Annotated in this window: 50 protein-coding genes (1 of these 50 only partly in view); 25 read left to right on the top strand and 25 right to left on the bottom strand. The window is 63.1% G+C overall.

Going from position 1 to position 57,132, the window contains the following annotated elements:
- The 7 genes from AC0L2K_RS29055 to AC0L2K_RS29025 all read left to right on the top strand — a co-directional run.
- Window positions 1–111 carry the end of a glycosyltransferase family 2 protein gene (locus tag AC0L2K_RS29055; RefSeq protein WP_128244486.1) on the top strand. The gene continues 903 nt to the left of window position 1, outside the view, so 111 of the gene's 1,014 nt are visible here — the last part of the coding sequence; the start codon falls outside the window, past its left edge; its stop codon occupies window positions 109–111.
- A gap of 264 nt (window positions 112–375) precedes the next feature.
- Window positions 376–774: a hypothetical protein gene (locus tag AC0L2K_RS29050; protein ID WP_023796746.1), complete on the top strand. Its 399-nt coding sequence runs from the start codon at window positions 376–378 to the stop codon at window positions 772–774.
- Between the two features lie 145 nt (window positions 775–919).
- Complete coding sequence (exoK, locus tag AC0L2K_RS29045; protein WP_287171511.1) at window positions 920–1,789, top strand: endo-1,3-1,4-beta-glycanase ExoK; 870 nt, start codon at window positions 920–922, stop codon at window positions 1,787–1,789.
- 61 nt (window positions 1,790–1,850) lie between these two features.
- The gene (locus AC0L2K_RS29040) at window positions 1,851–3,182 is read left to right on the top strand and encodes a UDP-glucose dehydrogenase family protein (RefSeq protein ID WP_128244485.1); all 1,332 of its coding nucleotides are present in this window, start codon (window positions 1,851–1,853) and stop codon (window positions 3,180–3,182) included.
- Between the two features lie 90 nt (window positions 3,183–3,272).
- Window positions 3,273–4,733, top strand: coding sequence for a GMC oxidoreductase (locus tag AC0L2K_RS29035; protein WP_473533011.1), 1,461 nt, complete (start codon window positions 3,273–3,275; stop codon window positions 4,731–4,733).
- Entirely contained in the window at window positions 4,730–5,179 is a 450-nt protein-coding gene (locus AC0L2K_RS29030; RefSeq protein WP_128168345.1) for a hypothetical protein, read from the top strand. Before AC0L2K_RS29035 ends, AC0L2K_RS29030 begins: the two co-directional genes overlap by 4 nt.
- Window positions 5,180–5,261: 82 nt before the next feature.
- The gene (locus tag AC0L2K_RS29025) at window positions 5,262–6,341 is read left to right on the top strand and encodes a glycosyltransferase (protein WP_128244483.1); all 1,080 of its coding nucleotides are present in this window, start codon (window positions 5,262–5,264) and stop codon (window positions 6,339–6,341) included.
- A gap of 55 nt (window positions 6,342–6,396) precedes the next feature.
- Here the strand turns inward: AC0L2K_RS29025 and AC0L2K_RS29020 are convergent, their stop codons facing one another.
- Together AC0L2K_RS29020 and AC0L2K_RS29015 are read right to left on the bottom strand one after the other, a co-directional pair.
- Window positions 6,397–7,419, bottom strand: coding sequence for a phosphoribosyltransferase family protein (locus AC0L2K_RS29020; protein WP_128244482.1), 1,023 nt, complete (start codon window positions 7,417–7,419; stop codon window positions 6,397–6,399).
- A gap of 38 nt (window positions 7,420–7,457) precedes the next feature.
- On the bottom strand, window positions 7,458–8,954 hold the full coding sequence (locus tag AC0L2K_RS29015; RefSeq protein WP_353682530.1) for a lipopolysaccharide biosynthesis protein: 1,497 nt from the start codon (window positions 8,952–8,954) through the stop codon (window positions 7,458–7,460).
- Window positions 8,955–9,159: 205 nt separating this feature from the next.
- Here AC0L2K_RS29015 and AC0L2K_RS29010 point away from each other — a divergent pair, with 205 nt between their 5' ends.
- The 6 genes from AC0L2K_RS29010 to AC0L2K_RS28985 all read left to right on the top strand — a co-directional run bounded on the left by AC0L2K_RS29010 (window position 9,160) and on the right by AC0L2K_RS28985 (window position 16,848).
- On the top strand, window positions 9,160–10,329 hold the full coding sequence (locus AC0L2K_RS29010; protein ID WP_128244480.1) for a glycosyltransferase family protein: 1,170 nt from the start codon (window positions 9,160–9,162) through the stop codon (window positions 10,327–10,329).
- Between the two features lie 25 nt (window positions 10,330–10,354).
- Entirely contained in the window at window positions 10,355–11,353 is a 999-nt protein-coding gene (locus AC0L2K_RS29005; RefSeq protein WP_287283112.1) for a glycosyltransferase family 2 protein, read from the top strand.
- Window positions 11,353–12,303, top strand: coding sequence for a glycosyltransferase family 2 protein (locus AC0L2K_RS29000; protein ID WP_023796736.1), 951 nt, complete (start codon window positions 11,353–11,355; stop codon window positions 12,301–12,303). Before AC0L2K_RS29005 ends, AC0L2K_RS29000 begins: the two co-directional genes overlap by 1 nt.
- Entirely contained in the window at window positions 12,293–13,261 is a 969-nt protein-coding gene (locus AC0L2K_RS28995) for a glycosyltransferase family 2 protein (protein WP_091592817.1), read from the top strand. The genes AC0L2K_RS29000 and AC0L2K_RS28995 overlap by 11 nt, the downstream gene beginning before the upstream one ends.
- Window positions 13,262–13,319: 58 nt before the next feature.
- A complete protein-coding gene (locus tag AC0L2K_RS28990; RefSeq protein WP_128168340.1) occupies window positions 13,320–14,216 on the top strand; it encodes a UTP--glucose-1-phosphate uridylyltransferase in 897 nt (298 codons plus the stop codon).
- 250 nt (window positions 14,217–14,466) lie between these two features.
- Complete coding sequence (locus tag AC0L2K_RS28985) at window positions 14,467–16,848, top strand: polysaccharide biosynthesis tyrosine autokinase (RefSeq protein ID WP_473476321.1); 2,382 nt, start codon at window positions 14,467–14,469, stop codon at window positions 16,846–16,848.
- Between the two features lie 290 nt (window positions 16,849–17,138).
- Here AC0L2K_RS28985 and AC0L2K_RS28980 read toward each other — a convergent pair whose 3' ends face one another.
- From AC0L2K_RS28980 to AC0L2K_RS28915, 14 genes are all read right to left on the bottom strand, one after another.
- Window positions 17,139–18,221, bottom strand: a complete 1,083-nt coding sequence (locus AC0L2K_RS28980; protein WP_027151563.1) for an acyltransferase family protein — start codon at window positions 18,219–18,221, stop codon at window positions 17,139–17,141.
- A gap of 134 nt (window positions 18,222–18,355) precedes the next feature.
- Window positions 18,356–20,263, bottom strand: coding sequence for a propionyl-CoA synthetase (locus tag AC0L2K_RS28975; RefSeq protein ID WP_473533010.1), 1,908 nt, complete (start codon window positions 20,261–20,263; stop codon window positions 18,356–18,358).
- A gap of 197 nt (window positions 20,264–20,460) precedes the next feature.
- The gene (dhaK, locus tag AC0L2K_RS28970; RefSeq protein WP_473533009.1) at window positions 20,461–21,447 is read right to left on the bottom strand and encodes a dihydroxyacetone kinase subunit DhaK; all 987 of its coding nucleotides are present in this window, start codon (window positions 21,445–21,447) and stop codon (window positions 20,461–20,463) included.
- Window positions 21,448–21,482: 35 nt separating this feature from the next.
- On the bottom strand, window positions 21,483–21,908 hold the full coding sequence (locus tag AC0L2K_RS28965) for a hypothetical protein (protein WP_473533008.1): 426 nt from the start codon (window positions 21,906–21,908) through the stop codon (window positions 21,483–21,485).
- A gap of 8 nt (window positions 21,909–21,916) precedes the next feature.
- Entirely contained in the window at window positions 21,917–23,503 is a 1,587-nt protein-coding gene (gene ptsP / locus AC0L2K_RS28960) for a phosphoenolpyruvate--protein phosphotransferase (protein ID WP_473533007.1), read from the bottom strand.
- On the bottom strand, window positions 23,487–23,789 hold the full coding sequence (locus AC0L2K_RS28955) for an HPr family phosphocarrier protein (RefSeq protein ID WP_473533006.1): 303 nt from the start codon (window positions 23,787–23,789) through the stop codon (window positions 23,487–23,489). Before AC0L2K_RS28955 ends, ptsP begins: the two co-directional genes overlap by 17 nt.
- Window positions 23,790–23,810: 21 nt before the next feature.
- Window positions 23,811–24,200, bottom strand: a complete 390-nt coding sequence (gene dhaM, locus AC0L2K_RS28950) for a dihydroxyacetone kinase phosphoryl donor subunit DhaM (protein ID WP_027151568.1) — start codon at window positions 24,198–24,200, stop codon at window positions 23,811–23,813.
- Complete coding sequence (gene dhaL / locus AC0L2K_RS28945) at window positions 24,197–24,799, bottom strand: dihydroxyacetone kinase subunit DhaL (protein WP_473533024.1); 603 nt, start codon at window positions 24,797–24,799, stop codon at window positions 24,197–24,199. Before dhaL ends, dhaM begins: the two co-directional genes overlap by 4 nt.
- Window positions 24,800–24,882: 83 nt before the next feature.
- Complete coding sequence (locus AC0L2K_RS28940) at window positions 24,883–25,902, bottom strand: ABC transporter ATP-binding protein (RefSeq protein ID WP_473533005.1); 1,020 nt, start codon at window positions 25,900–25,902, stop codon at window positions 24,883–24,885.
- Window positions 25,895–27,007, bottom strand: a complete 1,113-nt coding sequence (locus tag AC0L2K_RS28935) for an ABC transporter ATP-binding protein (RefSeq protein ID WP_473533004.1) — start codon at window positions 27,005–27,007, stop codon at window positions 25,895–25,897. Before AC0L2K_RS28935 ends, AC0L2K_RS28940 begins: the two co-directional genes overlap by 8 nt.
- A gap of 3 nt (window positions 27,008–27,010) precedes the next feature.
- On the bottom strand, window positions 27,011–27,217 hold the full coding sequence (locus AC0L2K_RS28930) for a hypothetical protein (RefSeq protein ID WP_027151572.1): 207 nt from the start codon (window positions 27,215–27,217) through the stop codon (window positions 27,011–27,013).
- Complete coding sequence (locus AC0L2K_RS28925; RefSeq protein WP_473533003.1) at window positions 27,214–28,164, bottom strand: carbohydrate ABC transporter permease; 951 nt, start codon at window positions 28,162–28,164, stop codon at window positions 27,214–27,216. The genes AC0L2K_RS28930 and AC0L2K_RS28925 overlap by 4 nt, the downstream gene beginning before the upstream one ends.
- Window positions 28,161–29,108: a carbohydrate ABC transporter permease gene (locus AC0L2K_RS28920; RefSeq protein WP_128244752.1), complete on the bottom strand. Its 948-nt coding sequence runs from the start codon at window positions 29,106–29,108 to the stop codon at window positions 28,161–28,163. Before AC0L2K_RS28920 ends, AC0L2K_RS28925 begins: the two co-directional genes overlap by 4 nt.
- 126 nt (window positions 29,109–29,234) lie before the next feature.
- Window positions 29,235–30,566, bottom strand: coding sequence for an ABC transporter substrate-binding protein (locus AC0L2K_RS28915; RefSeq protein ID WP_473533002.1), 1,332 nt, complete (start codon window positions 30,564–30,566; stop codon window positions 29,235–29,237).
- Window positions 30,567–30,966: 400 nt separating this feature from the next.
- On the opposite strand from AC0L2K_RS28915, the gene hrpB reads away from it, so the two are divergent.
- The 4 genes from hrpB to nhaA all read left to right on the top strand — a co-directional run bounded on the left by hrpB (window position 30,967) and on the right by nhaA (window position 36,894).
- Complete coding sequence (hrpB, locus tag AC0L2K_RS28910) at window positions 30,967–33,582, top strand: ATP-dependent helicase HrpB (RefSeq protein WP_473533001.1); 2,616 nt, start codon at window positions 30,967–30,969, stop codon at window positions 33,580–33,582.
- A 32-nt stretch (window positions 33,583–33,614) separates the two neighbouring features.
- Window positions 33,615–34,940, top strand: coding sequence for an ActS/PrrB/RegB family redox-sensitive histidine kinase (locus AC0L2K_RS28905; RefSeq protein ID WP_023796718.1), 1,326 nt, complete (start codon window positions 33,615–33,617; stop codon window positions 34,938–34,940).
- Between the two features lie 63 nt (window positions 34,941–35,003).
- On the top strand, window positions 35,004–35,567 hold the full coding sequence (locus AC0L2K_RS28900) for an ActR/PrrA/RegA family redox response regulator transcription factor (RefSeq protein WP_128168331.1): 564 nt from the start codon (window positions 35,004–35,006) through the stop codon (window positions 35,565–35,567).
- Between the two features lie 130 nt (window positions 35,568–35,697).
- On the top strand, window positions 35,698–36,894 hold the full coding sequence (nhaA, locus tag AC0L2K_RS28895; RefSeq protein WP_287066124.1) for a Na+/H+ antiporter NhaA: 1,197 nt from the start codon (window positions 35,698–35,700) through the stop codon (window positions 36,892–36,894).
- A 225-nt stretch (window positions 36,895–37,119) separates the two neighbouring features.
- On the opposite strand, the gene AC0L2K_RS28890 is transcribed toward nhaA, so the two are convergent.
- A complete protein-coding gene (locus tag AC0L2K_RS28890; RefSeq protein WP_091593011.1) occupies window positions 37,120–37,620 on the bottom strand; it encodes an MmcB family DNA repair protein in 501 nt (166 codons plus the stop codon).
- A gap of 176 nt (window positions 37,621–37,796) precedes the next feature.
- Here AC0L2K_RS28890 and AC0L2K_RS28885 point away from each other — a divergent pair, with 176 nt between their 5' ends.
- Complete coding sequence (locus AC0L2K_RS28885; RefSeq protein WP_473533000.1) at window positions 37,797–38,030, top strand: hypothetical protein; 234 nt, start codon at window positions 37,797–37,799, stop codon at window positions 38,028–38,030.
- Window positions 38,031–38,080: 50 nt separating this feature from the next.
- On the opposite strand, the gene cueR is transcribed toward AC0L2K_RS28885, so the two are convergent.
- Window positions 38,081–38,503, bottom strand: coding sequence for a Cu(I)-responsive transcriptional regulator (cueR, locus tag AC0L2K_RS28880; RefSeq protein WP_287066122.1), 423 nt, complete (start codon window positions 38,501–38,503; stop codon window positions 38,081–38,083).
- Between the two features lie 226 nt (window positions 38,504–38,729).
- Here cueR and AC0L2K_RS28875 point away from each other — a divergent pair, with 226 nt between their 5' ends.
- Window positions 38,730–39,347: a L,D-transpeptidase gene (locus AC0L2K_RS28875; RefSeq protein ID WP_287282979.1), complete on the top strand. Its 618-nt coding sequence runs from the start codon at window positions 38,730–38,732 to the stop codon at window positions 39,345–39,347.
- 109 nt (window positions 39,348–39,456) lie between these two features.
- Here AC0L2K_RS28875 and AC0L2K_RS28870 read toward each other — a convergent pair whose 3' ends face one another.
- The 3 genes from AC0L2K_RS28870 to trpS all read right to left on the bottom strand — a co-directional run bounded on the left by AC0L2K_RS28870 (window position 39,457) and on the right by trpS (window position 41,808).
- Window positions 39,457–40,026, bottom strand: coding sequence for a NifU family protein (locus AC0L2K_RS28870; RefSeq protein ID WP_023796710.1), 570 nt, complete (start codon window positions 40,024–40,026; stop codon window positions 39,457–39,459).
- Window positions 40,027–40,160: 134 nt separating this feature from the next.
- Window positions 40,161–40,652, bottom strand: a complete 492-nt coding sequence (locus tag AC0L2K_RS28865; protein ID WP_023796709.1) for a universal stress protein — start codon at window positions 40,650–40,652, stop codon at window positions 40,161–40,163.
- An 88-nt stretch (window positions 40,653–40,740) separates the two neighbouring features.
- Window positions 40,741–41,808, bottom strand: coding sequence for a tryptophan--tRNA ligase (trpS, locus tag AC0L2K_RS28860; protein WP_027151584.1), 1,068 nt, complete (start codon window positions 41,806–41,808; stop codon window positions 40,741–40,743).
- Between the two features lie 187 nt (window positions 41,809–41,995).
- On the opposite strand from trpS, the gene AC0L2K_RS28855 reads away from it, so the two are divergent.
- Window positions 41,996–42,241 carry a type II toxin-antitoxin system VapB family antitoxin gene (locus AC0L2K_RS28855; RefSeq protein ID WP_027151585.1) on the top strand — a complete coding sequence of 82 codons (246 nt, stop codon included), beginning with the start codon at window positions 41,996–41,998 and terminating at the stop codon, window positions 42,239–42,241.
- Window positions 42,241–42,645 (top strand): type II toxin-antitoxin system VapC family toxin, encoded by a 405-nt coding sequence (locus tag AC0L2K_RS28850; protein WP_027151586.1) that lies wholly within the window; start codon window positions 42,241–42,243, stop codon window positions 42,643–42,645. Before AC0L2K_RS28855 ends, AC0L2K_RS28850 begins: the two co-directional genes overlap by 1 nt.
- Here AC0L2K_RS28850 and murJ read toward each other — a convergent pair.
- Window positions 42,620–44,218 carry a murein biosynthesis integral membrane protein MurJ gene (gene murJ, locus AC0L2K_RS28845; RefSeq protein WP_287066120.1) on the bottom strand — a complete coding sequence of 533 codons (1,599 nt, stop codon included), beginning with the start codon at window positions 44,216–44,218 and terminating at the stop codon, window positions 42,620–42,622. The genes AC0L2K_RS28850 and murJ overlap by 26 nt on opposite strands.
- Before the next feature lie 46 nt (window positions 44,219–44,264).
- Window positions 44,265–47,066, bottom strand: coding sequence for a [protein-PII] uridylyltransferase (locus AC0L2K_RS28840; RefSeq protein ID WP_473532999.1), 2,802 nt, complete (start codon window positions 47,064–47,066; stop codon window positions 44,265–44,267).
- 306 nt (window positions 47,067–47,372) lie between these two features.
- On the opposite strand from AC0L2K_RS28840, the gene AC0L2K_RS28835 reads away from it, so the two are divergent.
- The 3 genes from AC0L2K_RS28835 (at window position 47,373) to AC0L2K_RS28825 (ending at window position 51,231) form a co-directional block, all read left to right on the top strand.
- On the top strand, window positions 47,373–49,871 hold the full coding sequence (locus tag AC0L2K_RS28835) for a heavy metal translocating P-type ATPase (protein ID WP_473532998.1): 2,499 nt from the start codon (window positions 47,373–47,375) through the stop codon (window positions 49,869–49,871).
- A gap of 43 nt (window positions 49,872–49,914) precedes the next feature.
- Window positions 49,915–50,316: a CopM family metallochaperone gene (gene copM, locus AC0L2K_RS28830; RefSeq protein ID WP_473532997.1), complete on the top strand. Its 402-nt coding sequence runs from the start codon at window positions 49,915–49,917 to the stop codon at window positions 50,314–50,316.
- Window positions 50,317–50,385: 69 nt separating this feature from the next.
- Window positions 50,386–51,231 (top strand): aldo/keto reductase, encoded by an 846-nt coding sequence (locus tag AC0L2K_RS28825; protein WP_473532996.1) that lies wholly within the window; start codon window positions 50,386–50,388, stop codon window positions 51,229–51,231.
- 264 nt (window positions 51,232–51,495) lie between these two features.
- Here AC0L2K_RS28825 and mutS read toward each other — a convergent pair whose 3' ends face one another.
- On the bottom strand, window positions 51,496–54,246 hold the full coding sequence (mutS, locus tag AC0L2K_RS28820; RefSeq protein WP_473532995.1) for a DNA mismatch repair protein MutS: 2,751 nt from the start codon (window positions 54,244–54,246) through the stop codon (window positions 51,496–51,498).
- Between the two features lie 142 nt (window positions 54,247–54,388).
- Here mutS and AC0L2K_RS28815 point away from each other — a divergent pair, with 142 nt between their 5' ends.
- On the top strand, window positions 54,389–56,668 hold the full coding sequence (locus tag AC0L2K_RS28815) for an NADP-dependent malic enzyme (RefSeq protein WP_023803750.1): 2,280 nt from the start codon (window positions 54,389–54,391) through the stop codon (window positions 56,666–56,668).
- 17 nt (window positions 56,669–56,685) lie between these two features.
- On the opposite strand, the gene AC0L2K_RS28810 is transcribed toward AC0L2K_RS28815, so the two are convergent.
- Window positions 56,686–57,132, bottom strand: a 447-nt coding sequence (locus AC0L2K_RS28810; protein ID WP_473532994.1) for an adenosine kinase, incomplete at its 5' end; no start/stop codon positions are given.

Raw genomic sequence — 57,132 nt, 5'->3', positions numbered from 1 at the left:
GCCGCCGACAAGCTGGATGCGCTGTTTCGCCGCGCCGGCTTTGGCTCGAAACAGCCTGTGCCGTCGCGGCGCTTTCTCATGGCCGCAACCAGCCCGGTCGGCGAGGCTTGAGCTGGTCCGCCGGCGCGCCACACCGATCATGTCAACAGGTCCTTACCCGGCCTCAAAACGATGCGAATTTCCGATTCGCCGCACTAGGTGGTTGCCTACTCGCTTTGGGAATGGCATGTATGTTGCGGTGCAGCAATTTTGATTGGCTGTTTGAATCGGCCGAAAATGTCCGCCTGTGAGAGGAGCTGGACGATGCGACAAGAACTTTTTGGCCCGGCCGGGCACAAGGACAGCTTAGGCCGGCTATGACAGGAAACTGAGCGCATGGCCTCCATATTTGGCTTCAGATCAAGGGATCCGGCTCGAGACAGGCAGACCGATATCTCGCGCCTTGACCGCCTGGCAAAGCTGCTTGACCAGATCGCAGCCGAGATCGAGGCGGAGAAAAACGGGCTTGAGAATCGCTACCGGACAAAGGCCACCAACGCCGCCTTCCTGGTCGAGGCGATCGAAAATGGCGCGGCCTCCTCCAGTAGATCCTCCGAGGTCAGCGAACTGACGAAGTCGATCCTGAATTACGAGCGGCGCATCGCGGCGCTCGCCCGCCAGAACGAATTGATGAAGGGTCTCCGGCATTCGCTGGATGCTATCTTCGACGAAAGCGCCCAACCTGGCTCGGCCAACAAGGCCGATTTCGCCAACCCGGCCGCCGGCGCGGGGTGAAATTTCAAAGAGCCTGGGTGGCGCCACTGGGCAAGAAGCAGGCAACCGGGGAAGCTACCGGCAGAAGGTCAAGATCAGCTCGTTTCGTCATGGTTTTGAACATCGATTTGGGTTGGGGGGGCGCACAGCACAAGGTGAGTTTGGTATGAACGCGGATTCGAAAAGCACGTCCACCCGAGCAACCGGCGACCGGCCGTTCACGCACATGATGAGGCAAGGGAAACTGAGGCAGCTATGTTCGGGCGGAGCGTTTCTGCTGGTCGCACTCGGCAGCCTGGTTGCGGGCCCGACCCCTTCCCGTTCGCAGGACATCCCGACTGCGCCATCGTTCGTCGATGATTTCACCAGCTTCGACCGGGCGCGTTGGTACATTGCCGACGGCTGGGCGAACGGCAAGTATCAGAACTGCATCTGGTCCAAAAGACAGGTCAAGCTTTCCAATGGCATGCTGACGCTCGGTTTCGAAAAGCAGAAAGTGAAGGATCGCGACTTTGCCTGCGGCGAGGTCCAATCCAAGCAGCGCTTCGGCTATGGCACCTATGAGGCGCGGATGAAAACCGATTCGGGCTCTGGCATCAACGCCTCCTTCTTCACCTACATCGGCCCCACCGATAAGCAGCCGTGGGATGAAATCGACTTCGAGGTGCTGACCAAGGACACCTCCAAAGTGCAGGTCAACGCCTACATCGCCGGCAAGGGCAATAACGAGAAAGTGGTGGATGTAGCTGGCGGCACCGACAAGGCTTTTAACGATTACGCCTTCGTCTGGGAGAAGGACCGGCTGCGCTGGTACGTCAATGGCGAGCTGGTGAACACGATCACCGATCCGGCAAAGCTGCCCAGCCATGCGCAAAAGATATTTTTTAGCCTCTGGGGCAGCGACACGATGAAGGAATGGCTGGGGCCGTTTTCGGATCCGGGTCGCAAGCTTACCTTGCAAGTGGATCGCATCGCATTCACGGCGCTCGGCCAGCCATGCCAGTTTCCGGAATCGCTGGCATGCAGCATTAAATAAAGACCAATCTGAACCGGCCGGGCCGAAAGCGCTCCGAAGTCTTGAACAGGAATGAAATCACATGAATTTGACTGTCTTTGGAATCGGCTATGTCGGTCTGGTGCAGGCGGCGGTGCTTGCCGAAGTCGGCCATCAGGTATTATGCGTCGACATCGACGTGAAAAAGGTGGAGCGGCTCAATCAGGGCCTCATTCCGATTTTCGAGCCCGGGCTCGAAAACCTCGTCAAGGAGAACCATGCGGCCGGCCGCATCAAGTTCACCACCGACGCCGCGGCCGCCGTCAAGCATGGCCAGATCCAGATGATCGCTGTAGGCACGCCTCCGGGCGAGGATGGTTCGGCCGACCTCAAATATGTGCTGGCCGTTGCCGAGGCGATCGGCCGGGAGATGGATGCGCCCAAGATCGTCGTCGGCAAGTCGACCGTGCCGGTCGGCACCTGCGAAAAGATTAAGGCCAGGATCGCCGTGACGCTGAAGGCGCGGGGCCGCGAGGATCTTACTTTCGACGTCGCCTCCAATCCGGAATTCCTCAAGGAAGGCTCCGCGGTGGCCGACTGCATGAAGCCCGACCGCATTATCGTTGGCACCGGCAGCGAGGACACCGAGGCGGTGATGCGTGAGCTTTACGCTCCATTCAACCGCAACCACGAGAAGATGATCGTGATGGATGTGCGCAGCGCCGAGTTCACCAAATACGCGGCCAATTGCATGCTGGCGACCAAGATCAGCTTCATGAACGAAATGGCCAATCTGGCCGAGGAACTCGGCGCCGACATCGAGGAGGTCCGCAAGGGCATCGGCAGCGATCCGCGCATTGGCTACCACTTCATCTATCCGGGCCTCGGTTATGGCGGCTCGTGCTTCCCCAAGGACGTGCGCGCCCTGATCAAGACCGCCGAAGGCGTCAAATTCGATGCCAAGCTGCTGCGCGCCGTCGAGGAACGCAACAACGAACAGAAATCGGTCCTGTTCGACAAGGTGAACCGCTATTTCAACGGCAATCTGAAGGGCAAGACTTTTGCGCTGTGGGGCCTGGCGTTCAAGCCCAATACCGACGACATGCGTGAGGCGCCGGCTCGGGTCTTGATGGAAGCGCTCTGGAAGGCCGGCGCCAAAGTGCAGGCTTACGATCCCGAGGCGATGCAGGAATGCCAGGCCGTCTACGGACTGCGCGAGGATCTGCTCTTGTGCGGGACCAAGGAGGCAGCGCTGCGTGGCGCCGATGCGCTCATGATCGCCACCGAGTGGAAGAATTTTAAGGCACCGTCGTTCGACGCGATCAAGGATGCGCTGTCCACGCCGATCATCTTCGACGGTCGAAACCTCTACGACCCCAAGGTCATCGCTCGCTACGGCATCGAATATCACTCGATCGGCAGGATGGCGGCGTGAGATCAGGCGGGACAGGCCGGTGGCCAGGACATCAAGGACGATCGCGAAGGCTTCGATGAACGCGCTCGTGTCAACAAGGGGTCTTCTCTGATGGTGCTGGGCATCAGGCCGGAACAGATCGCCAACGAGCATTTCGATCTTGTCGCAGTCGGTTCCGGTTTCGGTTCGGCCTTCTTCCTGCATGCGTTCGCCAAGCAGCGAAAGGCACGCATTCTGGTTCTGGAATGGGGCGGGCACAACACGCATGAATGGCAGCTCGAGCAGAACGTCAACGCCGACATCGAGGACAAGACCACCTACAAGACCAACTCTGACAAGCCGTGGAATTACACCATCGGATTGGGTGGCGGAACGAATTGCTGGTTCGCCCAGACGCCGCGCTTTCACCCGAACGACTTCAGGCTGAAAAGCCTCTACGGCGTTGGTAACGACTGGCCGATCAGCTATGACGAGCTCGAGCCGTTTTACTGCGATGCAGAGGACGTCATGTCGATTTCAGGCGACCCCGACATGGCGGCGATGATGCCGCGTTCCAGGCCATTTCCCCAGCCACCGCATCACATGTCGACGCCGGACCGGATGATGAAAGCGGCGCAGCCGGACCAGCATTTTGTCATGCCGACAGCCCGCGCGCGCGTGCCGACCGCGCAACGGTCTTCTTGCTGCGCCAACTTGCGGTGCGGATTATGCCCGGTCGATGCCAAATTCACCGCCAACAATGGCCTGATGCACGTCTTCGAGCATCCCGACGTTTCGGTCTGCCTTGGCGCTGAAGTGCGCCGGCTCGACTATATCGGCGGTTCGGTCCGTTCGGTCGCATTCGTGCATGAGGGCAAGGAATATTCGGTCAGCGGCGATCTTTTCATACTGGGCGCCAATGCCATCCAGAGCCCGGCGATCATGTTGCGGTCCGGCCTGTCGGGCGAATTCGTCGGGCGCGGCCTGCACGAATCCTACGGATGGAATTTCGAAGCCTATCTCGACGGTGTCGATAATTTCGACGGAAGCACCATCACCACCGGCTTGAATTTCGGCCTTTATGACGGCGCTCACAGATCGGACCATGCGGCGGCGCTGGTCTATTTCGAAAACCGCTGGCAGCACGGGATGCGCCCTGAAAAGGGACGTGTCCGTCAGACGCTTCCCATCATCATTGTTACCGAAGACCTGCTCGACCCGGAAAATCTCGTAATTCTCGACGAGGATGAAAACGCCTTCGTCAGTTTCGCGGGAGCATCCGACTATGCCGTCAAGGGCATGGCGCGGGCAAAGGAGAAATTGGCGGCGCTTCTGGCGCCGCTACCGGTCGAAGAGATCTTCGATCGTGGCATCCGGCGCACCGAGTCGCATGTCCAGGGCACGTTGCGGATGGGCTCGAGCCCGGCGGATTCGGTCATCGATCGGGACATGATCCACCATCAGCTCAGGAACCTGGTTGTCGTCGGCTCGAGCACATATCCAAGCTGTTCCTGCGCCAACCCGAGCCTGACGGCGGCAGCCCTCTCCCTGCGGGCGGCGAGCCGGATAGCAGGAAAGGAAATGGCCGGATGATCACGGTTTCGCGACGCGCGGCACTGGCCATCATGGCTGGCGGAGTTGCTTCGACCGGCATCGCCTACGCCACCGTTTCCTCGCTTTCGGACGAGGATCTGGTGCGCGTCACGCTCGAACGATATTTCGGCAGGCTGAACATGCGCATCGAGCACTTGCAGCAGTTCGTCCTGGAATTCCAGAAGCGGAACCCCTGGATATTTCCGAACACAAAGCTGGGCGATGCTGTCACTCTGCTTGAGGAGCTGAAATTGGGCGCCGCCCGCCGGTTTCTGCCCGAAAAGAAAAAAGAGGATCTGAGACATTTCGACCGCTGGGTCATTGCCGAGTTCCATATGCTGACCGACTACGCCCGGCGCAGTTCGCCAGCCGACCCGGTCCGCTTCACCGGATGGCAGCCATGCACCAATCCGTTCGCCAATTTAGAGACGCAGCAGGATGCTTGAAGCGGGTCGCAAGCCAGCATCCGTAAATAAGCCGTGTGTCATTGCCCGTTAAACTTTGAGAATGCGACAAGGAGCCGAAACCATGAAAGTGCTTTTTGCAGGCGGTAACGGTTACACGCCCCAGTTCAGCGGCGGTGTCCAGTCCAGCACCCATCATCTTGCCGAACAGTTGCTCGAGCGCGGGCATGAGGCTTCGGTGCTCGCCGCCCTGTTCGGCCAGGGCGTCTTCGGCTACAAGGCGCGCGCCAAGATGAAGCTTTTGAGGCAGCGCGCTGTCATCGACAGCTTTCCGGGCTATCCGGTCGTGCGCGCCTGGTTTCCCTGGGAGGCGGCGGGTTTTGCCGTCGAAAAGCTGAGGCCGGATGTCGCCGTGGTCCAGTGCCACAAGTCGGTTCCGATCGGTAAGGCGCTGCAGGCCGAAGGCGTGCCGTTAGTCGTCTATCTCAGGAATGTCGAGTTCCACGAATTGGGCGGCGATCTGCGCGAGCTTCATTCGGCGCTCTACATCGCCAATTCCGAGTTCACGGCGCGCACCTACAAGGCAAAATTCGATATCGATTCGACGGTTATTCCGCCGACCATCAATCCCGCGCTCTACCGCACGCCGACGACCGGCGAGTTTGTCACGCTGATCAACCCCTATGAGGAAAAAGGTTTCGAGCTTGCGGTGCGCATCGCCGTCGCCTGCTCTGAAATCCCGTTCCTGTTCGTCGAAAGCTGGAAGCTTGACGATGATCATCGGGCCCGGATCGAGCAGACGATCGCGCCGCTCGGCAACGTCACGCTGGAGAGCCGGACCAACGACATGAAGACGGTCTACGGCCGCACGAAAATCCTGCTGGCTCCCAGCAAATGGGAAGAGGCCTGGGGCCGGGTGGCGTCGGAAGCCCATTGCAGCGGCATTCCAGTCGTCGGCTCGCGTCGTGGCGGCCTGCCCGAAGCGATCGGCTCCGGTGGCGTGGTGCTGGATTACGATGCCCCACTCGCCGACTGGGTGGCAGTGGTCAGGCGTCTGTGGACCGACAGCCAGGAATATGGGCGGCTCTCAGCGGCGGCGCGTGCATTCTCCGAGCGCCCGGAACTCGATCCGGCGGGTCAGTTCGCGACCTTCTTCTCGATGCTCGAGAGGGCGACACGACCGCCTTCGCGGCAAGCCGCTTAACGCATGTCGCGCAAAAACGCGCGTCGCGTGACGCGCTTTAAGTCCCGAACCAGGTTCAAGCCGGTCGTTTGACCCGGCTTTTGAGCGTCTCGTAACCGCGTTCGCCAAGCAGCGTGCGCGCGACGGTCTTGATTGCCGTCTTACGCCCGTCAGGCGAACTGATCTGCCGCAACCTGCCCGGAAGGTTGCGCGCCGCCTGTCCAAGTGCCGGAAGTGACAGCGTGTCGGGATAAATTACCAGATGCGTTTCCACGCACAGCACCGGCTTGCCGGAAAGCTCGGCGATCTTGAGGGCCTGCTGGTGCTCGCTTTCGATGAACAGGATGGCATCGGATTTGCGGTAGAAATCGGCTTTGAAACTGCCATGCACGCCAAGCCGTTGCCGTTCTGCCTTGCTCGGCAGGTCAAGCATGATCAGCTTGTCGTATTCTATGCCGTGGTTTGCCAGCCATGCTTCGGTAAGCGCGCGATATTTCTCGAGCCGGCTGGTGACGAGCCAGCCGATCCTGCGGGTCGGGCCAAACAGAGGCAGCGCTTCGCCCAGGAATTTCTCATAGGCGGGGCCGTCGTCGTTCTCTGCTTCGGTCGGGTCCAGGCAAAGCACGCCGTCAATGTCGACGCAGCATTGCGCGAGGAATTTGTGGTGCATGAAGTTCCATTGGAACATCCTTGGATGCGGCACGACCTCGAGGACGATGTCGGTTTCCTCGTGTTGGGGCAGCAGGCCGAACACCGCGGCAAAGGTGAAGTCCGCCTTGATGCCGGCGGCCTCTACCCGGCTGCGCGCCTCTCTCATGGCAGCGCCGCCGCTGACGCTGTCGTCGATCACCAGGACCTTGCGCATATCGGTCGCCTGGCGGTCGAGCGCGGCGCGGCGTTTGGTGACGCCCGAAGAATAGATCTTTCCGGCCAGGAAACTGTCCAGGTCGGTCATCGGAATGTTCGCCGTCAGGCTGAGCAGGGTGGCGGCGAGAATGCCGCTTCGCGGGACCCCGACCACCAGGTCGATGTCGCGCGGCAACCGGTGAAGGTTCCTGACAATCGCGTCATTCATGTCGGAGATCGATCGGTAGTGCATGGGATCAGACCTGGTCCTCGTATGGATGTCCGTGCAAGTTACTTTGCCTCGCTTGGCGCTGCCTTAGGCGCCCGTGCCGGCAACAGTTTTAGGGCCTCCCGCAACGCCTCGCGGCCGGAAGCAAACGCCAGCGCGGTCATGACCGTGATCATGTAGGACAGCGCCACCGCGCTCGCCATCGCGAAGATGTGCTGTTGCGGCAGCAACGGCTTGGCGAACCAGATCGCGGCAAGCGCTAGATGCGCGCCAAGCACGAAGGGCGTTGCCGCGCGAAGCATATGGCTTGCCCGCAGCGGCCCGGTCTTTCCGATATACAGCCACAGAAAAGGCGTTCTGAGATACTCGCTGACCGCATAGGCGATCGCCACGCCCAGCGCGCCATAGGGCAGGCCGATCAGGAAGGCCAGCACCGACGTCAAGGCTGTTATGATGCCCCAGCGCATGAAATCGCCCGAGCGGCCCTGGCTGATGAAAAGCCATCCCGCCGGGTTGTTGAGCGGCTGCAGCAGCCCGGCAAAACCGAGCGCCAGGAAGATGCTGGAACTCTGCCGCCACTGCTCGCCGAGCACGAACGGTATCAGCACGTCGGCCATGGCGATGGCGAAGGCAACACCTGGAAGTGCGACCAGCAATATCAGCGGCATGACGCGAAGGTAAGCGCTGCGGTAGCGATCCGGCTCGTCCTTCAGCCTGGAAAGAGCCGGCACCATGACCTTCGACAGCGGGTTGGTGATCTGGCTCAACGGAAACAGAAGCAGCTTGTAGGCGCGGTCATAGAGTCCAAGCTGCGCTTCGCCCCAGTATTTTCCGATCAGCACATTGTCGAGATTTCGGGCAAAGAAGTTGGCGAAGTTGAACCCGGTGATGCCGGCGCCGAAATTGATCAGCTCGCTAATGCCGTTGACCTTGCGCGGCAGGCTGGGGCGCCATCGCGAGTTTGCCCAGTAGCAAAGCGTGGGCAGTACGGCTGCTGTCAGGGTGCCGGCAAAAAGCGCCCAATAGGAACGGTCTATGAAAGTCCAGGCGATCGATACGGCGAGGCCGACAATGGCACTTGCGACGTCGATGATGGCCAAGCGGGCGAACTGCATTCGGCGTGTCAGCAGCGCCAGATGCTGGGCGCCCAGCCCATAGGCTATGATCTGCAGCCCGAGTGCTGCCACCAGGCCTGACACCCGCGGTTCGCCATAGAAGGCGGCGACCAGAGGCGCCGCGCCGGCAAGCACGCAGGCGAGCAATGCGCTAACCGCGACATTGACCCAGAAGAGGTAATTGACCTCCTCATGCTTGATTCCGCTTTTCTGAATCGTCGCCTGGGTCAGGCCGAAATCCTGGAACAGCGCGATGAAAGCCAGCACAGGCGCGCACATCGCCACGACGCCGAAGTCCTGCGGCGAGAGCAGGCGCGACAGCACGATGACGGAGACGATCTGTGTCGCAACCCGCACCGATTGCGCCAAAGCCGTAATGATAGCGCCGCGTCCGACCGATCTGCGGAGAGAGCCCTCTGGCGGGTCGAATGCATTGGCTTGCAAATTCAGGGTCCCTGATTTCGTGCCGGTCCCGGAGTCCCGACCCATGCCCGATGCTGCCACCAAACTACGGCAATAATTTTGCAGCGCAACAAAAAACGTCGACACAAAAAACGTCGATCCCTGCTATGCTGCACCAAAAATGTTGCGATGCAGCACGAGCTGTACTAGGATTCTTTCGGGTGGGCCAACAGCGGTCGAGTTTTTCATGCTGCATGTCTTGTACTTGGTGCACGACGTCTCCGACCCGGCAGTGCGCCGGCGGATCATAATGCTCAAGGCAGGCGGCGCCCAGGTCACACTGGCGGGCTTTCGCCGGTCAGCAAGCCCGATCGCCGAGGTCGAGGGCTTGCATCCGATCGATCTTGGCGCAACGCGCGACGGCCGATTCGCCCAACGGCTGGCAGCGGTCACCAAGGCGGCGGTTTCGATCGGGTCGAAACTCGGTTCGATGCCGAGACCCGACCTCATCATCGCGCGCAATCTGGAAATGCTGGCGCTTGCCCGGCGTGCCAAATCGGCATTCCAGGCAACCGTGCCGATCGTCTATGAGTGTCTCGACATCCATCGTCTGATGCTTCGCGACGATTTTCTGGGCAAGGCGATGCGCGGCGCGGAGCGCTATCTGGCCAGGGATGTAAAGCTGCTAGTCACCAGTTCGCCGGCCTTCATCGCAAACTATTTCAAGCCGTTCGGGCAGATTGCCGCGCCGGTCGAACTGCTCGAAAACAAATATTTCGAGCCTGCCGCGGTTTCGCTGAATGATCGCATGGCGGCGGAGCCCGTCGCTCCGCCTTGGCGGATCGGCTGGTTCGGCGCGCTCCGATGCCGCCGCTCCCTGGAGCTTCTGGCCGAATTTTCCCGACGGCTCGAGGGCCGCTTCGAAATCATCCTCAGAGGCCGTCCGGCGCTTTCCGAATTTCCGGATTTTCACAGTTTCGTTGAATCCGAGCCCTGGCTCGCGTTTGGCGGCCCCTACCGGAATCCCGAGGATATGGCTACGATCTACCGTGAGGTCCATTTTTCCTGGGCCATCGATTTTTTCGAGCAGGGGCTGAATTCCGAATGGCTGCTGCCCAACCGCCTCTACGAGGGCTGCCGCTTCGGCGCCGTGCCGATCTCGATGGGCCACACCGAAACCGGCCGGTTCCTCGACCAGCAGGGAATCGGTGTCCTTTTGCCTCAAGCCACGCCCGAGGCACTCGAAGCCGCCTTGGGCGAATTGGAGGAGCATCGTTTCGGGAAATTGCGGGCGCGTGTTCTTGCCCGCAATCCGCGAACCTGGAGCCACGATCGCAGCGATTGCCGGGCGCTTGTCGAAAAGCTTCGCGGGTTGACGGCCGTGCCCGATTCATATGCTGCCAAGGCACTGGCTTAGGATGGTTATGGATGGACATGGGCCGATGATGCAGACCAAAATTCTTCCGTCCAACCTGATCGTGATTCCGTGCCTGAACGAAGCGGCTCACATCGGTGCGCTTGTTCACGAGCTTCGACCGGCCGCCGAAAGGCTCGGCGCCCGGATCATCGTTGCCGATGGCGGTAGCACGGACGGCACCAGGGCGATCGTCGAGGAGATCGCCGGGAAGGATCCGAGGATCATCCTTCTTGACAATGAAAAGCGCCTCCAGAGCGCGGCGATCAATCTCGCCATCGCCAGGTACGGCGATGGGGCTGAATATTTCATTCGCATCGATGCGCATGGCGGCTACCCACCGGATTATTGCGACCGACTAATCGAAGAGGCGCTGGCCACCGGCGCCGATTCGGTCGTCGTCTCGATGCTGACCAGCGGCAGCGGCACAGTGCAGAACGCGGTTGCGGCTGCACAGAATTCCAAGCTCGGCACGGGCGGCTCCAAGCACCGGCATCTCTCGGCGGGAGAGTGGGTCGACCACGGTCACCATGCGCTGATGCGGATTTCGGCGTTCAAGGCGGTGGGCGGCTATGACGAGACGTTCAGCCACAACGAGGATGCGGAGCTCGACTACCGGCTGCGCAAGGCCGGCTACCGGATCTGGATGAGCGGCAAGACGCAAATGATCTATTACCCGCGCTCGTCGCTCGCCGGCCTCTATTTCCAGTATCTCGGCTATGGCCGCGGCCGGGCAAAGAACGTTCTCAAGCACCGCATGATACCGAAGGTCCGGCAGATGGTGCCGCTCCTGGTGTTCCCTGTCGTCCTTCTCTCTGCCTTTTTCTTCGTGCATTGGCTGGCAGTCATGCCGATTCTGGTGTGGGCGTCGGTTTGTCTCGGTTATGGCGTGTGGATTGCGATCAGCCAGCGCAATCCGGACAGCGCCCTTGCCGGGATTTCGGCGATGGTCATGCATTTCGGCTGGTCCGTCGGTTTCTGGCTGCAACTGCTTGGACCGCGATTGCAACGTAGAAGGGTGGCGTGATGGGTGTGGCCGAAAAAAACCGCAGCGTCGACGTCTGCGTCTGCACGTTTAGGCGGCCGGAGCTTGCCGACACGCTTCGCTCGGTAGCCGCCCTGGACGTGCCTTCGGGATTCGACATCCGCGTCATCGTCGCCGACAATGATGACGGGCCAACGGCCGAACTGCTGGTGGCAACGCTGGCGGAGACGCTGAAGCTGCCGATCAGCTATCGTCATTGCCCGGCACGCAACATCTCAATCGCCCGCAATGCCTGCCTCGACGCCAGTACGGCGGATTTCGTCGCCTTCCTCGACGATGACGAAACGGCATCCTCGAGATGGCTTGTCGAACTGGTTGCGACGGCGGACTTGAGTGGCGCTGCCGCCGTGCTCGGGCCAGTGCGGGCGCGCTATCGGCCGGATGCGCCCAACTGGATGCGCCGCGGCGATTTTCACTCCACCTTGCCCGTTTGGGTGGGCGGCGAGATCCGCACCGGCTACACCTGCAACGTCCTGCTCAGGATGGGCGCCGACAGCCTCCGCGGCCGGCGATTCAGCCTGGCGCGTGGTCAGACCGGTGGCGAGGACACCGAATTCTTCGACCATATGGTCAAGGCCGGCGGTCGCATCGCCTTTTCGCCGCAGGCCTGGGTCGATGAAGTGGTGCCGCGCGCCAGGGCGGCTTTCGACTGGCTCCGTCGCCGCCGGTTCCGCGTCGGGCAGACGCATGGGCACCTGCTGGGGCGCGACGCGCATGGCCTCGCGTTGGTCAGGCAAGTCGGCCTCGCCTCGGCAAAGGCGGTTTTTTGTTTCGCATCGGCAATCCCGGTCGCCATCAGTCCCGTGCGCAGGAACCGCAGCGTGCTTCGCGGCATCATGCATGTCGGCGTCGTGAGCGGTCTTGTCGGCGTGCGTGAAATCCGCCAATACGGCCTGCCCTCGCCGCAGGAAGGGGGCAAGCGTGCAGCCTGACGTCACCTTTGTCATTGCCGCCTACAATTCGGAGCTGACCATCGAGCGGGCGATCGCCAGCGCCATCGCCCAGCGCGATGTCAGCGTGGAGGTGATCGTCGTCGACGACCAGTCGCGCGACCGGACGCTCGATCTGGCGCGATCCTACCCCGAAGACATCGTCCGCGTCGTCGCACTTGAGCAAAACCGCGGTCCAGGCGGCGCCAGGAATGTCGGCCTTGAGCTTGCCCGCGGCAGGTGGGTGGCGGTCCTCGATTCCGACGACGCGGTCTATCCCGGGCGGATCTGCACCATGATTGACCGCGCCGAGAAAGCGGGCGCCGCGATCGCAGTCGACAATCTCCAGGTGGTTCGCGAGGACGGTGTTGCCGAAGAGACGATGTTCCCGGCCGACTATCTCGAGGGTTTGAGTGAAATCTCGCTGGCGGACTATATTGCCGGCAATGTGGTCTTCGAATCCAGGTTCAATCTCGGCTATCTCAAACCGATCTTCCAGCGCCGGTTTCTGAACGAAAACGGGCTTCGCTATGACGAAAGCCTGATCATCGGCGAGGACTACATCCTGCTGGCCAGTGCTCTGGCCAAGGGCGGCAAGTGCGTGGTCGAGCCGACGACCGGCTATGTCTACCATATCCGGACCGGCTCCATTTCCCGCGTGCTCGAACTTCATCACGTCGAGTCGATGCGTAAGGCCGACCTCGTTTTCGCCAGAGCCCATTCGATGGACGCAAAGGCCGCAGCCGCTTTCGCAAGGCGCACGCGCAGCCTGCGCAAGGCGGCGTCGTTCCTTTCTCTGGTCCAGCACATCAAGGCGCGATCCCCACTCAAGGCGGTGTGGACGGCGCTCAGCGATCCGGCGGCGGTTTGGCATATGGGCATGCCGATCGCCGTTCGGCTGCGAAGGTTGGCGGCGCAATTTGCCGTGGGTGCGGGGGAGGTGAAGGGTGCAGGCAGCTGAAAAATAGTTTTCGCGGCCTGCGACAGGTTGAAGTCGATCTCCTCAGAAGGAATATGCAATGAAGAAAGTCAGGAAGGCAGTCATACCGGTAGCGGGGCTTGGAACGCGATTCCTGCCGGCGACCAAGTCGATGCCGAAGGAAATGCTGCCGGTCGTCGACAGGCCTGTCGTGCAATATGCGGTGGACGAGGCGTTCGAAGCCGGCATCGAGCACATTGTCTTCGTGACGGGCCGAAACAAGGCGGTCATCGAGGATTATTTCGACCTGCATCCAGAATTGATCGGAACTTTGGAGCAGACCGGCAAGACGGCGCAGCTTCAGGCGTTGGAAAGCCTGCTTCCCGTGGCTGGTGCGACGAGCTTCATCCGGCAACAGTCACCGCAAGGTCTCGGCCATGCGGTATGGTGCGCCCGGGAAGTCATCGGCGATGAGCCCTTCGCATTGCTGTTACCGGACATGGTGTCCTTCGGCGGTCGCGGATGTCTCGCTGAAATTGCGGACCTCTATGCGCAGACCGGCGGAAACGTCATCGCCGTCGAGCGCTGCGACCCGGCCGAGACCAGCAAATACGGCATCGTCGGCTGCGGCGCCGATGTCGGCTCGGGCTTCGAGGTCACCGCCATGGTCGAAAAGCCGGCTCCGGCGAATGCGCCGTCGAACTACTACATCAACGGCCGCTATATCCTGCAGCCTGAAATATTCGGGCTGCTCGGCAATCAGCAGCGCGGCGCCGGCAATGAGATCCAACTGACCGACGCCATGGTCCGCCTTGCGCAAAGCCAGGCTTTCTTCGCGCAGCCCTTCAACGGCCGGATGTTCGATTGTGGCTCGAAGGAAGGGTTCATCCAGGCCAATGTCGCCTTCGCGCTGGCGCGCGACGACATGAAGGGACCGATCTTCGAGATGCTTCAGGAGTTCGTCCGGTTGCATGAGCGCCGGGTGGAGGCCGCATAAAGCCCATTTTTTGGGAGCAAGCATATGAATGGTACGCAAGACATGCCGATATGTTTGACTGCCCAGGTCTCGCGGTGGCTGGCATGAAGCTTGCGTTGGGCATATGCTGATGCTCCCGCTCTAGCGCCTGCAAACGAGAGCAGCGGACCCGAGTGGAGACAGGGTTTCCGAGGCTCAAACAAAAATAGAGCGGCGGCGCGTTCGACTTGAGAGACCGCCGCTCTAGATGCAAACTTGAATTGGACCGAAGATGAATTATGCCAATTTTCCTCTCGACAAGAGGAAACCATTGCCGAGTTCGGACCCAGTCAGCGCCGACGATTTTATCGATGTCGAGCGCCTGCTCGGCATGGCAGCAAGGCAGGCAAAGGTGGTTGCGGCATGCGCTGCCATCGGTCTTTTTCTGGGCGTGCTCTATTTGCAGACCACGCCTCCCACCTACATGGCGACGAGCCGTGTGCTGATCGACGAAGGGTTGAACAAGGTCGTCGACGAGGTCTCGGCGGCGTCGGTCAGCATGCAGACCGACTCCGCCATTCTGAGCCAGATCGAAATACTCCACTCGGCGAGACTGGCGGCGGTAGTCGTCGACAAGCAGAAACTCGATCAGAACGACGCTTTCATGGACCCTCCGACGTCGGCCGTGTCGAAGGCTGCCGGTTTTGTGCGCGGCGTGGTCCGGTATTTCCGTCCCAATCCCGCCGTGGGTACGGCCGACGTTACTCAGCTTGACCCGGCGACGCGTGACGCGATGATTGCCTCGTCACGGCGCGATTACGCAATCCTCAAACTGCAGGACGAGGTGCAAGCCGAGCGCATCGGTCGAAGCTATGTGATCTCCATCGCCTACCAGGCGACGGACCCCGCACTTGCGACCGCGGTCACCAAAGCCTATGCCGACGCCTATCTCGCCGATCAGCTCGATGCGAGCTTCGATGCGACCGAGCGGGCGGCGGTCTGGCTGCAAGGTCGGCTGACGGAGCTTCGCGAAAGTTCCCAGGCAGCGGCGCTCGCCGTCGAGAAGTTCAGGGCCGAACATGGGCTGGCCGTCGATGACGGCCAGTTGATCAGTGACAAGCAACTGTCGGACCTCAATGGCCAGCTCATTGAGGCGCAGGCCGATACCGCCCGCGCCAGCGCCCGCTACCAGCAATACAAGTCGATCGTCGAAAGCGGTTCGGACAACGCATTCAGGGACGCCGCGATATCCGCCGACCAGCCGAGCAACTCGATCATTTCAACACTCAAGACCCGCTATCTCACTGTCGCCAAGCGGCAGCAGGATATCGAAGCCAATTTCGGGGCTGAGCATCCCCAGGCGGTCGCACTTGCCAAGGAAAGGGCCGACATATCGGCGCAGATATTCGGCGAGTTGAAGCAATTGACCGAAAGCTACCGCAACGAATACGAAGTCGCTCTCGCGCGCGAGACGGCGCTCCGTGCAAATGTCGCGTTAGCGGCTGGCAAGAGTTCCATCGACAACCAGTCGCAGGTCAAGCTGCGCGAACTGGAGCAGAAGGCAACGGCGCTCTCGACGCTCTATCAAACGTTCCTTGGACGCTACGAGGAAGCCTCCCAGCAGCAATCCTTCCCGGTCGGCAAGATCCGCGTCATCTCGGACGCGACGCTGCCGAAGTCCGCGGCAACCCCGCGCACGTCCATAGTGCTGGGACTTTCGCTCGTGCTTGGCGTGATGTTGGGAGCCGGGGTTGGTGGCCTGAATGAGTTCAGGGAACGGTTCTTCAGGACCGGCGAAGACGTTCGCGATCGCGTCGGCCTCAAATTCCTCGGCTACCTGCCGATCATTGGCAGCAAGGTCGCCAAGGACGATAAGCGCGATGACGGTCAGGCGGATATCAAAACCGCCCACTCACCGTCGGCGGCTGAAAGACGCGCGCGCATGCGGGTGAGCATCGACGCCCCGGCATCGATGTTTTCCGAGACGCTGCGCAGCGCCAAGATTGCCTTCGACGTGGTGATGGAAGGGCAAGGCAGCCGGGTCATTGGCGTGATCTCGGTCCTTCCCGGCGAGGGCAAGTCGACCGTGGCGGCGAATCTGGCCGGATTGCTTGCCGCCAACGGGTCGAAAACGCTGCTGGTGGACGGCGACCTGCGTAACCCCGGCCTCAGCCGCAGCCTTGGCATGGAGGCCGAGCAAGGCCTGATGGAAGCGGTGGTGAGCGGGCAGACCTGGCAGTCCGTTGGCAAAATCGACCGGCAGACCAAGCTGGCGATCGTCCCCGCCGTGCCGCGCGGTCATTTCTCGCACACAAGCGAGCTTCTGTCGTCGGCCGGGATGCGGCGTTTCATCGACAATGCCAAGGAGACCTTCCAGTACATCGTCGTCGATCTGCCGCCGCTCGGCCCCGTGGTCGATGCCAAGGCCTTTGCTCCGCTTGCCGACGGCTTCGTGCTCGTGACCGAGTGGGGGCGCACGCCGCGTGCGATGGTGCAATCCATATTGAGTTCGGAATCCTATATCGCCAACAAGATCGTCGGCGTGGTCCTCAACAAGGTCGATTTGAAGAAGCTGGCGAAGTATGGATCGATCGGCGGCTCGGAAAAATTCTTCGACAGATATTCGTCATACTATCTGGAGAAGTCGGAAGCGCGGACGAAGGTGAACAGCTGAGGCCGGTCTGTAGGACCGGCACATCGTCGTCTTCCGCCGTCAGGCCGATACCGGGCCGAGGCCGTCGTGAGCGAAGACGAATGCCCCTCGAACAGACCATGACCGGCAGCCTGTGCACTAGCCGGTAGGGTCGATGGCGAATGACGTTCCTTAGGATGCCGGTCGATTTCCTCTCTTGATCAGGTCGCCGAGCCGCGACGGGTCGCGCAAAGCGTCCGCACCCTCCTTTATGCCGAACATTCCACCGTAGGACGTTTGCAGCCAGGAACCGGCGTGACAACGCTGGCGCGTTACGCCGCCTTGAGACGGTAGCGGAAGATGGTGTGGTCGAGCAGAAGCCGGATGCGCGGTTCGGCCTCGATCGCAATCAGCCAGCTCGCGGCGATCATGGTCGCCCCGACGATGACCACCGAAAGCAGGTATGGCACTCCCGCACGCATCAAGGCTCCGAGAATGGCTGCGCCGACGACATTATGGATCAGATAGAGAGGGTAGGTCATCAGGCCGATCCGGCGCCAGCCGCGCCAGGACAGGTCGAGCCGTAACGACCACGCCATCAGCGCCATGGCAGCGAGGAACAGGACGATCGGCGGCCCGTAGGGCATCGCGGCTTCGACCTTGATGCTGCGGACGTCGACAGCACTTATGATCTGCAGCACGCCGCCGGCCAGGAACAAGGCGCAGAAGACAAGGCGGGCGGGCGTGACTGCCTTGAAACGCATCAGCCAGAACAGCACACCTGTCGCGAAAAAACATCCGTGATGCACCAGGAGCAGGTCGAGCCAGCGCGCCTCGGCAAGGTCCGTCCAGTCGAATGGATAGTACAGGCACCAGAAAAGCGTGCTGATAGCGCCGAGCGCAACTGCCACCGCTTCCATCAGGTCGAAGCGGCCGAGCCGCAGCAGAATCCAGACGATGGCGTAAAAGGCGATCTCGATGCCAAGCGTCCAGTAGACGCTGTCGACCCAGGGGTTGAACGGAACGAACAGGGCGGTGCGTATGAGCGTGGTGACTGCGTCCGTCGGCCAACTGAGATCGACGAGAAGCAGCACCATCGCGGTGACCGGCGCACAGATCCAGACGGCCGGCGCCAATCGTTTCACCCTTGCCTCGAAAAACCGCAGCGGTGTGGAATGCTCGGCGCTGAAGGCGATGACGAAGCCGCTGATGACGAAGAATATCTGGACGCCGACCCATCCGAATTGGACCAGTCCGCCTATTTCCGGATGCGGCGGGATGCCGCCCGTCGCACGCGCCGAAACGCCCTCGGGGAACGCCCACACCCAGAAGCCGTAGTGGTAGACCATCACGAGGACAGCGGCGACAAAACGCAGGATGTCGACGCCGCCGAATGTTGTTTTTTGCTGAGCCATGCCGTGCCTTCGGAATGGCCCCCCACGCAAAGGTTTAAGGGCTATTGCTGCATTGCACAACAGACGATTGCAGTGCAGGATGAATTCGTGAATTCGTCCGAAGCCGCGATCCGCCTGCCGCGCTCCGAAAGCAGCTAAAGCCCGATTCCGCGTCCCTTCAGCGCTGCGGTGATTTCGTCGAGAATGACCGGATCGTCGATGGTCGCCGGCATTGTCCAGTCTTCCTTGTCGGCAATCTTCTGCATGGTGCCGCGCAGGATTTTGCCGGAGCGCGTCTTGGGCAGGCGCTTGATCGTGACCACCGTCTTGAAGGCGGCGACCGGGCCGATCCGCTCGCGCACCAGCGTGACCACCTCGGTCTCAATAGTGGCGCTGTCACGCGTGACACCAGCATTCAGCACGACGAAGCCGAGCGGAACCTGGCCCTTCATCGCATCTGCGACGCCGACGACAGCGCACTCGGCAACGTCCGGATGCGCGGCCAGCACCTCCTCCATGGCGCCGGTCGACAGCCGGTGGCCGGCGACATTGATGATGTCGTCGGTGCGGGCCATCACAAACAAATAGCCGTCCTCGTCCATCAGGCCGGCATCCGCCGTCTTGTAGAAGCCGGGGAATTCCTCGAGATAGGCTTGGCGAAACCGGTCATCGGCATTCCACAGCGTCGGCAGGCAGCCGGCCGGCAGCGGCAGCTTGACCACGACATTGCCCAACGTGCCGCGCGGCACTTCGTGGCCGGCATCGTCGAGCACACGGATGTCGTAGCCGGGCATCGGCACCCCGGGCGAGCCGTATTTCACCGGCAGTAGCCCTAATCCGGCTGGGTTGATCGTCATCGGCGAGCCCGTCTCGGTCTGCCACCAATGGTCGATTACCGGCACGTTCAATTTCTGCTCCGCCCATTTGATGGTTTCCGGATCGGCGCGCTCGCCGGCGAGGAACAGCGTGCGGAATTTCGACAGGTCGTATTTCGGGACGAATTCGCCCTTGGGGTCCTGTCCCTTGATGGCGCGGAATGCGGTCGGCGCGGTGAACAGCGCGACCACGCCATGCTCTGATATCACCCGCCAGTAGGTTCCGGCGTCGGGCGTGCCGACCGGCTTCCCCTCGAACAGGACGGTCGTGCAGCCATGCAGCAGCGGGCCGTAGACGATGTAGGAATGGCCGACCACCCAGCCGACGTCGGAAGCCGCCCAGAACACCTCGCCCGGCTTGACGCCGAACTCGTTCGTCATCGACCATTTCAGCGCAACCATGTGGCCGCCATTGTCGCGCACGATGCCCTTGGGCTGGCCGGTCGTTCCGGACGTGTAGATGATGTAGAGCGGATCGGTGGCGAGCACCGGAACGCAGTCGACATTGGCGCCCGCGGCCCGCTCGCGGGCGACGGCGTCGGCATAGTCGATGTCGTGGTTCTCCTTTAGCTGGCAGCGCAGCTGATCGCGCTGCAGGATGAGGCAGGCTTCGGGGTTGTGCCGCGACATCTCGATCGCCTTGTCGAGCAGCGGCTTGTAGGCGACGACGCGCCCGGGCTCCAGGCCGCAAGAGGCGGAAATGATCAGCTTCGGCCTGGCGTCGTCGATGCGCGTGGCGAGCTCGTGCGAAGCAAAGCCGCCGAAGACGACCGAATGCACGGCGCCGATACGGGCGCAGGCAAGCATGGCAAACGCAGCTTCCGCCACCATCGGCATGTAGATGATGACCCGATCGCCTTTTTGGACGCCGCGGTTCTTCAGCACCGACGTCAGCGCGACCACCTCGCGTTTCAATTCGGCATAGGTGAATTTCCTGACCGTGCCGGAAATCGCGCTGTCATGGATCAGCGCGATCTGATCGGCGCGGCCACCCGCCACGTGGCGGTCGACGGCGTTGAAGCAGGTGTTGCAGGAGGCGCCGCCAAACCAGCGCCCATAGACGCCGGCATTCGCATCGAAGACCGTGTCGAACGGCGAGAACCAGTCGATGGCCTTGGCCGCATCCGCCCAGAATTTTTCCGGATCGCGTTTCCAGCCGTCATAGACCTCGTGGTAGCGTGACGCCATCCAGCTTTCTCCCAGGAATGTTTCTGTCCTTGGAAATAGCGTATGCTGTTTTTGCAAGCACGTGCAAATTCGTCTTGGCGACCTCGCTTTGGTCGAAATGGACGTGACCGCCGCTTTATCGCCGCAACCGGCCAGGTCGTAGAAAGCGCCTGCTTGCTTAATACTGTTCTTATAGCCGTGGCGCGGTGTTGGCCGTGCTACATCCCCCGGCGCAGCGCAGCCGTATGCACCGGTGCGTCCCACAATGCGGTCGTCTCGTCGTCAAGCATGGTCAGCGTGATCGAGCAGCCGGCCATGTCGAGCGATGTCACATAGGACCCGACCAGCGAACGGGCGACCGTCACGCCGTTTTTCTCGAAGATTTTCCGGGCGCTGTTGTACATCAGGTAGAGCTCCATCAGCGGCGTGCCGCCGAAGCCGTTGACGAAAAGCAGCGCCGGACCTTTTGCCTGGTCACCCAGATCGCCAGATATAGCCGCGCAGATCTCCTCGACGATGGCGTCGGCGCTCTTCAACGCGTCGCGGCGGCGCCCGGGTTCGCCATGGATGCCGACGCCGAATTCCATCTCGCCGTCGCCGATATCGAAGGTCGGCTTGCCGGCGGCCGGCACGGTGCAACTGGTCAGCGCAACGCCCATAGAGCGCGTTGCGCCATTCACGCGCTCGCCGAGCGCCTTCAACGGCTTCAGTGCCATGCCTTGCTCGGCCGCGGCGCCGAGGATTTTCTCGACCACCAGCGTGCCGGCAACGCCGCGTCGGCCAGTGGTGTAGGAGGAGTTCTCGACCGCGACGTCGTCATTGGTCACTACTTGCATCACGCCCTCCGACATTTCGGCAGCCATCTCGAAATTCATCACGTCGCCCTCGTAGTTCTTGACGATGAACAGGCAGCCGGCGCCGGTGTCGACCGCCTCCGCGGCCGCCATCATCTGGTCCGGCGTCGGCGAGGTGAACACCTGGCCGGGGCAGGCGGCATCCAGCATGCCATGCCCGACCAGCCCGCCATGCAGCGGCTCGTGGCCAGAGCCGCCCCCGGAAATCAGCGCTACCTTGCCGGGTTTGAGTGTCCTGCGGCGCACGAATTTATGCTCGTCGCCAAGCACAAGGATGTCGGCATGGGCGGCAACGAAGCCGTCGAGGCTTTCGGTCAGCACCGTGTCCACAGAATTCAGAAACTTCTTCATGGCCGTCTCTCCCGAAATAGCTGAACGTGGCGCGACTATGTCCCGCCCTTGCCGGCGATGCTGGTGATCTTCTGGATGAAATCGTTGACCGCCCTGTCGAGCGCCGCGTTCTGTTTGTCGTCGCCGAAATCGGGAACGATCAGCGAAACATGCCGCGTCTTGCGCATGCCGGGCGCCAGCGACATTTTTCCCGGATGCGCCTGATGGTAGGCGGCAAGAAAATGGTCGCGTTCGGCCGGGCTGAAATGGCAGACGGCGAAAATAGCCGGCAAATGTTTTGACGGGATCGGGATCGAGTAGGCCGGACTGGAAATCTGGGTGACGAAGCTGCGATGCTTGCCCAAGGCGTCGGCGAGGCGCTGGCGCATGCCGGACGGGCGCTGGTCGAGGACCTGCGACAGGATCGTCTTATAGGCGCGGATCGCCTCTTCGGAGCCGGCTTCAGGTGTCTTGTCGGCCATGCCGGTGCCTAGATCGAGACGTCCGCAATGGCCGCCTTGGCCATTGCGAGCTGGGCGGGAACCACGGAAAGGTCGCGCAGGCCGGCCTCGATCAGCGCCGGGATCGCCGCCGGATCGCCGCCGGCGTCGCCGCACAGGCTGACCGGAATCTTTTGCGCGCGGCCGAACGCCGCAACCGAGGCGATCAGCCGAAGCACGGCCGGATGCCTGATCGAATTGAGATGCGCAACCGACGCGTTGTCGCGCGCCGCCGCCATCACATACTGGGTCAGGTCGTTCGAGCCGATCGAGAAGAAGGCGACCTCGGCAAACGCCTCAGGAGCGATCGCCACCGACGGCACCTCGACCATGATGCCGAGCGGCGGCATTTTTTGCGCGACGCCGCGCGCCGCAAGCGCGGCCTGCTCTTCGGCGAAGAGCGCGGCTGCTCGCTGATACTCGTCCCACACGGCGACCATCGGGAACATCACCTTGAGATTGCCATGCAAGGCGGCGCGCAGCAGCGCCCTGATCTGCACCCGAAAAACCTCCGGTCTCGCCAGCGATAGCCTGATGCCGCGCAGGCCGAGAAACGGATTACCCTCCTCGACGGTGAAACCCGGCACCGGCTTGTCGCCGCCGGCGTCGATGGTGCGGATGGTCACCGGTCTGTCGCCGGCCCATTCGAGCACCTTGCGGTAGGCGCGATACTGCGATTCCTCGTCCGGCAGCGTCTTGCCGAACAGGAACTCGGTCCGCATCAGCCCGACGCCATCGCAGGTCGAGACATCGATACCGTCGACATCGGACGGATCGGCGATGTTGACCTGCACCCGCACCGCAGTGCCGGCTTTCGTCAGCGCCGGCCGAGCCAAAAAAGTTTCCGCCCTGTCGCGACGTGCCGCGAAAGACGACGACGATTGCCGGAACGCCTCGACCTCTGCCCTTGTTGGCCTCAACACGATGCCGCCGTGCTCGGCATCGAGCAGGGCGACGCCGGCAAGATCAGCCGGCGAAGCACCGAGCCCCACGATCATAGGCACGCCGCGCGAGCGCGCCAGCATGGCGACGTGGCTGGCGGTACTGCCCGCTTTCAGCGCAATGCCGCCGCCGGCGCTCCAGTCGGTTTCGAGAAAGCGCGTCGGCGCGATGTCCTCGCCGTAGAAGATGGCGCCTGTCGGCGCGGCAGCCGCGCTGTCCGCGGTCAGCGCGCGAAGCACCTGGTCTCTGATGTCGCGCATGTCGGCGGCGCGTGCCCGGAAATAATCCTGGTCCGACGTTTCGTAGCCGACAATTTCGGCGTCAAGCGCCTGCCGCCATGCCGCATCGGCCGGCTGGCCGGCGGCAATCGCGGCAAAGGCCGGGCCGGTCAGCGCATCGTCCTCCAGCATGGCGAGCTGGAATTCGAGAATGTCGGCGGCATCGCCCTCGGTTGCCTGGATCAGCTTGGCAAGCCGGCCTGTCGCTGTGCCGATTGCCGTTTCGAGCGCGAGCCTCTCGTCAGCTGCGGTCGCTTTACTTCTATAGCGCGCGACGACCGGGTCGAGGTTGAACAGCGGCCCTTCGGCATAGCCGGCCGAAGCCGGGATCCCCTTTAGCTTAAGCGGTTCGGGCATGGTCCACGCCCTCGTCGAAGTCGCGCCGCACCAGCTCGACGAGCGCGCCGACCGCCTCGCCGGCACCGTCGCCCTTGGCTCTGATATGCAGCAACGTGCCTTTCGGCGCCTTGGCCGCCATCACCTTGACGATGCTCTTGGCGTCGAACCAAGGACCGTTGGCGGCGAGCGCAACTTCGACTTCGGCCGAAAACGTCTTGGCGAGCTTGGTGAATTTCACCGAAGGGCGCGCATGCAGGCCGACCTCATGGGTGATCAGAACGGTGGCTTCTGCGGATGCGGACATTGAGTCAAAATTCCTGTTCATTCACGATGGCGACAATTCGTGTGCCGTCGCCACCACTTCCCTGAGCGAGGCGCCGCCGGACGCCTCCGTCGCCGCCATCACCGCGCCCTCGACGATCGGTGCGTTGCAGACGATGATCTTGTGCGCGCGCGGCTCGCCGATCATCTCGACCGCCATCTCGCTGTTGGTTTCGGCGCCGCCAAGATCGACAAGTATAGCGACACCTGCCTCCGACCAGGCCTTGTCGATCGCGCCCATGATCGCCTCGACATTGGTTCCCAGCCCGCCATGGCCGTTTCCGCCGCACCATGCAAGCGGCACTTCGTCGCCGACCATCTGGCGCACCATGTCGGCCGTGCCCTCGGCGACCAGCGGTGAATGCGATACGATGACGATGCCGACATTGCTCATGCTTGCCCCTCGATGGTCTCGGTGACAGCCCGCACCAGAAGCGCGGTCGAGCGTGCCCCGGCATCCATATGGCCGATGGAGCGGTCGCCGAGAAACGAGGCGCGCCCGCGCAAGGCCTTCATCGGCACGGTGGCATCGGCAGCACTGTCCGCGACATCGGCGATTTCCGATCCGGTCTTTCCCTGCAGCAGGGCGTCATGCACCGGTTGCAGCACGTCGAGCATGGTCTTCTGCCCGACCTGCGACTTGCCCCTGGCTGCCACCGCCTCGATCGCCTTGCCGAACGCTGCCATCAGGTTGGCGCGATCCGGCTCTACGGAAATTTCCTTGCCGAGCGCCATGAACAGCGTCCCGAACAAGGGGCCCGAAGCCCCGCCGACGGTCATTACCAGCTTGGTGCCGATCGCCTTCAGAGCGTCCGGCAGCGGCTTTGTCGCGAACGTGTCGGCCTCGGCGCGCACCGCCTCGAAGCCGCGCTTCATGTTCAGCCCATGGTCGCCGTCGCCAATCGCCTGGTCGAGCCTGGTCAGCTCTTCGGCGTGAGCGGCAATCGTGTCGGCGGTGACGGATATCAGCGTCTTCAGGTCAAGCTTGTCCATCGTCCCGGTCTTGTCTAGTGTCGCAGTCTTTTCCAGCGTCCCGCTCTTTTCCAGTGTCCCGTTCTTTTCCAGTGTCCAAGGGCTCATCGGTTTGCAATCCTGTTTCCGGCCTGGTCGAAGAACAGCGGCGCCCGGTAGCGGATAATCACCCGGTCGCCCTTTTCCAATTGGATGTCGGGATCGGTCAGCGTCACCAGCTTTCTGCTTCCCACCGTCACATGCAGGTGGTTCTGGTCGCCCAGATGCTCGACCCAGTTAACAACGCCGTCGGCGGGGCCATTCGATGCCTTGCCGATCGACAGATGTTCTGTACGCGCGCCGATCGTTTTGGTTCCCGCCGGCATGTCGCCATCCGGCAGCAGGCCGGTCGGCAACAGATTGATCGCCGGCTGGCCGAGCCTTGCGGCGACATGAAGGTTTGCCGGCTCCGAGTAGATGGTGCGCGGCGTGCCGATCTGCGCCAGCACGCCGTCGGTAAGAATGCCGATGCGATCGGCCATCGTCATCGCTTCGATCTGGTCGTGCGTGACATAAAGCATGGTGGCGCCGACCTCGGCCTGGATGCGCTTCAGTTCGAGCCGGAGATCGGCGCGCAGCTTGGCATCGAGCGACGACAGCGGCTCGTCCATCAGATAGATCGAGGGCTTGCGCACCAACGCGCGCCCGATGGCGACGCGCTGCATCTCGCCGCCGGAAAGTTTGGTGGAGCGGTTGTTCAGCTTGTGGTGGATACGCACCATCTTGGCCACATCCTCGACGCGGCGGCGCACTGCGTCCTCGCTCAGTCGCCGCGCAGGCGAGCGCAGCGGAAAGGCCAGATTGTCGAAGACCGACAGATGCGGATAAAGCGAATATTGCTGGAAGACGAAGGCCGTGTCGCGCTCGGCCGGCGACAACATTGTCGCATCGCGGCCGCCGATATGGATCGAGCCCGTGTCGGGCCGTTCCAATCCGGCGATCAGCCGCAGCGTCGTCGTCTTGCCGGCGCCGGTCGGGCCGAGCAGCACGACGAATTCGCCATCGGAAACGTGCAGATCGAGGGTGTCCACCGCGACATGCTCGCCGAAGCTCTTGGTCACGGCTTTGATCTGCACGTCAGCCACGATGCGCTCTTCCCTGGGAAGCCCCGTCATGGATTGCGGTTCGCACCGCGCGGCCGGAGCCCTTCTCGAACAGCGACAGCCGTGCGCTGCTCAGCGCCAGGCCGACATGGTCGCCCGCATTGAGCCGGATTTCGGCCGGCACCCGCGCCTTGATGATGCCGCCGGATGTCTCCACCGCAACGATCTGCGTGGTGCCGAGATACTCGGTGCCATAGATGGCGCCGCGCAGCTCCGAAGCGTCGTCGAAGCGGATGTGTTCCGGTCGGATGCCGAGCGCCATGTCGGCCGGCGCGATGTCCTCGCGCACCTCCGGCACTGCCACTTTGGCGCCTTGCACCAAAATCTCCCTGGCGCCCTTTGAAAGCCCGCCGCCGAACCCGAGAAAATTCATCGGCGGCGAGCCGATGAAATCGGCGACGAACATGGTCGCCGGCCGGTCATAGATTTCGCGCGGCGTGCCGAACTGTTCGATTACGCCGTGGTTCATAACCGCGATCTTGTCGGCCATCGACATCGCTTCCATCTGGTCATGCGTGACATAGACCGTGGTGGCGTGGATGCGGTTGTGCAGTTCGCGCAGTTCATGCACCATGAGATCGCGGAATTCGGTGTCGAGCGTGCCGAGCGGCTCGTCCATCAGGAAGCATTTTGGCCGCCGCACGATGGCGCGGCCGAGTGCCACGCGCTGGCGATCGCCGCCGGCAAGACCGGAGACCGATTTGTTGAGCAGATGGTCGATGCGCAACAGCTTCGCCGTCTCTTCGACGCGCCGGCGGATTTCGATGCCTGGCGTGCCCTGCGCCAGCAGCGGGAAGCCGATGTTCTTGCGCACGTTCATATGCGGATAGAGCGCGAACAGCTGGAAGACGAAGGCGATGTCGCGCTCGCGGGCACGCCGCATGGTAACGTCCTCGCCACCGAGCAGGATCTTGCCGCCGGTCGGCAATTCCAGGCCGGCGATCATGCGCAGCGTCGTCGTCTTGCCGCAACCCGACGGCCCCAGCATGACGAAGAACTCTCCATCTCTAACGACGAAGTTGGAATCCTGCACGGCGACGAAATCGCCGAATGCCTTCCTCAGATGCTCGACCCTGATCTCCGCCATCGTCTACTCCGGAAACTTCGAGACGATGATGAACATCGCCGTGCCGGCCAGCATGGTGATGAACGAATAAGTGTAGAGCGACAGCGCGAAGGGCTGGAACAGCATCAGGAAGCCAATGGCAATGATTACCGTGGCGATATTCTCCATCAATCCGCGCCTCGCCCAGACCGGCCAGCGCGACTTGCGTTTTGCGGGTTGGGTCATGCTCATTTGCGCACCGCGCCGAAAGTGATGCCGCGCAGCAACTGCTTGCGAAGCAGGATGGTGAACACCAGGATCGGCACCAGGAAGATCGTCGTGCCCGCGGCGACCGCCGGCCAGTCCTGGCCGCCTTCGCCGATGATGGTCGGGATGAAGGGCGGTGCGGTCTGCGCCGTGCCCGAGGTCAGCAGTGCGGCGAAGGCATATTCGTTCCAGGCGAAGATCAGGCAGAAGATGGCGGTCGCGGCAATGCCGGTGGTCGCCTGCGGCAGCACGGTGCGCCAGAAGGCCTGCAGCCGCGTATATCCGTCGATCATCGCCGCTTCTTCGTACTCGCGCGGGATCTCGTCGATGAAGCCCTTCAGCAACCACACGGCGAGCGACACATTGACCGCCGTATAGAGCAGGATCATGCCGAGCGCGGTGTCCGACAGGCCAATCTCGCGATACATCAGGTAGATGGGAATAGCGACCGCGATCGGCGGCATCATGCGCGTCGACAGGATGAAGAACAGCAGGTCGTCGGCCAGCGGCACCTTGAAGCGCGAGAAGCCATAGGCCGACAATGTGCCGAGGAACACCGCCCAAAAGGTCGAGCCGAAGGCGATGATCAGCGAATTGACGAAGCGCGGCATGAAATTGGACGGGCCGGCGATCACCATGTTGCGCTTGCGCACTGTCTCATCGCAGATGCCCGTCGCCGGTCCCAGCGCGTTGATGTATTCCGGTGTCTGCCGGGTGCGGGTCGAGAACAGATTGCAGTAGCCCTCGAGGCTCGGCTGGAACAGGATTTTTGGCGGATAGGCGATCGAGTCCGGCGGCGTCTTGAAGCTGGTGGCGAAGATCCACAACAGCGGCACGATCGAGATCAGCGCGTAAAGCACGATGATCGTGCCGGCGACGCGCTTCGAAATCGCGGAGGGTGCGACAACAGAATGGGCTGACGTCAGGCTCATCTCTGCTTCACCTTGTTGAGCGCCTTGACATAGATGTTGGCCAGCCCGAACACCGCAACGAACAGGATTATGGCGAAGGCCGAGGAATAGCCGGTCCGCCAGCTTTCGAAGGCCTGCCGCTTCAGCGTGATCGAGGCGACCTCGGTGGTCGATCCCGGTCCGCCGCCGGTCAGGAGGTTGACCATGTCGAACATCTTGAAGTTCTCGATGCCGCGGAACAGTACCGCCAGCATGATGAAGGGCAGCGCCATCGGCAGCGTGATCGACCAGAACTGCCGCCAGTTGGAGGCGCGGTCGACCTCGGCAGCCTCATAGATGTATTCGGGGATCGAGCGCAGGCCGGCGAGACAGATCAGCATCACGTAAGGCGTCCACATCCAGGTGTCGACGATGACGATCGACCACGGCGCCAGCGACACGTTGGAGAGCATGCCGATCTGCGTTGCCGGAATGCCGGTGGCGAACGAGATGGCATAGGCGAACAGCCCGATCTGCGGCTCGTAGAGGAAGCGCCAGAAATTGCCGACCACTGCCGGCGACAGCATCATCGGCACCAGAATGATGGTCGTCCAGAAGGCGTGGCCGCGAAACTTCCGATCGATCAGCCAGGCCAGGGTAAAACCGATCAGCGTTTGCAGCAGGATGGTCCAGAATACGAAATGCGCCGTCGTCTGCATGGCGATCCAGATGTCCTGGTCGCCGAGGATGCGCTTGTAGTTGGCAAGGCCGACGTTCCTGACCACCTCGTTGGGACGGTTGGCGCGGTAATTGGTGAAGGACAGATAGATCGCCCAGAACAGCGGGAAGATGTTGACGGCGAGCAGCAACAGGATCGTCGGCGAGATGAACAGCCAGGCGAGGCCCTTGTCGCTGATGCCTCGGACCTTGCGGGCCAACGGCTCAGGCGTAGCCCGGGCGACGCTGTCCGCAGTCCGATTGAGCATGGTCAGTCCCGCTTCGGTCACTTGGGTCGTCTCGACAGTGGAATTTATCTGAACTGTGTCCCGTGCCAAGGGTGGCACGGGACACGCGGTCGTGGCTCGGGAGGAGCCGGTTAGGTCTTGCCCCAACTACATCTTGCCGTCGTCCTGGAAGACCTCGGTCCAGTCCTTGACCAGGCCATCAAGTGCATCCTTGGCCGAACCCTGGCCGGCGACGACATAATCATGGAACCGCTTCTGCGACGCCTGCAGCAGCGGCGCATAGCTGGGCTCTGCCCAAAAATCCTTCACGATGGCCATGGAGTCGAGGAAGGTCTGCGCGTAAGGCTGGCTGGCTGGGAAGCCTGGATCCTTGACGACTGCGTTGAGGCAGGAAAAGCCGCCGAGCGACCACCATTTGGCCTGAACATCCTTGTTGGCGAACCACCTGATGTATTTGAGCGCAGCCTCCTGCTTGTCGGAGTAAGAGACCACCGAGATGCCCTGGCCGCCAAGCTGGGCGAATTGATCGCCGTCGGGCCCCTTGGGATTGGCGAAATAACCTATCTTGTCGCCGCCGACATTTTCGTCCTTCTGCAGGCCTGGCCAGGTAAAGGCGAAGTTCATGTGCATCGCCACCTGGCCGGATTTGAAGGCGTCGACGCCTTCGCCCATGTAGCTGTTGGAAGCCCCGGGAGGCGTGCAGCAGTCATAGAGCGCCTTGTAGAACTCAAGACCCTTCACCGATTTCTCGGAGTTGACGAAGCCGTCCATCTCGTATGGCTTGTCGGGATTCTCATATTTGAAACCGAAGCTGTAGAGCCCGTCCATGGCGCCCATGGTGATGCCTTCGGAGCCGCGCTCGGTATAGATCGATGCGCCATAGACCGTCTTGCCGTCGATCTCGCGCTTCTGGAAAAACTCGGCGATCTGCTTCAACTGGTCGAAGGTCGTCGGCGCTGCGAGATCCCAGCCGTACTTTTCCTTGAATTCCTTCTGCAGTTCCGGCTTGGAGAACCAGTCCTTGCGATAGGTCCAGCCGACGACGTCGCCCATGGCCGGCAGCGCCCAGTAATTCGGCGAGTTCTTCGGCCATTCGGAGTAGCCGACGACGGTCGCTGGCACGAAGTCGTCCATGCTGATCTTCTCCTTGTCGAAGAAGTCGTTCAGCTTGACGTAGTGGCCGTTCTCGGCCGAGCCGCCGATCCACTGGCTGTCGCCGATGATCAGGTCGCACAGCTTGCCCTTGGAATTCAGTTCGTTGAGGAAGCGATCGGCATAGTTGGTCCACGGCACGAATTCGAATTTCATGCCGATGCCGGTTTCCTTGGTGAAATCCTTGGACAATTCGACAAGCGCGTTGGCCGGGTCCCAGGCTGCCCAGCAAAGCGTCAGATCTTCAGCCTGCGCGACATTCGAAACGGCGGTCGACGCAAACATCGCCGATGTCAGTCCCAACGTCAGTTTCAAGGTCGATTTCATGCCTTCCTCCCATTTGCGAAACGCGCCGGATGACGGTTTCAAAAACCTCAACTCCCTCCTCAGGGGTCTAAACATGACGACGCAGTTAAGCGGCGGATGTTTAGTGATTTGTTTAGTGATGCAATTTTTACTAAACAACGCAAGCGAATTCGTCGCTGCGCTGCAGCATAATTTGCTTGTATCTGGGCGGTGATCCCGGCCGCGCCGTTCTATCAGGAAATATCCCGACTTCCTGTCGCTCCCCGGCCGCGTCATCGTCGGTGGCTTCCGCCTTTGACTATGGCGAGGAGGTGGACTCGCTTTGAGTTGGTCCGTTGCCCGGTTGCGCGGCGACCGCCACCGCTGATATGCGGGGCGCGACTGACCTGCCGCGAGATTGGATGGATGCATCCCTGAAACAATGACCAGAAAACCCTTGCCAGAGCTTCCGGTCTCCGCCGTCCTGCCGGCGCTCGGTGAAGCGCTCGGCCATGCCAACAGTGCCGTGCTGGTGGCGCCGCCCGGCGCCGGCAAGACGACGCTGGTGCCGCTGGCGCTGCTCGATGCGGCTTGGCTCGGCACGGGGAAGATCATTCTGCTCGAGCCGCGCCGGCTCGCTGCCCGCGCTGCCGCCCGCCGCATGGCCGAACTGCTCGGCGAGGAGCCCGGCGAAACGGTCGGCTATGCCATGCGGATGGAGAACCGCACTTCTGCGAGGACCAGGATCCTTGTCGTCACCGAAGGCGTGCTGTCGCGGATGATCCTCGACGATCCGGAGTTGCCCGGTGTCTCGGCGGTATTCTTCGACGAGTTCCACGAGCGCTCGCTCGACGGCGATTTTGGTCTGGCGCTGGCGCTCGATGTGCAAGGTGCGCTGCGGACCGATTTGCGATTGCTGGTCATGTCGGCGACGCTCGACGGCGCGCGCGTCGCTCGGCTGCTTTCCGGCGCCCCGGTGATCGAGAGCGAAGGCCGCGCCTTTCCCATCGACATCCGCTACGACGAGCGGCCGGCCGGCATCGCCATCGAGGACGCGATGGCCAAGGCAATCCGCGCGGCCCTTGCCGAGGAGAGCGGCAGCGTGCTCGCCTTTCTGCCCGGCCAGCGCGAGATCGAGCGCACCGCCGAGCGGCTGCAAGGCCGCGTCGGTGCCGACACCGACATCGTGCCGCTCTATGGCATGCTCGACAACAAGGCGCAGGACGCCGCGATCAAGCCGGCGCCGTCCGGCCGCCGCAAGGTGGTGCTGGCGACCTCGATCGCCGAGACCTCGATTACCATCGACGGCGTGCGCGTCGTCATCGATTCCGGCTTGTCGCGCCTGCCGCGCTACGAGCCGGCCAGCGGCCTGACGCGGCTGGAGACGGTGCGGGTCAGCAAAGCCTCCGCCGACCAGCGCGCCGGCCGCGCCGGCCGCACGCAGCCCGGCGTCGCCGTCCGGTTGTGGCGGGCCGAGCAGACCGCGGCACTTCCCGCCTTCACGCCGCCGGAAATCCTCGAGGCGGACCTTTCCGGACTTCTGCTCGATTGCGCCGCCTTCGGTGTCGCCGACCCGTCGAGCCTCTGCTTCCTCGATCCGCCGCCGGCCCCGGCGCTCAGCGAGGCAAGGGCGCTGCTTCGTGCGCTCGACGCCATTGACGAGGCAGGGCGACTGACGCAATCGGGTGCTGCGATGCGCAGGTTGGCACTGCCTGTGCGGCTGGCTCACATGGTCGCCGAGGTGGCAAACACCGGCCGGGCGTTCGAAGCGGCCATGCTCGCCGTGCTGCTCACCGAGCGTGGCCTGGGCGGCGACGGCGCCGACCTCGAACGGCGGCTGCTTCGGTTCCGATCCGAAAGATCGCCGCGCGCCACCGCCGCCCGGCAACTCGCCGAGCGGCTGGCGAAACAGGCTTCACCCTCCCCTTCGAGGGGGACCGAAGGACGGGCGAGACCCGTGGTTCGCCCCGGTATGCCGATCCGCGAAGCGGATCGGGGTGGGATTGGGTCGGGCACGCCATCGCCGACCCCACCCCGTCTCCCTCGCCTTGCTGGGCAAGGCTCACTCGCCGACCCTCCCCTCGGGGGGGAGGGCAGCGCCGGCGCTCTCCTCATTCATGCCTGGCCGGACCGCGTCGCCAGGGCGCGCGGAGAGCGCGGCCGTTTCGTGCTGGCCAACGGTTCAGGCGCCATGCTCGACGCCGCCGACCCGCTGGCGGGCGAAACCTGGCTTGTCGTCGCCGATCTGCAGGGCAAGGCGCAGAACGCCCGCATTACGGCAGCGGCGGCGATAGACGAAGCCGACATTCGCGCTTCGCTCGCCGATAAGATCGAGACAAACCGCGAAACCAGTTTCGACCGCGACAGGCGTGCGGTGCGTGTGCGTGAAACCGTTCGCCTCGGCGCCATCACCCTGTCCGAACGCATGCTGCCGGCGCCGGCCGGCATCGCCGCCGATCGCGCCATCCTTGACGCCCTGCGCCAACACGGGCTGTCGCTTTTGCCGTGGGGCAAGGAGGCCGAAACGCTGCGCCAACGGCTCGGCTGGCTGCATCGCGGTCTTGGCGCGCCCTGGCCAGATGTTTCCGATGCGGCCCTCATCGACCGGCTCGACGACTGGCTGCTGCCCTTCCTTTCCGGCGCGGCGTCCTTTGCCGCGATCGATCCGGGCGTGCTTTCGACCGGCCTCATGGCATTGGTGCCGCACGATCTGCAGCGCCGGATCGAGGCGCTGGCGCCGACCCATTTCGACCCTCCATCCGGCAGCCGCGTGCCGATCCGTTATGACGGTGAATGGCCGGTGCTGGCGATCCGCGTCCAGGAGCTGTTCGGTCTCGACTGGCATCCCGCGATCGCCAACGGCGCGGTGCCGCTGACGCTCGAGCTATTGTCACCGGCGCACCGACCGATCCAGACGACGCGTGACCTGCCCGGTTTCTGGCGCGGCTCCTGGGCCGATGTGCGAGCCGAGATGCGTGGCCGCTATCCCCGGCATGTCTGGCCGGAGAACCCGCTTCTCGCCACCGCCACCAGCCGCGCCAAACCGCGGGGGACCTAGCCTTTCTCCTTTTCCGGCTATAATCCTTGGCCATGATAAACATCCTGCGGGCGCCCGACTTCCAGCAAAGCCAGCGGCTGCGTCTCAACACGCTGATCAGGCTGCGCTGGCTTGCCATTGTCGGCCAGAGTCTGACGGTTCTTGTCGTTGCCTACGGGCTGAAATTCCCGCTGCCGGTCAGTCTCTGCTTCGCGCTGATCGCCTGTTCGGCCTGGATGAACCTGTTGCTGACCTTCCGTTATCCGGCGGCGCATCGGCTGACCCCGCTGCAGGCTTTCGCCATCCTGACCATCGACAGCCTGCAGCTTGCCGGTCTGCTCTACCTGACCGGCGGCCTCACCAACCCGTTTTCAGTGCTGGTCACCGTGCCCGTGGTCATCTCGGCGACGTCGCTGCCGCTGCGCCTGACCGCCATCCTCGGCGCGCTGGTGATGGTGACGGCGAGCCTGCTGGTGTTCTTCCATCTGCCGCTGCCCTGGTACGAGGGCGCGCCGCTGGAGATGCCGTTCATTTACGTCGCTGGCATGTGGATGGCGGTGTTTTCCTCGATCGCCTTCACCGCGATCTACGCTTTCCGCGTGGCCGAGGAAGCCCGGCTGCTCGCCAACGCGCTTGCCGCCACCGAGCTGGTGCTGCAGCGCGAACAGCATTTGTCGGCGCTGGACGGCCTTGCCGCCGCCGCCGCGCATGAGCTCGGCACGCCGCTCGCCACCATCACGCTTGTTGCCAAGGAGATGGAGAAGGCGCTCCGCAATGACCCGAAATACGGCGAGGACGTGACGCTGCTGCGCTCGCAGAGCGAGCGTTGCCGCGAGATCCTCAAACGCCTGACCAGCCTGTCCTCCGAGGGCGAGGCGCATCTCTCCCGTCTGCCGCTGACCTCGCTGGTCGAGGAGATGACCGCCCCGCACCGCGATTTCGGCATCTCGATCAAGCTTCTCCCCGGCGAGCGCATCGGCCCCGAACCGGTGGGACGGCGCAATCCCGGCGTCATCTACGGCCTCGGCAATCTGGTCGAGAACGCCGTCGATTTTGCCCGCAAGAGCGTCACCGTGCGCTGGAGCTGGAACGAGGCAACGGTCACCTTCTCGATCACCGACGACGGGCCGGGCTTTCCTCCCGAAATCATCGATCGCATCGGCGAGCCCTATATGTCGACACGCCAGGGCACCGAGGCCGGCGGCGGCCTCGGACTGGGGCTGTTCATCGCCAAGACCCTGCTTGAACGCTCGGGCGCCACGCTCGATTTCCGCAATTCAAACGAGCCGGGCGAGGGCGCCGTCGTGCGGATATCGTGGCCGCGCAGCGTCTTCCTCAATCCTGAATCGGCTTCGGCCACCATGTTTGACACGGCTTGAATTGGACAATAGCGCTCCAAAACTATATCTGCGTAAAATTCGGGCAGCAGGAATGTCAAGACGATGAATGGCGACGAAACGATTGGCGCAATGGTTGAGGGCGAGGACACCTCGCTGCTGATCGTCGACGACGACAGGCCATTCCTCACGCGCCTTGCCCGCGCCATGGAGACCAGGGGTTTCGTGGTCGAGACGGCCGAGAGCGTCGAGGAGGCCGTGGCCAAGGCGCGCGCCAATCCGCCAGCCTACGCGGTGGTCGACATGCGGCTCGCCGACGGCAACGGCCTCGACGTCGTTGCCGCCATCCGCGAGAAGCGCGACGACGCCCGCACCGTCATTCTCACCGGATACGGCAACATCGCCACCGCGGTTACGGCGGTGAAGCTGGGGGCCATCGACTATCTGTCGAAACCGGCAGATGCCGACGAGGTTTTCGCGGCTCTTACCCGCACTGCGGGCGAACGCGCCGCACCGCCTGAAAACCCGATGTCGGCCGATCGCGTGCGCTGGGAGCACATCCAGCGCGTCTACGAAATGTGCGACCGCAACGTCTCCGAGACGGCCCGCCGTCTCAACATGCATCGCCGCACGCTGCAGCGGATACTCGCCAAACGCGCGCCGCGCTAACGCCTGACCGTCCTTTGCGCGCGCCAAGGTCGCGTGGCACTGTAAGAACTGCCCTGCCATCGGCGGTTGCGCATCATCGCACAGGGTGATGTTGTCCCTGCCGGCTGGTAGGCGACACGACGGAGACGACATGCAGGACCAGAAGCCGCGGCCGACTTCCACCTTTCGCGAATTCCTGGCCAGCGAGGCGACAGGCGGCATCGTCCTGATGGCAGCCGCGGCCTTGGCGCTGGTCGTCGCCAATTCGCCGCTGGCCAAAACCTATTTCGACGCCCTTCACGCCTATCTGGGACCGCTCAGCGTATCGCATTGGATCAATGACGGCCTGATGGCGGTGTTTTTCCTGCTGGTCGGCCTGGAGATCAAGCGCGAGATGCTGGACGGCCAGCTCTCGACCTGGCCACGCCGCGCTCTGCCCGGCATCGCCGCTGCCGGCGGCATGCTGGTGCCGGCACTTGTCTATGTCGCCATCAACCGCGACAATCCAGCCGCCCTGTCCGGCTGGGCGATCCCGACCGCCACCGACATCGCCTTTGCGCTCGGCGTGCTGTCGCTGCTCGGCAGCCGCGTGCCAGGGTCGCTGAAGGTATTTCTTACCGCGCTCGCCATCATCGACGACCTTGGCGCCGTTATCATCATCGCGGTGTTCTATACGAGCGGCCTGTCGCTCGCCTATCTCGGCGCCGCCTTCGCGGTCATCGCTCTGCTCATCGTGCTCAACCGCATGAAGGTGCTGACGCTGCTGCCCTATCTCCTGTTTGGTGTCGTGCTGTGGGTGCTTGTGCTGAAATCGGGCGTCCATGCCACGCTCGCCGGCGTGGCGCTGGCCCTGACCATACCTTTGAAAATCACCCCCGGCATCAGCCAGGATTCAGACCATTCACCGCTGCACCGGCTCGAGCACGGCCTGCACAGGATAGTGCCCTTCGTCGTCGTCCCGATCTTCGGCTTCGCCAATGCCGGCGTCCCGCTCGCCGGCCTCAGTGCTGCCACCCTGGTCGAGCCACTGACGCTGGGCGTCGCCGCCGGCCTCGTCGCCGGCAAGCTGGTCGGCGTGTTCGGTTCTTCTGCGCTTGCCATCCGGCTCGGCCTCGCCGATCTGCCGGTCAATGCCGGCTGGCTGCACATGGTCGGCATTTCGCTGCTCTGCGGCATCGGCTTCACCATGAGCCTGTTCATCGGCCTGCTCGCCTTCGCCAGCAATGTCGAGCTCCAGGACGCGGTGAAAGTCGGCATCCTCGCCGGCTCCTTCATCGCCGCCATCCTCGGCGCCGCCGTGCTGCTGATGGCGCCGGCAGCGAATGGGATGGACCAAGAGGAAGAGTAGCCGTCAAACGTCGCGCCGCCCCTCATTGCAATGCCCGAGCATTTCTCCCCGTATAGTGACGGGGAGAAAGACGCCTTCGCAAAGGATTTCGCCAATCTCCAGCGTTGCAGAAAGTGCGCCAAGGTTACGGCCAGCTCCCTTCTCCCCGTCACTATACGGTGAGAAGGTGCCGGCAGGCGGATGTGTGGCAGTGCGAAGGGCTAAGGAAGAGCACAAACGTTCCAGCTACTCGCTCTCGCCCTCCAGAGCCGGCACCGCCACGCCGGCAAGTTCCGCCGCGAGCAGCCGCGCTGCTCCGGCCCGCGCGATCCTCAGCATCAGCGCCTTGCGCGTCGCCGCCGCCATGCGGTGCTCGGGCGCGTCGCGCAGGATTTCGGCGCCGTAGCCGTCGGAAAGGATAAAACCGCATTCCTGCGGAAAGATCTCCGACGGCACACCGGGATGCGTGGCGAAAAAAAATCGGTCGGAGTGCAGCCGGTAGTCCGGCCATTTGCGGTCGACCCTGAAATCCTCGATCGAGGATTTGATCTCGATGATCCAGATGTCGCCCTGGCGGGTCAGCGCGACGAGGTCGGCGCGGCGCCCGGTCGCCAGCGACAGTTCCGGCAGCACATGCGCGCCCATCTCCCTGAGCAGCCGCTGCACGCCGCGCCGAACCAGCATCGCGCGCTCCGACTGGCGGCCATCGATCAGGGGATTGAGAGGAATCGGTGAGATAATTGGCATGGGCGCACCATGACAGACTTTGTTCACGGTTTGAACCGTTTTCTGGAAGGCACCCAAGGCGCGCTTGAAATGTGATTTCTGCGTGAAATCTTGGTACTCAAACGGACGCTGCACGTTCCACACATTAGCAATATGAGATACTGTGCGAATGCGGGTGGCTCCAGGGAGTGTGGATGATGAACGCGGACGAGATGCAGGCGGTAGCCGACACCCTGATGCGGGTCGTGACGCCTGACATGGCACCCAAGCAATTGATCAAAGCGGCCAGGAAGGAACACCCGAACGCGTCAAAGAAGGACATCGCCCGCGCGGCGTTCTTCTCGATTATCGCCAACGCCGGAGAAGACCACGGCAAGGCAAGGAACCTGCAGGCATTCGCCATAGCCGAGCGTGTCGACGGCACCTCTTGATCCCTGGAAATCCCAACCTGCAAAACGGCTGGCATTACGGGTCTCGCCCTTCACACCTGGGCGGGAACGACTGTGTCTGATGGCAAAACCGCCCCCGCGATATCGTCCAGGATCGGGCAGTCCGGCCGGTCATCGCCGTGGCAGGCATGGATCAGCTTCTGCAGGGTCGAGCGCATCGACTGCAGTTCGCGCACCTTCTCCTCGATTGCCGTCACATGCGCGGCGGCGATCTCGCGCACGTCATGGCTGGCGCGGCTGCGGTCCTGGTAGAGCGCCATCAGCTGGCGGCAGTCGTCGATGGAAAAGCCGAGATTGCGCGCGCGGCGCAGAAACGTCAGCCGGTGGATGTCGTCGCCCGAATAGTCGCGGTAGCCGTTGCCGGCGCGCTGCGGGCGGATCAGGCCGATCTCCTCATAGTAGCGAATGGTCTTGGCCGGCAGGCCGGAACGCTGGGCGGCATCTCCGACATTCATGATTGGTTCCCTAACTTCCGGCGGCCTGGCGGACCGCCCCATTGAATTTCCTACATAATCTTATGAGTGCCGTTGCCGAAAAGCCACAGCTTCGGACTTACCGGCATGTAAGCCCATGCATATAGGCATCCCCCGCTTGGCAAGCAAAGCAAATGCCAGCATGAATGATGGCGACAAGGCGGCCGTCTCGTGCCGCTATCTTTCGGGCGGGGCATCGGACCTTTTCATGCGCATGAAGTCATTCGCAATCGTCGCCGCACTTGCGCTGTCGACGGCTATTGCTGGTTGCAGCACCATCGGCTCGCAGATATTCACCAACAACTATGGCCCGATGACCGATGCGGGCTATCAACTGCCGCGCATTCCGATCGAAAAGGTGCCGTTCAAGTACCGCCGGCAGGTGGTGAGCTACGACAGCGATGAAAAGCCGGGCACCATCGTCGTCGATACGCAGAACAAGTTTCTCTATTATGTCATGGGCGGCGGCGAGGCGATGCGTTACGGCATCGGCGTCGGCCGCGAGGGTTTTGAATGGCGCGGCACCGCCCGCATCGCGGCGAAGCGCGAATGGCCGACCTGGACGCCGCCATCGGCGATGATCAAGCGCCAGCCGGAACTCGCCAAATTTGCCGGCGGCATGGATCCCGGATTGACCAACCCGCTCGGCGCGCGCGCCCTGTATCTGTTCAACAAGGGCGGCGATTCAGGCTACCGCCTGCATGGCAGCCCGGAGTGGAACTCGATCGGCAAGGCGATGTCGTCGGGCTGCATCCGGCTGATGAACCAGGACATCATCGACCTTTACGACCGCACCTCCGTCGGCGCCAAGGTCATCGTTCTCTAGAACTCATACGCGGACCGTCTAGGCAACAACTGACGTCCCAAAACAAAAAACCGGGCAATTTGGCCCGGTTTTTTGTGTCGCTCGAAGGGCGAATTGACGTCCTTTGAGCTTAAGAGACCTGTTCGACCTGCTGCACCTCGGGCACAAAATGCCGGAGCAGGTTCTGGATGCCGTGCTTCAGCGTCGCCGTCGACGACGGGCAGCCGGCGCAGGCGCCCTTCATGTGCAAGAACACGGTGCCGTTCTCGAAGCCGCGGAAGGTGATGTCGCCACCGTCCTGGGCGACCGCCGGACGCACCCGCGTGTCGAGCAGTTCCTTGATGGTGATGACCAGTTCCTCGTCGGCCTTGTCGTAGAATTCGCCGGTCTGGCTGGTCTCGGCGGCGGGGCCGGCCCTGGCCATGACCGGCGCGCCGGACATGAAGTGCTCCATGATGGCGCCGAGGATCGCCGGCTTCAGATGCTGCCAGTCGGGGCCGTCCTTGGTCACGGTGACGAAATCATAGCCGAAGAAGACGCCCGTCACGCCGGGGATCTCGAACAGCCGGCCGGCCAGCGGCGAAGCCGCGGCAGCGCTGTCGGCATCGCGGAAATCGGCGGTGCCTTCGACAAGCACTTCCTTGCCGGGCAGGAACTTCAATGTCGCCGGATTTGGCGTCGATTCGGTCTGGATGAACATGGACGTCTCCGAGCCCGTTCGGGCATATAGTTTGGAATAATTCTAAATAGGCCCTATCGGCAGGACATTCAAGCGAAAGCCATCGCCGGAACGGCTGGCTGGGAGAATGTTTTTGCGGTCTTCTGCAACACACCTTAGGCCAGGCTGTCGATTTCTTCGTCTGACAGGTTCTGCGGCACCACTGTCACCGGGATCGGGAAGGCGGCGCCCTTGCCGGCGACCGCGCCGACCAGCGGGCCCGGCCCCTCTTTGCCGGCGCCGGCGGCCAGCACGAGGATGGCGATATCCTGGTCCTCCTCGATCAATTTGTGGATCTCTTCCGTCGGCTTGCCTTCGCGCACCACCAGTTCCGGCTCGATGCCGAGCTTCTGGCGCACCTTGTTGGCATAGCTGTCCAGTGCGGCGCGCGCGGTGGCGGTGGCCTCCTCGCGCATGATCTTCTCGACACCCAGCCAATGCTGGAAATCGTCCGGCTCGATCACATAGAGCAGCACCAGCACGCCGCTGGTGCTCTGCGCGCGCTTCGAGGCGTATACGACGGCCCGTTCGCATTCGGGCGTGTCGTCGATGATCGCCAAAAACTTGCGGCGATGGCCGGCTTCGCGGCTGAGGCGTTTGGAGACCATATTCTACCTCAAATGGTTTCGGTCGCAATCTGCCACCGCCACAGCCCGGCCGCAAGCGACCGGCGGATGTAGCGATATTGGCTGCAGATTAACCCTGCAGCAGGCCGATGATGTCGCGCACGGTCTTCATCGTCGCCTCGGCCAGCAGGCCGGCCCGCTCGCCGCCATCCCTGAGCACCGCATCAACATAGGCGCGATCGTCGGAAATGCGGCGCATTTCGCCGGCGACCGGCGCCAGCTTTTCTACCGCGAGGTCGGCCAGCGCCGGCTTGAACACCGAAAATTGCTGGCCGCCGAACTCTTTCAGCACCGCCTCCTTCGAGATCTCGGCGAGACCCGCATAGATGCCGACCAAGTTTTCGGCTTCCGGCCGGCCGGCGAGGCCGTCCAATTCGCCAGGCAACGCCTCGGGGTCGGTCTTGGCCTTGCGGATCTTTTTCGAGATGCTGTCGGCATCGTCGGTCAGATTGATGCGCGACAGGTCCGACGGATCCGACTTCGACATCTTCTTCGAGCCGTCGCGCAGCGACATGATGCGCGCCGCCGGTCCGCCGATGATCGGTTCGGTCAGCGGGAAATAACCGTTCACGGTCTCCTCGCCGACCTTCATCTCGACGCCGACGCCAAGGCCGGCAATGCGGTCCGAAAAGTCGTTGTTGAATTTTTGCGCGATGTCGCGTGTCAGTTCCAAATGCTGCTTCTGGTCATCGCCGACCGGCACATGGGTGGCGCGATAGACGAGAATGTCGGCCGCCATCAGGCTCGGATAGGCGAGCAGACCAAGCGAGGCGTTCTCGCGGTCCTTGCCGGCCTTGTCCTTGAACTGCGTCATCCGGTTCATCCAGCCGATGCGGGCGACGCAGTTGAAGATCCAGGCAAGCTCGGCGTGCTGCATGACCCGCGACTGGTTGAAGACGATGTGCTTCGTCGGGTCGATGCCGGAGGCGAGAAACGCCGCGGTGATCGCGCGCGTCTGGTCCTTGAGATCCTCATGGACAAGCTGCGCTGTCAGCGAATGCAGGTCGACGACGCAATAGATGCAATCGGAGGTGTCCTGCAGGGCGACGAATTTCTTGATGGCGCCGAGATAGTTGCCGAGGTGCAGATTGCCGGTCGGCTGGACGCCGGAAAAAACGAGGGGCTTGAAGGCGGTCATATGTCCTCATGGCTTGTGGAGGGCCGTTTCGCGCGCGGCGAAAGTCTTTCGACGGCGCGCTTATGGACGAGAGCGGGGAGCGGATCAAGAGGCCGTCAGCCATCAGCACAGATTGCGAATATTGACAAAATCGTGTAGATAGCTACATAATTTCAACTACATTAGCGTGAATAAGGCAAGAAGTGAATTGACGATCAACATAAGCAACAAGGAGGCAGACAGCTTGACGCGTGCCTTCGCGAAGGTCGAGGGCGTCGGCATTACCGAGGCGATTGTGATCGCTATGCGTGAAGCTCTGGAGCGCCGGCGTAATCGCGAGACGCCGCTGGAGACGGCGGCACGGCTCCGGGCCGAGTTCGGGATTGAGCTGAGCGAGCAGGCGCGTAACCCGCTGCCGCGCTCGGTTTATGACGAATTGTCCGGCGAAGACTGATGTTCGTCGACGCAGCCGCTATCGTCGCGGTGCTGAGCGACGAAGCCGAAGCCCAGCGCTGTGCGCACGCGGTCATGGAGGCGTCGGCTCCGTTCACGTCGGCGATCGCCGTTTGGGAAGCCGCGATGGCGCTTTCTCGATCGGAAAAGCTGGCCATACCGGTCGCCGTAAGCCTGAAGATAGTTAGCCGTTTTCTCGAAGAGCGGGCAATTGCCCTGCGGGAGCTTCCGCCGGCCTCTGACGCAACATCTCTGTCCGTTGAGGCGGCGTCGCGGTTTCGCAACAACGCTATCCGCCTGAACATGGCTGACTGTTTCCACTACGCTTGCGCGCGCTACTACGCCGTTCCGATGCTTTCGACGGCGGACGAATTCCGGCTTACGGATCTGGAGACTGTCCCCTGACAGGCGGTGATCCCTTCCGCGCCATACTGCGCCGGATCATGCCGAAATCGGCGCCGCCGATGGCGAAGGCGGTGACGAAGTAAAGCAGCGCCCCGCCGGCGACCAGCCCAAGCAGGGTTGCAGTCTTTACCACCAGCGGCGAGCCCGAAGCCAGTTGGGCGGCGAACCAGTGCTCGGCAAAATACAGCGCCGCCGCCATCACCGCCGCCGACAGCACCAGCCGTGGGATGCGTCTCAAGAGCGGTACGTCGCGGCCCCAATGGCCGCGCCGGATCAGCACGCCGAGCAGCATCAGCGCATTGACCCAGCCGGCGACGGCCGAGGCGACGGCGATGCCCGGCGCGCCCATCTGCGGAAACAGCGTCAGCGCGGTGGTGATGTTCACCGCCACCGAGATCGCGGCGAAGATCATCGGCGTGCGTGTGTCCTCGCGAGCGAAATAGCCGGGGGTGAACGCCTTGATCAGCACGAAGGCCGGCAGCCCCAAGCCGAAGATCGCCAGGATCGCCGCCACGATCGGCGTCGAGTTGTTTGCGGCAAATGCTCCGCGTTCGTAGACCAGCCCGACGATCGGCTCCGCCATGACCAGCAGTGCCGCCGCCGCCGGCAAAGTCAGGAACAGCGTGAACTCCACCGACCGGTTTTGCAGATTGGCCGCCTCGATCAGATTGCCCGACTTCAGCGCCCGCGACAGTTCGGGCAGAAGCACTATGGCGACGGCGATGCCGACGACGCCGAGCGGCAGCTGATAAATGCGATCGGCATAGGCGAGCGACGACACCGCGCTGTCCTGCGCCGAGGCGATTGCGGTGCCGATCAGCTGGTTAATCTGGGTGATGCCGCCGGTGATCGCCGCCGGCAGCGCCAGGATCAGCAGCCGCTTGACATTGGGCGTCATCCTTGGCCGGCGAAAGCCGATCGAGATGCCGGCATGGCGCACCGCCACCCAGACGATCGCCAGTTGCACCAGCCCCGCCGCCAGCACGCCCCAGGCCAGTGCGAAGCCAACGGTGCGCGCGTCCGATCCCTTGTGCCAGGCATAGGCGAGCACGCCGATCAGGATGACGTTTAGGAACACCGGCGCCACCGCGGCGGCGAAATAGCGGCGCAGCGAATTCAGCATGCCGGCCATCATGGCGCCGAGCGACATGCAGATCAGATAGGGAAACATGATGGTCGCGAGCCGGACCGTCATCTCGAACTTTCCCGGCGAGTCGGCAAAGCCCGGCGCCACCAGGTAGCGCACGATCAGCGGCATCGCCAGTTCCATGGCGATGGTCAGCGCCAGCAGCGCCGTGAACAGCACGCCGAACACCTCTTCGGAAAAGCGCTTGGCGCCATCGGTGCCGTGGGTTTCGATCTCCTTGGCGAAGAGCGGCACGAAGGCGGCGTTGAAGGCGCCTTCGGCAAACAGCCGGCGGAAGGTGTTGGGAAACTGGAAGGCGGCGTTGAAGGCGTCGGCGATCGGCCCGGTGCCGAGCGCGGCCGCCATCAGCATCTCGCGGCCGAAGCCGAGGGCGCGGCTCATCAGCGTGCCGGAAGCGACCGTCGCGAACTTTTTGACAAGGCTCATGCGTCTGGAGACTGCCTGCAGGATTGGGACAAATGAGTGGTGGCGGTCACTCGGCCGCAGCCTTGGCCTTGCCGCCGCGCTCGGGCACGGTGCCTTCGAGGACGGCGATCAGCCTGTTTTTGATGGCGGCCATGCGGGTCGGGCTGTCGATCTTCTGGCCGGTGAGATCGGTGACATAGAAGGTGTCGATGACCTTTTCGCCGAAGGTGGTGATGTGTGCCGAGGCGATGTCGAGCGACAAGTCGGACAACGCCCCGGTGATCTCGGACAGCAGGCCCGGCCGATCCAGCCCCTCGACCTCGATCACCGAGAACCGGTTCGACAGCGTGTTGCGGATTTCGGCGCGCGGCTGGATGCGGAAGACCTTGGCGCCGCGCCGCGGCTTGGTGCGCTTCTCGATCATCTCCGGCAGCCAGCTCTTGCCCGACAGCACGTCCTCGATCAGCCGGCCGACGCGTTCGGCACGGCGGCGTTCGTCCTCGTCGCGGTCGAATTCCCTCGAGATCAGGATGGTGTCCAGCGCGCGGCCGTCGGATGTGGTGAAGATCTGCGCATCGACGATGTTGCCGCCGGCCGCCACACAGGCGCCGGCAATGACCGACAGCAGGCGGGGATGGTCCTGCGCCAGCACGGTGATCTCGGTCACCGCCTCGAACTGGTGGGTCTTGATCATCGTGGCGAGCTTCTTGCCCGCCGCATCCGCCTCACGGATGAATTCGGCGTGGCGAAGCTGGTCGGCGAGATCGACCGCCAGCAGATAATTCTCATAGTGCTTGGCGACATAGCGCTTGCGCGCCTTTTCCGGCCAATCGGCGAGCGCCTCGGCCAGCTTTTCGCGGGCGGCCGCGGTGCGCATCGCACGCGACACTTCCGAAAACCCGCCGGTCAACAGCAGTTCGGTTTCGTAGTAGAGCGTGCGCAGCAACTGACCCTTCCAGCCGTTCCAGACGCCAGGCCCGACGCCTCTGATATCGCAGACGGTCAGGACGAGCAGCAGCTTCAGCCGTTCAACCGACTGCACGATCGCGGAAAAGTCCTCGATCGTCTTGCGGTCGTTGAGGTCGCGGGTCTGCGCGGTCATCGACATGACGAGATGGTTCTCGACCAGCCAGGCGACCGTTTCGGTGTCGGCCGCCGACAGCCCCATATGCGGGCAGATCCGCCGCGCGATCCGGGCGCCAGCTTCGGAATGGTCCTCCGGCCGGCCCTTGGCGATATCGTGCAGCAGCACCGCGACATAGAGCGCCTCGCGGCTTTTCTTCAGCCCCGGCATCAGCGAGTGGGCAAGCGGGTGGACCTTTTCACCGTCGCCGCGCTCGATCTCGGCCAGCACGCCGATGCAGCGGATCAGGTGCTCGTCCACCGTATAGTGGTGGTACAGCGAGAACTGCATCATGGCGACGATCTTGCCGAAATCCGGGACCAGCTTTGCCAGCAGTCCCGCCTCGTTCATGCGCCTGAGGTTGAGTTCGGCATTGCGGTCCGACGTCAATATGTCGAGGAACAGCCGGTTGGCTTCCTCGTCGCGCCTGAGCGCCTTGCCGACGAGGCCGAGCGAACGGGTCAGCAGCTTCAGCGCATCGGGGTGAAATTCCAGCCCGTGCTTGTCGGCGAACCAGAACAGCCTCAAGAGATTGACCGGATCGCGCTCGAACACCAGGTCGTCGGCGATGTTGATGCGATGGTTGTCGATAATGAAATCGGACGTGCCGGCAAGCTTGCGCTTGCGGCGCGAGAAGGTGAGGAAGATACGGTTGAAGCCCGGCACATGCTTGGCCTGCTCCTCCTCGAGCGCCGCGCAGAAGATGCGGGTCAGATCGCCGACGTCCTTGGCGACGAGGAAGTAATGCTTCATGAAGCGCTCGACCGCCGACAGGCCCGGATGTGTGGTGTAGCCCAGCCGCTCGGCGATCTCGCGCTGGATGTCGAAATGCAGCCGTTCCTCGGCCTTGCCGGTGAGGAAATGCATGTGGCAGCGCACCGCCCACAGGAAGTCCTCGGCCTTCTGGAATTCCCGGTATTCGGTGCCGGTGAAGACGCCCTTGTCGACCAGTTCCTCGCCGGTGCGGACCCGGTAGAAATACTTGCCGATCCAGAACAGCGTCTGCAGGTCGCGCAGGCCGCCCTTGCCGTCCTTGACGTTGGGTTCGACCAGATAGCGGCTTTCGCCGGCCTTCGCATGACGCTCGTCGCGTTCGGCAAGCTTGGCCTGCACATATTCGGGTCCGGTCGTGCGCACCACCTCGCGGTCGAAGCGCTGCAAGAGCTCGTCATAGAGCTTCTGCTCGCCCCACAGGAAACGCGCCTCCAGGATCGAGGTGCGGATGGTGATGTCGGTGCGCGACTGCCGCAGGCATTCGTCGATGTTGCGGGTGGCGTGGCCGACCTTCAGCCCCAGGTCCCACAGCACGTAGAGCATGTATTCGACGATCTGCTCGCCCCATGGCGTCTGCTTGTAGGGCAGCAGGAAGAGGAGATCGATATCGGATCCCGGCGCTAGCGTGCCGCGGCCATAGCCGCCGACCGCTACGACGGCCATGCGTTCGGCCGATGACGGGTTTTTGACGCGATAGACGTGGGTGGCGGCGAACTCGTAGAGCGCGCGGATGATTTCGTCCATGAGATGCGACAGCCGGGCGGCGCAGGCAGTGCCGCTGCCGTCGTCCATCAGCATGCGTTCGGCAATGCGGCGGCCGGCGGCCAGCCTGCTCTTGAGAAGCTGGAGAACACCGGCACGCGCAGCCTTGCCGGAGCCGTCGCCTGCCGTGGCCTCAGTCAGCGCAGTCATCTCGCGGCGCAAGGCTTCGCCGTCGATCAGTTCGTCGAGCTTTAGAGAGATTCTTGCCATAAGTGCCGTTCGGCCTCGCCGTTTTGGCGGCGTCTATAGCGCGTTTTCGCGGCGCTGGGTATGGGGCGGACGGACACGCTCTCCACGGGAGTCGAAACCGGATGATCGCCTCCTGCCGCACTTGATAGATGGTCTTGCTGGACGATGTTGCCAAGCCCGGAAGTGGCGGCGGCCATAAGCATGGAGCGGTTTGGGTCAGGCAGTCCGGCACGCACCACGGCACCAAACATCGAAATTGGCCTTGACCTTCCAGTTATTGGAAGCACTACCTCTGTTGCAAGTTCGAGACAGAGAGGCCTTTCCGCATTGACGCATTCCGACCACGACCATCACGCCCATAGCGGTTGCTGCCCGCCGAAAGCTGCTCCGTCCGTCGCCGACGCGGTCATTCGCGATCCGGTCTGCGGCATGACCGTCGATCCGGCCGCCGGCAAGCCGACCGCCGAGCATGGCGGCCATCGCTATCGTTTCTGCAGCGAGCGCTGCCGTTCGAGGTTCACGGCCGAGCCGGAAAACTACATTACCGCCACCGATCCGGTCTGCGGCATGCGTGTCGAGCGTGCCGCCGCGAAGCACTTTTCCCGGCATGAAGGCCAGGGCTTCTATTTCTGCTCGGCCGGTTGCAAGGTGAAGTTCGAGGCGGAGCCGGCAAAGTATCTTGGCGACAGGCCGGAGCAGCAGGCGATGCCGAAAGGCACGCAATACACCTGTCCGATGCATCCAGAAATCGTCCGCGACAAGTCAGGCGCCTGCCCGATCTGCGGGATGGCGCTGGAACCGATGGGCGCGCCGACCGGCGACGAGGGCCCGAACCCGGAACTGGTCGATTTCACCAGGCGCTTCTGGGTGAGCGCCGTGTTGTCGGTGCCATTGCTGATCTTCGCCATGGCGCCGATGCTCGGCCTGACGTTTAGCGCCTTCATCGAGGATTCGACCAAGATCTGGGTGGAATTGGCGCTGGCCAGCCCGGTTGTGCTGTGGGCGGCTTTTCCTTTCTTCCATCGCGGCTGGGAATCGGTTCTCAACCGCAGCCCCAACATGTGGACGCTGATTTCGCTCGGCGTTGGTGCCGCCTATCTCTACAGCGTCGCAGCCGCGCTGTTCCCCGATATATTTCCGCACCAGTTCCGCGGTCATGAGGGCACGGTCCCGGTCTATTTCGAGGCAGCCGCCGTCATCGTGGCGCTGGTTTTCCTCGGCCAGGTGCTGGAATTGCGCGCCCGTGAAAAAACCGGCTCGGCGATTCGCGCGCTGCTCGACCTCGCGCCGAAGACCGCGCGGCTGATCGGCGAGGACGGTTCCGAAAACGACGTGCCGCTCGACACGGTCAAGGCCGGCGACCGCCTGCGCATCCGCCCTGGCGACGCCGTGCCAGTCGACGGCATGGTGCTGGAAGGTCGCTCTTCCGTCGACGAATCGATGCTGTCAGGCGAGCCTCTGCCGGTCGAAAAGACTGAAGGCGACCCGCTCACTGGCGGCACGCTCAACAAGAACGGTTCGCTGATCATGCGCGCCGAGAGGATCGGCGCCGAAACTACGCTGGCGCGGATCGTCGAGCTCGTCGCCAAGGCGCAGCGTTCGCGCGCGCCGATCCAGGGCCTGGCCGACCGCGTCTCCTTCTATTTCGTCCCGGCCGTCGTGGTGGTTGCGATCGTTGCGTTCATCGCCTGGGCGATCTTCGGGCCGCAACCCAGTCTGATCTTTGCAATCGTCTCGGCGGTCTCGGTGCTGATCATCGCCTGTCCCTGCGCGCTGGGCCTTGCCACGCCGATGTCGATCATGACCGCCACAGGGCGCGGCGCGCATGCCGGCGTGCTGATCAAGGACGCCGAGGCGCTCGAGCGCTTTGCCTCGGTCGACACGCTGATCGTCGACAAGACCGGCACATTGACCGAAGGCCGGCCGAGATTGACCGAAATCGTCGCTGCCGAGGGCATGGCGGACGATGATCTGCTGGCCCTTGCCGCCGGCCTCGAAAAAGGCTCGGAGCATCCGCTGGCCGAGGCGATCGTCGAAGGCGCCCGTGAACGCGGCGTAAAGATTCCCGACGCCGGCGGTTTCGAGGCGGTCACCGGCAAGGGCGTTTCCGGCACGGTGTCGGGACAGAAGGTGGCGCTCGGCAACGCCGCGATGATGGCCGCTCTCGGCATCGATATCGCATCCATCTCGACCAGCGCCGAGGCGCTGCAGGCCGAGGGCAAGACCGCGATGTTCGTCGCCGTCGGCAACAAGCTGGCCGGTATCGTCGCCGTCGCCGACCCGATCAAGGCGACGACATCAGAGGCGATAAAGGCGCTGCACGAGCGCGGCCTGAAGATCATCATGGCGACCGGCGACAACGAACGCACGGCGAAGGCCATCGCAAGCAAACTCGGCATCGACGAGGTGCGTGCCGGCCTGCTGCCGGAACAGAAGAGCGCGCTGGTCGAGGAGTTGCGCACCAGCGGCGGCGGCGTCGCCATGGCCGGCGACGGCGTCAACGACGCGCCGGCGCTGGCCGCCGCCGATGTCGCCATGGGCACCGGCGCCGATGTCGCGGTCGAAAGCGCCGGGATCACGCTGGTCAAGGGCGATCTCAACGGCATCGTTCGGGCCCGCACGCTCGCCCAAGCGACGATCCGCAACATCCGCCAGAACCTGTTCTTCGCCTTCCTCTACAACGTGCTTGGCGTGCCGGTCGCCGCCGGCGTGCTCTATCCGCTCACCGCCACGCTGTTGTCGCCGATGCTGTCGGCAGCGGCGATGAGCCTGTCCTCGGTTTCGGTGATCACCAACGCGTTGCGGCTCAGGACGTTGAAACTCTGAGCCAAGTTCCCAGATAGGAACTCGTTCAAAAAGGAGATCATGAATGACGTTGGCCAAGAAGATCGTGCTGCTGCTGATGGCGGCCGGAATGCTGCTTGCCGTTTTCCTGGAAAGCATTCCGTCGCAAGCCCAGGAGACGAAACACGACATGGGGGCGCACGACATGGCAGCGATGGGCGCGCAGGGCGCCTCGACCGACAGCTACAAGGCGGCGATGGACAAGATGCACACCGCGATGATGGCGATCGAATATTCCGGCAATGCCGATGTCGATTTCGCCCGCGGCATGATCCCGCATCACCAGGCGGCTATCGACATGGCCAAGGTCGAGCTTGCCAATGGCAAGGATCCGGAAATGCGCAAGCTGGCCGAAGCGGTGATCGCGGCGCAGGAAGCCGAGATCAAGCGGATGCAGGATTGGCTGGCCGCCCATCCGGTGGAGTAGCACCAGAGCGGGAAGGACTTTGATCTGGATTTCTCCCCGGCTGCCATCGGGCCTCGACTGGAGCACGTCATGCCGTCAACGATAAGAACCACGACATTGCCCTCGGGCGAAGCCGTTCCCGTGCTGGGTCAAGGCACCTGGAAAATGGGCGAGGACGCCCGCCGCCATGCCAATGAGGTCAATGCCCTGAAGCTTGGGCTGGATCTCGGCATGACGCTGATCGACACTGCCGAAATGTATGCCAGCGGTGGCGCCGAGGAAGTGGTGGCGGATGCCATTGCCGGGCGCCGCGACGAGGTGTTCCTGGTCTCCAAGGTGCTGCCGTCCAACGCCTCGCGCACCGGCGTGCCGGCGGCCTGCGAGGCAAGCCTCAGGCATCTGTGCACCGACCGCATCGATCTCTATCTGCTGCACTGGCCCGGCAGCGTGCCGCTGGCGGAAACGGTCGAGGCCTTCGAGGCGTTGAAAAAAGCCGGCAAAATCCGCCACTGGGGCGTCAGCAATTTTGACACTCATGAGATGGAGGAACTGGTCAGCCAGCCGGCCGGCGACGGCGTCCAGACCAACCAGATCCTCTACAATCTGTGCCAGCGCGGCCCCGAATTCGACCTTGCGCCCTGGAGCCGGCAGCGCGGCATTCCGCTGATGGCCTATTCGCCGGTCGACCAGGGCGTATTGGCGCGTAACGCCAGCCTCGAAGCCATCGCCGCCCGCCACGATGCGACGCCGGCTCAACTGGCGCTGGCCTGGGTGATGGCACAGGACGGCGTCATCGCCATTCCAAAGGCCAGCAAGCAGGAGCATATCCGCCAGAATGTCGCGGCGCTCGACATCGAGCTTACGCGTGAGGATTTCACCGAAATCGACCGCGCCTTTCCGCCGCCGAGGCGCAAGCAGGGCCTGCAGATGATTTGAGGGATGGGAGCGGGGAAATAGTGATTGGCATATGATTAAAGTCGCGTTCCTTCGCGCCCCCTCTGTCCTGGCGGACATCTCCCCCACTTTGGGGACACTTTGGGGGAGATCGGCAGCTTCGCAGACTGCATCTTTTCTCGAGCGTTGGAGATTGGCGAAAACGATGATGATAGCCGATCTCCCTACCTGTGGGGGAGATGTCAAGTGGTGGCAAAGAGGGCAGGACAGAGGGGGCGCCGTAGAGCGCCATCGTACGAAGCCTGACTACTTCCCCGCCATCCCCTTCAGCCGGTAAAGCGCCTCCAGCGCCTCCCGCGGCGTCATCTCGTCGGGGTTGATCTCCCCGAGCGCCGCGCTCAGTCCATCGCTCTTTGTCGGGCTCGATGCTTCCCGCCTCACCGCCACCGAAAACAGCGGCAGATCGTCGACCAGCCGGTTGGCCTTGCCCGAAACCTCGCCCGCTTCCAGCTGATGCAGCACTTCCCTGGCCCGCCCGACCACCGCCTCCGGCAAGCCGGCCAGACGCGCCACCTGCACGCCGTAGGAGCGGTCGGCGGCACCCTTGCCGACCTCGTGCAGGAAGACCACGTCGCCTTCCCATTCCTTGACCCGCATGGTGACATTGTGCAGTCGAGCAAGCTTGCTGGCCAGCGCAGTCATTTCGTGGAAATGGGTGGCGAAGATCGCCCGGCAGCGGTTTTTCTCGTGCAGATACTCGACCGCCGCCCAGGCAATCGACAGGCCGTCGAAGGTGGCGGTGCCGCGGCCGATCTCGTCGAGGATCACCAGCGCGCGCTCGCCGGCCTGGTTGAGGATCGCCGCCGTTTCGACCATCTCGACCATGAAGGTCGAGCGGCCGCGCGCCAGATCGTCGGAGGCGCCGACACGTGAAAACAGCCGGTCGACGACGCCGATATGGGCTGATGCCGCCGGTACGAACGAGCCGGTCTGGGCGAGGATGGCGATCAGCGCGTTCTGCCTGAGGAAAGTCGATTTGCCGCCCATATTGGGGCCGGTCAGCAGCCAGATCGCGCCGTTTTTGGCATTGCCTTCCGGCGACAAATCGCAATCATTGGCGACGAACGGTCCTTCGCCCGAACGCCGCAGCGACTGTTCCACCACCGGATGCCGCCCGCCCGAAATGGCGAAGGCGAGGCTCGCGTCCACGATGGGTCGGCACCAGGCCTCGCTTTCGCAAAGCAGCGCCAGTGCCGCCGACACGTCGAGCACGGCGAGTGCTTCGGCGCCGGCGCGGATCTTGTCCGCCTCGCCGACCGCTTCCGCCGTCAGCCTGTCGAAGGCGGCAAGCTCGATCGCCAGCGCCCGGTCGGCGGCATTGGAGATCTTCGATTCCAAGTCCGCCAGTTCGGTCGTGGTGAAGCGCATGGCGTTGGCCATGGTCTGGCGATGGATGAAGCGCGCCTTCGCCCCGTCGCTGCTCGTCATGATCGCATGGTTGTTGGCGGTGACTTCGATGTAGTAGCCAAGCACATTGTTGTGCCGGATTTTCAGCGAGCGGATGCCGGTTTCGTCGATCAGCGAGCGCTCCAGCCCGGCGATCACCTTGCGCGATTGATCGCGCAGCGCCCGCATCTCGTCGAGCTCAGCGTTGTAGCTGGAACGGACGAAGCCGCCGTCGCGCTTGAGCAGCGGCAGGTCGTCGGCGAGCGCCCGCGTCAGATGCTCGGCCAGCGGGCGGGGCAGCGCCTCGATCGCCGCCAGCGCCGCCGCCAATTCTGGCGGCAGGGCGGTCGCCCCAAACAGTTCGGCAATAGCGCCGGCGGCCTCGAACCCGGCACGCAGCGCGCCGAGATCGCGCGGGCCACCGCGGTTGAGCGCCAGCCGCGACAGCGCGCGTGGCATGTCGGCGACGCTCTTCAGGCTCGCCCGCACCGCCTGGCACAGCCGTGTCTCGGACCGGAAGAACGACACCGAATCCAGCCTTGCGCCAATTGCCGCCGGATCGGTCAGCGGCGCCATCAGCCGGTCGGCGAGCAGCCGCGCGCCGCCGCCGGTCACCGTGCGGTCGATCGCCTTGAACAGCGAGCCCTCGCGGCTGCCGGACAGCGTGCGCAGCAGTTCCAGATTGGCGCGTGTCGCCGGATCGATGAACAGCGTCGAACCCTGCTCCTCGCGCTCGGGCCGCGACAGCGGCGGCCGCTCGGCCTTCTGCGTCTTCTCGACATAGGCGATGGCGCCTGAGATCGCCGACAGCTCGGCGCGGGAAAACGTGCCGAAACTGTCCGGCGTCGCCACCTCGAAGAAACGGGCTATGCGCCCGGCGGCCGACGCCGAGTCGAACAGGCTCGGCGGCTGCGGACTGGCGATGCGGCCGAGCACATCGAACACCGGTTTCAGCTCTGGATCGTAAAACACCGGTTCGGCGACGATCAGTTCGCGTGGGTCGACGCGAAAGACATCGGCGAGCAGCCGGTCGGCGCTGGTCTCGGCAACGCGGAAGGCGCCGGTCGAGATCTCGATCCAGGCCAGCGCAAAACTTCCTTGGTTCCCTGTCGAGCTGCCGCGCTCCCCGCTTCTTTGTTCGGCTCCGCCCTTGACCCGGCCAAGTGCCATCAAGAAACTCGATTCCGACGGCGCCAGCAATTTGTCCTCGGTGATGGTGCCGGGCGTTACCAGCCGCACCACGTCGCGGCGCACCACCGATTTGCCGCCGCGTTTCTTCGCCTCTGCCGGATCCTCGATCTGCTCGCAGACGGCGACGCGGAACCCTTGTCCAATCAGCTTCTGCAGATAATCGTCGGCGGCATGCACCGGTACGCCGCACATCGGGATGTCGAGGCCCTGGTGCTTGCCACGCTTGGTCAGGACGATGCCGAGCGCCCGGCTCGCCTTCTCGGCGTCGTCGAAGAACAGCTCGTAGAAATCGCCCATGCGGTAGAACAGCAGCGAATCCGGGTTCGCCGCCTTGATCTCGATGTACTGCTCCATCATCGGCGTTGCCGGCGCAAAGGCCGGCGTAGCGCTGTCGCTGCGAATGGGCGTTTCGTCGTTCAAGAAGTTGCTTCCAAAATTTCCCAAGCCATCTGCTTGGCGGTTTACAGCGGCGAAGTGTAGCCTTAATCCCGAACGTTCCACAAAAGAAAGCACCGCGCCCGTCTCAACGAGGTGCTGCACGGGTGAGGAAATCGAAAGCATCATGGCCAAGAAAACCGAAAGCAACGGCCCCTCCGTCAGTGCGCAGGAGGCGCTGGAATTCCACGCCATGGGCCGCCCGGGCAAGCTGGAGATCGTCGCCACCAAGCCGATGGCCACCCAGCGTGACCTAAGCCTCGCCTATTCGCCGGGCGTCGCGGTTCCGGTGCTTGCCATTGCCGAGGATCCCAGCCGCGCCTTCGACTACACGGCGCGCGGCAACATGGTCGCCGTCATCTCAAACGGCACCGCCATCCTCGGCCTCGGCAATCTCGGCGCGCTGGCCGCCAAGCCGGTGATGGAAGGCAAGGCGGTGCTGTTCAAGCGCTTCGCCGATGTCGATTCGATCGATCTCGAGGTCGACACCGAGGATGCCGAAGAGTTCATCAATTGCGTGCGTTTCCTTGGGCCGTCGTTCGGCGGTATCAATCTGGAAGACATCAAGGCGCCGGAGTGCTTCATCATCGAGCAGCGGCTGCGCGAACTTATGGACATACCGGTCTTTCATGACGACCAGCACGGCACCGCCATCATTTCGGCGGCCGGCCTGATCAACGCGCTGGAAATCACCGGCCGCGACATGAAGACCACCAAAATGGTCTGCAATGGCGCCGGTGCCGCCGGCGTCGCCTGCATCGAGCTGATGAAGGCGATGGGCTTTGCGCCCGAAAACATCATCCTGTGCGACACCAAAGGCGTCGTCTTCCAGGGCCGCACCGAAGGCATGAACCAGTGGAAGTCGGCGCATGCCGCCAAGACCGACGCACGCTCGCTGGCCGAGGCGATCGACGGTGCCGACGTGTTCCTCGGCCTCTCAGCCAAGGGCGCGCTGACCACCAAGATGGTGCAGTCCATGGCCGAGAAGCCGATCATCTTCGCCATGGCCAACCCCGATCCGGAGATCACGCCGGAGGAAGTCGCCGAAATCCGCGCCGATGCCATCATGGCCACCGGCCGTTCGGACTATCCGAACCAGGTCAACAACGTGCTCGGCTTCCCTTACATCTTCCGCGGCGCGCTGGACGTGCGGGCGACCACCATCAATGACGACATGAAGATCGCCGCGGCGCGTGCGCTCGCCGAACTGGCGCGCCAGGATGTACCCGACGACGTCGCCGCCGCCTACCAGGGCATGCGGCCGAAATTCGGCCCCAACTACATCATCCCGGTGCCGTTCGACCCGCGCCTGATCTCGGCCATTCCGATCGCGGTTGCCAAGGCCGCGATGGAATCCGGCGTCGCGCGCAAGCCGATCCTCGACCTCGACCGCTACGCGCAGGAGCTTTCCGCCCGCCGCGATCCGATCGCCTCGACCCTTCAGCGCATCTACGACCGCGTGCGCCGCCAGCCCAAGCGCATCGTTTTCGCCGAGGGCGAGGAGGAGCAGGTGATGCGCGCCGCCGTCTCCTATGTGAACCAGCGGCTCGGCACCGCCATCCTGCTGGGCCGCGACGACATCATCAAGGAGAACGCCAGGAACGCCGGCATCGAACTGAACAAGCAAGGCATCGAGATCATCAATGCCAGGCTGTCGCGCCGCAACGGCGTCTACACCGACTATCTGTACGAGCGTATGCAGCGCAAGGGCTTCCTGTTTCGCGACTGCCAGCGCCTGATCAACACCGACCGCAACCATTTCGCCGCCTGCATGGTGGCGCTGGGCGATGCCGATGGCATCGTCACCGGCGTCACCCGCAACTACTCGACGGCGCTCGACGACATCCGCCGCATCATCGACGCCAAGCCCGGCCACCGCGTCATCGGCGCCTCGATCGTGCTGGCGCGGGGCCGAACCGTGATCGTCGCCGACACCGCCGTGCACGATATGCCGAATGCCGAACAGATCGCCGACATCGCCGAGGAGGCCGCCGGCTTTGCCCGCCGCATGGGTTATGAGCCGCGGCTGGCCATGCTTGCCTATTCCACCTTCGGCCATCCGCAGGGCGAGCGCTCCGAACGCATCCAGGAAGCGGTGCGCATCCTCGACAAGCGGCGCGTCGATTTCGAGTATGACGGCGAGATGGCAGCCGACGTGGCGCTCAGCGCACGCGCCATGGCGCAATACCCGTTCATCCGGCTGACCGGCCCAGCCAATGTGCTGATCATGCCGGCCTTCCACTCGGCCTCGATCTCGACCAAGATGCTGCAGGAGCTCGGCGGCTCGACCGTTATCGGCCCGCTGCTGGTCGGCCTGGACAAGCCGGTTCAGATCGTCTCGCTCAACGCCAAGGACAGCGACATCGTCAACATGGCGGCGATTGCCGCTTATACGGCGGGGGCCTGAGGAGCGAGCGCCTCTTCCTAAATCAGGCCTGCCTGCTCAGCCTCGTGGCGTAAATTCTGCCGCGGCCTTGGCCCGATCTGCTGGATCACCAGCCCGGCCGCCAGCGAGCCGAGATCGCCGCAATGCTTCAGGCTGCGGCCTTGTGTGTAGCCGTAGAGGAAGCCGGCGGCATAGAGGTCGCCGGCGCCGGTGGTGTCGACCAGTTCGCGGATTTCCGTCGCATTGATGGTGACGGTCTCGTCGCCGCGCACGATGACCGAGCCCTTTTCGGAGCGGGTGACGGCGGCGATCTTGCAATCCTTGCGGATCTGGGCCAGCGCCTCGTCGAAGGAGGCGGTCTGGTACAGCGACTTGATCTCGTGGCTATTGGCAAAAACGATATCGACAGTGCCCGAGCGCATCAGCTCCAGAAACTCCTCGCGGTAGCGGTCGACGCAGAACGAATCCGACAATGTCATCGACAC

The sequence above is a fragment of the Mesorhizobium sp. WSM4817 genome (assembly GCF_055811135.1).
This window is presented reverse-complemented; position numbering and strand designations above follow the sequence as displayed.

What these genes read in the sequence shown, in the direction of transcription:
- AC0L2K_RS29050 (WP_023796746.1), top strand. Translation starts at nt 376, where the DNA reads ATGGCCTCCATATTTGGCTTCAGATCAAGGGATCCGGCTCGAGACAGG.
- exoK (WP_287171511.1), top strand. Translation starts at nt 920, where the DNA reads ATGAACGCGGATTCGAAAAGCACGTCCACCCGAGCAACCGGCGACCGG.
- AC0L2K_RS29040 (WP_128244485.1), top strand. Translation starts at nt 1,851, where the DNA reads ATGAATTTGACTGTCTTTGGAATCGGCTATGTCGGTCTGGTGCAGGCG.
- AC0L2K_RS29035 (WP_473533011.1), top strand. Translation starts at nt 3,273, where the DNA reads ATGGTGCTGGGCATCAGGCCGGAACAGATCGCCAACGAGCATTTCGAT.
- AC0L2K_RS29030 (WP_128168345.1), top strand. Translation starts at nt 4,730, where the DNA reads ATGATCACGGTTTCGCGACGCGCGGCACTGGCCATCATGGCTGGCGGA.
- AC0L2K_RS29025 (WP_128244483.1), top strand. Translation starts at nt 5,262, where the DNA reads ATGAAAGTGCTTTTTGCAGGCGGTAACGGTTACACGCCCCAGTTCAGC.
- AC0L2K_RS29020 (WP_128244482.1), bottom strand. Translation starts at nt 7,419, where the DNA reads ATGCACTACCGATCGATCTCCGACATGAATGACGCGATTGTCAGGAAC.
- AC0L2K_RS29010 (WP_128244480.1), top strand. Translation starts at nt 9,160, where the DNA reads ATGCTGCATGTCTTGTACTTGGTGCACGACGTCTCCGACCCGGCAGTG.
- AC0L2K_RS29005 (WP_287283112.1), top strand. Translation starts at nt 10,355, where the DNA reads ATGATGCAGACCAAAATTCTTCCGTCCAACCTGATCGTGATTCCGTGC.
- AC0L2K_RS29000 (WP_023796736.1), top strand. Translation starts at nt 11,353, where the DNA reads ATGGGTGTGGCCGAAAAAAACCGCAGCGTCGACGTCTGCGTCTGCACG.
- AC0L2K_RS28990 (WP_128168340.1), top strand. Translation starts at nt 13,320, where the DNA reads ATGAAGAAAGTCAGGAAGGCAGTCATACCGGTAGCGGGGCTTGGAACG.
- AC0L2K_RS28985 (WP_473476321.1), top strand. Translation starts at nt 14,467, where the DNA reads ATGAATTATGCCAATTTTCCTCTCGACAAGAGGAAACCATTGCCGAGT.
- AC0L2K_RS28980 (WP_027151563.1), bottom strand. Translation starts at nt 18,221, where the DNA reads ATGGCTCAGCAAAAAACAACATTCGGCGGCGTCGACATCCTGCGTTTT.
- AC0L2K_RS28975 (WP_473533010.1), bottom strand. Translation starts at nt 20,263, where the DNA reads ATGGCGTCACGCTACCACGAGGTCTATGACGGCTGGAAACGCGATCCG.
- dhaK (WP_473533009.1), bottom strand. Translation starts at nt 21,447, where the DNA reads ATGAAGAAGTTTCTGAATTCTGTGGACACGGTGCTGACCGAAAGCCTC.
- AC0L2K_RS28965 (WP_473533008.1), bottom strand. Translation starts at nt 21,908, where the DNA reads ATGGCCGACAAGACACCTGAAGCCGGCTCCGAAGAGGCGATCCGCGCC.
- ptsP (WP_473533007.1), bottom strand. Translation starts at nt 23,503, where the DNA reads ATGCCCGAACCGCTTAAGCTAAAGGGGATCCCGGCTTCGGCCGGCTAT.
- AC0L2K_RS28955 (WP_473533006.1), bottom strand. Translation starts at nt 23,789, where the DNA reads ATGTCCGCATCCGCAGAAGCCACCGTTCTGATCACCCATGAGGTCGGC.
- dhaM (WP_027151568.1), bottom strand. Translation starts at nt 24,200, where the DNA reads ATGAGCAATGTCGGCATCGTCATCGTATCGCATTCACCGCTGGTCGCC.
- dhaL (WP_473533024.1), bottom strand. Translation starts at nt 24,799, where the DNA reads ATGGACAAGCTTGACCTGAAGACGCTGATATCCGTCACCGCCGACACG.
- AC0L2K_RS28935 (WP_473533004.1), bottom strand. Translation starts at nt 27,007, where the DNA reads ATGGCGGAGATCAGGGTCGAGCATCTGAGGAAGGCATTCGGCGATTTC.
- AC0L2K_RS28930 (WP_027151572.1), bottom strand. Translation starts at nt 27,217, where the DNA reads ATGAGCATGACCCAACCCGCAAAACGCAAGTCGCGCTGGCCGGTCTGG.
- AC0L2K_RS28925 (WP_473533003.1), bottom strand. Translation starts at nt 28,164, where the DNA reads ATGAGCCTGACGTCAGCCCATTCTGTTGTCGCACCCTCCGCGATTTCG.
- AC0L2K_RS28920 (WP_128244752.1), bottom strand. Translation starts at nt 29,108, where the DNA reads ATGCTCAATCGGACTGCGGACAGCGTCGCCCGGGCTACGCCTGAGCCG.
- AC0L2K_RS28915 (WP_473533002.1), bottom strand. Translation starts at nt 30,566, where the DNA reads ATGAAATCGACCTTGAAACTGACGTTGGGACTGACATCGGCGATGTTT.
- hrpB (WP_473533001.1), top strand. Translation starts at nt 30,967, where the DNA reads ATGACCAGAAAACCCTTGCCAGAGCTTCCGGTCTCCGCCGTCCTGCCG.
- AC0L2K_RS28905 (WP_023796718.1), top strand. Translation starts at nt 33,615, where the DNA reads ATGATAAACATCCTGCGGGCGCCCGACTTCCAGCAAAGCCAGCGGCTG.
- AC0L2K_RS28900 (WP_128168331.1), top strand. Translation starts at nt 35,004, where the DNA reads ATGAATGGCGACGAAACGATTGGCGCAATGGTTGAGGGCGAGGACACC.
- nhaA (WP_287066124.1), top strand. Translation starts at nt 35,698, where the DNA reads ATGCAGGACCAGAAGCCGCGGCCGACTTCCACCTTTCGCGAATTCCTG.
- AC0L2K_RS28890 (WP_091593011.1), bottom strand. Translation starts at nt 37,620, where the DNA reads ATGCCAATTATCTCACCGATTCCTCTCAATCCCCTGATCGATGGCCGC.
- AC0L2K_RS28885 (WP_473533000.1), top strand. Translation starts at nt 37,797, where the DNA reads ATGAACGCGGACGAGATGCAGGCGGTAGCCGACACCCTGATGCGGGTC.
- cueR (WP_287066122.1), bottom strand. Translation starts at nt 38,503, where the DNA reads ATGAATGTCGGAGATGCCGCCCAGCGTTCCGGCCTGCCGGCCAAGACC.
- AC0L2K_RS28875 (WP_287282979.1), top strand. Translation starts at nt 38,730, where the DNA reads ATGCGCATGAAGTCATTCGCAATCGTCGCCGCACTTGCGCTGTCGACG.
- AC0L2K_RS28870 (WP_023796710.1), bottom strand. Translation starts at nt 40,026, where the DNA reads ATGTTCATCCAGACCGAATCGACGCCAAATCCGGCGACATTGAAGTTC.
- AC0L2K_RS28865 (WP_023796709.1), bottom strand. Translation starts at nt 40,652, where the DNA reads ATGGTCTCCAAACGCCTCAGCCGCGAAGCCGGCCATCGCCGCAAGTTT.
- trpS (WP_027151584.1), bottom strand. Translation starts at nt 41,808, where the DNA reads ATGACCGCCTTCAAGCCCCTCGTTTTTTCCGGCGTCCAGCCGACCGGC.
- AC0L2K_RS28850 (WP_027151586.1), top strand. Translation starts at nt 42,241, where the DNA reads ATGTTCGTCGACGCAGCCGCTATCGTCGCGGTGCTGAGCGACGAAGCC.
- murJ (WP_287066120.1), bottom strand. Translation starts at nt 44,218, where the DNA reads ATGAGCCTTGTCAAAAAGTTCGCGACGGTCGCTTCCGGCACGCTGATG.
- AC0L2K_RS28840 (WP_473532999.1), bottom strand. Translation starts at nt 47,066, where the DNA reads ATGGCAAGAATCTCTCTAAAGCTCGACGAACTGATCGACGGCGAAGCC.
- copM (WP_473532997.1), top strand. Translation starts at nt 49,915, where the DNA reads ATGACGTTGGCCAAGAAGATCGTGCTGCTGCTGATGGCGGCCGGAATG.
- AC0L2K_RS28825 (WP_473532996.1), top strand. Translation starts at nt 50,386, where the DNA reads ATGCCGTCAACGATAAGAACCACGACATTGCCCTCGGGCGAAGCCGTT.
- AC0L2K_RS28815 (WP_023803750.1), top strand. Translation starts at nt 54,389, where the DNA reads ATGGCCAAGAAAACCGAAAGCAACGGCCCCTCCGTCAGTGCGCAGGAG.